At 64.8% G+C, this 55,540-nt stretch carries 56 protein-coding genes and 1 tRNA gene (2 of these 57 running past the window's edge); 33 read left to right on the forward strand and 24 right to left on the reverse strand.

Annotated elements, in window-relative coordinates:
• The 3 genes in view from CWS72_RS16455 to CWS72_RS16465 are tightly spaced (at most 58 nt apart) and all read left to right on the forward strand, a layout consistent with a single transcriptional unit that may run on beyond the window.
• Positions 1–706, forward strand: partial view of an aromatic ring-hydroxylating oxygenase subunit alpha gene (locus tag CWS72_RS16455; RefSeq protein WP_101251720.1) — the 3' portion only. 560 nt of this gene lie to the left of the window's left edge; 706 of the gene's 1,266 nt are visible here — the last part of the coding sequence; its start codon lies beyond the left edge, outside the window; the stop codon is at positions 704–706.
• Positions 703–1,176 carry an aromatic-ring-hydroxylating dioxygenase subunit beta gene (locus tag CWS72_RS16460; RefSeq protein ID WP_101251721.1) on the forward strand — a complete coding sequence of 158 codons (474 nt, stop codon included), beginning with the start codon at positions 703–705 and terminating at the stop codon, positions 1,174–1,176. The genes CWS72_RS16455 and CWS72_RS16460 overlap by 4 nt, the downstream gene beginning before the upstream one ends.
• Before the next feature lie 58 nt (positions 1,177–1,234).
• Complete coding sequence (locus CWS72_RS16465) at positions 1,235–1,705, forward strand: low molecular weight protein-tyrosine-phosphatase (RefSeq protein WP_101251722.1); 471 nt, start codon at positions 1,235–1,237, stop codon at positions 1,703–1,705.
• A 165-nt stretch (positions 1,706–1,870) separates the two neighbouring features.
• Here CWS72_RS16465 and acs read toward each other — a convergent pair whose 3' ends face one another.
• The 5 genes from acs to CWS72_RS16490 all read right to left on the reverse strand — a co-directional run bounded on the left by acs (position 1,871) and on the right by CWS72_RS16490 (position 6,548).
• On the reverse strand, positions 1,871–3,817 hold the full coding sequence (acs, locus tag CWS72_RS16470) for an acetate--CoA ligase (protein ID WP_241911761.1): 1,947 nt from the start codon (positions 3,815–3,817) through the stop codon (positions 1,871–1,873).
• Positions 3,818–4,005: 188 nt separating this feature from the next.
• Positions 4,006–4,341 carry a Rieske (2Fe-2S) protein gene (locus CWS72_RS16475; RefSeq protein WP_101251724.1) on the reverse strand — a complete coding sequence of 112 codons (336 nt, stop codon included), beginning with the start codon at positions 4,339–4,341 and terminating at the stop codon, positions 4,006–4,008.
• Positions 4,338–4,751, reverse strand: a complete 414-nt coding sequence (locus tag CWS72_RS16480; protein WP_101251725.1) for an EVE domain-containing protein — start codon at positions 4,749–4,751, stop codon at positions 4,338–4,340. The genes CWS72_RS16475 and CWS72_RS16480 overlap by 4 nt, the downstream gene beginning before the upstream one ends.
• A 462-nt stretch (positions 4,752–5,213) precedes the next feature.
• Positions 5,214–5,492, reverse strand: a complete 279-nt coding sequence (locus CWS72_RS16485; protein ID WP_101251726.1) for a YciI family protein — start codon at positions 5,490–5,492, stop codon at positions 5,214–5,216.
• A 27-nt stretch (positions 5,493–5,519) separates the two neighbouring features.
• Positions 5,520–6,548 (reverse strand): NAD(P)H-dependent glycerol-3-phosphate dehydrogenase, encoded by a 1,029-nt coding sequence (locus CWS72_RS16490; RefSeq protein ID WP_199175738.1) that lies wholly within the window; start codon positions 6,546–6,548, stop codon positions 5,520–5,522.
• A 170-nt stretch (positions 6,549–6,718) separates the two neighbouring features.
• On the opposite strand from CWS72_RS16490, the gene CWS72_RS16495 reads away from it, so the two are divergent.
• Positions 6,719–7,294, forward strand: a complete 576-nt coding sequence (locus CWS72_RS16495) for a hypothetical protein (RefSeq protein WP_199175731.1) — start codon at positions 6,719–6,721, stop codon at positions 7,292–7,294.
• A gap of 202 nt (positions 7,295–7,496) precedes the next feature.
• Here CWS72_RS16495 and tsaD read toward each other — a convergent pair whose 3' ends face one another.
• A complete protein-coding gene (gene tsaD / locus CWS72_RS16500; RefSeq protein WP_101251775.1) occupies positions 7,497–8,549 on the reverse strand; it encodes a tRNA (adenosine(37)-N6)-threonylcarbamoyltransferase complex transferase subunit TsaD in 1,053 nt (350 codons plus the stop codon).
• A gap of 112 nt (positions 8,550–8,661) precedes the next feature.
• Here tsaD and hemC point away from each other — a divergent pair, with 112 nt between their 5' ends.
• From hemC to CWS72_RS16540, 8 genes are all read left to right on the forward strand, one after another.
• The gene (gene hemC, locus CWS72_RS16505; protein WP_101251728.1) at positions 8,662–9,606 is read left to right on the forward strand and encodes a hydroxymethylbilane synthase; all 945 of its coding nucleotides are present in this window, start codon (positions 8,662–8,664) and stop codon (positions 9,604–9,606) included.
• A 37-nt stretch (positions 9,607–9,643) separates the two neighbouring features.
• Complete coding sequence (locus CWS72_RS16510) at positions 9,644–10,360, forward strand: uroporphyrinogen-III synthase (protein WP_101251729.1); 717 nt, start codon at positions 9,644–9,646, stop codon at positions 10,358–10,360.
• A gap of 2 nt (positions 10,361–10,362) precedes the next feature.
• A complete protein-coding gene (locus CWS72_RS16515) occupies positions 10,363–11,544 on the forward strand; it encodes a heme biosynthesis protein HemY (protein ID WP_101251730.1) in 1,182 nt (393 codons plus the stop codon).
• Between the two features lie 82 nt (positions 11,545–11,626).
• A tRNA-Thr gene (locus CWS72_RS16520) sits at positions 11,627–11,701 on the forward strand.
• Between the two features lie 205 nt (positions 11,702–11,906).
• On the forward strand, positions 11,907–13,706 hold the full coding sequence (locus tag CWS72_RS16525; RefSeq protein ID WP_241911762.1) for an HsdM family class I SAM-dependent methyltransferase: 1,800 nt from the start codon (positions 11,907–11,909) through the stop codon (positions 13,704–13,706).
• Positions 13,703–14,788 carry a BsuBI/PstI family type II restriction endonuclease gene (locus tag CWS72_RS16530; protein ID WP_101251731.1) on the forward strand — a complete coding sequence of 362 codons (1,086 nt, stop codon included), beginning with the start codon at positions 13,703–13,705 and terminating at the stop codon, positions 14,786–14,788. The genes CWS72_RS16525 and CWS72_RS16530 overlap by 4 nt, the downstream gene beginning before the upstream one ends.
• A 46-nt stretch (positions 14,789–14,834) precedes the next feature.
• Complete coding sequence (locus CWS72_RS16535; RefSeq protein WP_101251732.1) at positions 14,835–15,272, forward strand: deoxycytidylate deaminase; 438 nt, start codon at positions 14,835–14,837, stop codon at positions 15,270–15,272.
• 585 nt (positions 15,273–15,857) lie between these two features.
• Positions 15,858–17,678: a carbon starvation CstA family protein gene (locus CWS72_RS16540; protein WP_101251733.1), complete on the forward strand. Its 1,821-nt coding sequence runs from the start codon at positions 15,858–15,860 to the stop codon at positions 17,676–17,678.
• Positions 17,679–17,779: 101 nt separating this feature from the next.
• Here the strand turns inward: CWS72_RS16540 and CWS72_RS16545 are convergent, their stop codons facing one another.
• The gene (locus CWS72_RS16545) at positions 17,780–19,870 is read right to left on the reverse strand and encodes a bacteriohemerythrin (RefSeq protein ID WP_101251734.1); all 2,091 of its coding nucleotides are present in this window, start codon (positions 19,868–19,870) and stop codon (positions 17,780–17,782) included.
• Between the two features lie 427 nt (positions 19,871–20,297).
• Between CWS72_RS16545 and CWS72_RS16550 the strand changes: the two genes are divergently transcribed.
• Entirely contained in the window at positions 20,298–20,969 is a 672-nt protein-coding gene (locus tag CWS72_RS16550) for a J domain-containing protein (RefSeq protein WP_101251735.1), read from the forward strand.
• Positions 20,970–21,041: 72 nt separating this feature from the next.
• Here CWS72_RS16550 and CWS72_RS16555 read toward each other — a convergent pair whose 3' ends face one another.
• The 3 genes from CWS72_RS16555 to CWS72_RS16565 form a co-directional block, all read right to left on the reverse strand.
• Positions 21,042–21,785, reverse strand: coding sequence for a Bax inhibitor-1/YccA family protein (locus CWS72_RS16555; protein WP_101251736.1), 744 nt, complete (start codon positions 21,783–21,785; stop codon positions 21,042–21,044).
• 85 nt (positions 21,786–21,870) lie between these two features.
• Positions 21,871–24,393: an ABC transporter permease gene (locus tag CWS72_RS16560; protein WP_101251737.1), complete on the reverse strand. Its 2,523-nt coding sequence runs from the start codon at positions 24,391–24,393 to the stop codon at positions 21,871–21,873.
• On the reverse strand, positions 24,390–25,112 hold the full coding sequence (locus tag CWS72_RS16565; RefSeq protein ID WP_101251738.1) for an ABC transporter ATP-binding protein: 723 nt from the start codon (positions 25,110–25,112) through the stop codon (positions 24,390–24,392). The genes CWS72_RS16560 and CWS72_RS16565 overlap by 4 nt, the downstream gene beginning before the upstream one ends.
• On the opposite strand from CWS72_RS16565, the gene CWS72_RS16570 reads away from it, so the two are divergent.
• Genes CWS72_RS16570 through thpR form a run of 3 tightly spaced genes read left to right on the forward strand, consistent with a single transcriptional unit; the run spans position 25,111 to position 27,524 of the window.
• Positions 25,111–25,824: an arylesterase gene (locus CWS72_RS16570; protein ID WP_420824072.1), complete on the forward strand. Its 714-nt coding sequence runs from the start codon at positions 25,111–25,113 to the stop codon at positions 25,822–25,824. The two genes, CWS72_RS16565 and CWS72_RS16570, sit on opposite strands and share 2 nt — an antisense overlap.
• Positions 25,821–26,960: an FIST signal transduction protein gene (locus tag CWS72_RS16575; protein ID WP_101251740.1), complete on the forward strand. Its 1,140-nt coding sequence runs from the start codon at positions 25,821–25,823 to the stop codon at positions 26,958–26,960. The genes CWS72_RS16570 and CWS72_RS16575 overlap by 4 nt, the downstream gene beginning before the upstream one ends.
• Positions 26,961–26,984: 24 nt before the next feature.
• Positions 26,985–27,524 (forward strand): RNA 2',3'-cyclic phosphodiesterase, encoded by a 540-nt coding sequence (thpR, locus tag CWS72_RS16580; RefSeq protein WP_101251741.1) that lies wholly within the window; start codon positions 26,985–26,987, stop codon positions 27,522–27,524.
• Positions 27,525–27,566: 42 nt separating this feature from the next.
• Here thpR and grpE read toward each other — a convergent pair whose 3' ends face one another.
• On the reverse strand, positions 27,567–28,169 hold the full coding sequence (gene grpE / locus CWS72_RS16585) for a nucleotide exchange factor GrpE (RefSeq protein ID WP_101251742.1): 603 nt from the start codon (positions 28,167–28,169) through the stop codon (positions 27,567–27,569).
• An 18-nt stretch (positions 28,170–28,187) separates the two neighbouring features.
• Positions 28,188–29,237 (reverse strand): heat-inducible transcriptional repressor HrcA, encoded by a 1,050-nt coding sequence (gene hrcA / locus CWS72_RS16590; protein WP_101251743.1) that lies wholly within the window; start codon positions 29,235–29,237, stop codon positions 28,188–28,190.
• A 479-nt stretch (positions 29,238–29,716) separates the two neighbouring features.
• Here hrcA and rph point away from each other — a divergent pair, with 479 nt between their 5' ends.
• From rph to hemW, 3 genes are read left to right on the forward strand one after another with little or no spacing between them, the layout of a single operon-like run.
• Positions 29,717–30,433, forward strand: a complete 717-nt coding sequence (rph, locus tag CWS72_RS16595; protein WP_101251744.1) for a ribonuclease PH — start codon at positions 29,717–29,719, stop codon at positions 30,431–30,433.
• Positions 30,430–31,032, forward strand: coding sequence for an RdgB/HAM1 family non-canonical purine NTP pyrophosphatase (rdgB, locus tag CWS72_RS16600; RefSeq protein WP_101251745.1), 603 nt, complete (start codon positions 30,430–30,432; stop codon positions 31,030–31,032). The genes rph and rdgB overlap by 4 nt, the downstream gene beginning before the upstream one ends.
• Positions 31,033–31,065: 33 nt before the next feature.
• On the forward strand, positions 31,066–32,220 hold the full coding sequence (hemW, locus tag CWS72_RS16605; protein WP_101251746.1) for a radical SAM family heme chaperone HemW: 1,155 nt from the start codon (positions 31,066–31,068) through the stop codon (positions 32,218–32,220).
• A gap of 183 nt (positions 32,221–32,403) precedes the next feature.
• Here the strand turns inward: hemW and CWS72_RS16610 are convergent, their stop codons facing one another.
• Positions 32,404–33,660 carry a penicillin-binding protein activator gene (locus CWS72_RS16610; RefSeq protein WP_101251777.1) on the reverse strand — a complete coding sequence of 419 codons (1,257 nt, stop codon included), beginning with the start codon at positions 33,658–33,660 and terminating at the stop codon, positions 32,404–32,406.
• Positions 33,661–33,767: 107 nt separating this feature from the next.
• Here CWS72_RS16610 and rsmI point away from each other — a divergent pair, with 107 nt between their 5' ends.
• The 4 genes from rsmI to CWS72_RS16630 are packed head-to-tail and all read left to right on the forward strand — an operon-like array spanning position 33,768 to position 36,483.
• Positions 33,768–34,589, forward strand: a complete 822-nt coding sequence (rsmI, locus tag CWS72_RS16615; protein ID WP_338056198.1) for a 16S rRNA (cytidine(1402)-2'-O)-methyltransferase — start codon at positions 33,768–33,770, stop codon at positions 34,587–34,589.
• A complete protein-coding gene (locus CWS72_RS16620; protein ID WP_101251748.1) occupies positions 34,586–34,987 on the forward strand; it encodes a YraN family protein in 402 nt (133 codons plus the stop codon). Before rsmI ends, CWS72_RS16620 begins: the two co-directional genes overlap by 4 nt.
• A 48-nt stretch (positions 34,988–35,035) precedes the next feature.
• Positions 35,036–35,629, forward strand: a complete 594-nt coding sequence (locus CWS72_RS16625; protein WP_241911763.1) for a BON domain-containing protein — start codon at positions 35,036–35,038, stop codon at positions 35,627–35,629.
• A gap of 14 nt (positions 35,630–35,643) precedes the next feature.
• Positions 35,644–36,483, forward strand: coding sequence for a SirB1 family protein (locus tag CWS72_RS16630; RefSeq protein WP_241911764.1), 840 nt, complete (start codon positions 35,644–35,646; stop codon positions 36,481–36,483).
• A 20-nt stretch (positions 36,484–36,503) separates the two neighbouring features.
• On the opposite strand, the gene CWS72_RS16635 is transcribed toward CWS72_RS16630, so the two are convergent.
• On the reverse strand, positions 36,504–37,376 hold the full coding sequence (locus CWS72_RS16635) for a hypothetical protein (protein ID WP_101251749.1): 873 nt from the start codon (positions 37,374–37,376) through the stop codon (positions 36,504–36,506).
• 169 nt (positions 37,377–37,545) lie between these two features.
• Here CWS72_RS16635 and gshB point away from each other — a divergent pair, with 169 nt between their 5' ends.
• Both gshB and CWS72_RS16645 read left to right on the forward strand, forming a co-directional pair.
• Complete coding sequence (gshB, locus tag CWS72_RS16640; protein ID WP_101251750.1) at positions 37,546–38,484, forward strand: glutathione synthase; 939 nt, start codon at positions 37,546–37,548, stop codon at positions 38,482–38,484.
• Positions 38,485–38,824: 340 nt separating this feature from the next.
• A complete protein-coding gene (locus tag CWS72_RS16645; protein ID WP_101251751.1) occupies positions 38,825–40,066 on the forward strand; it encodes a glycosyltransferase family 9 protein in 1,242 nt (413 codons plus the stop codon).
• Here the strand turns inward: CWS72_RS16645 and CWS72_RS16650 are convergent.
• Entirely contained in the window at positions 40,052–40,993 is a 942-nt protein-coding gene (locus tag CWS72_RS16650; RefSeq protein WP_101251752.1) for a cation diffusion facilitator family transporter, read from the reverse strand. The two genes, CWS72_RS16645 and CWS72_RS16650, sit on opposite strands and share 15 nt — an antisense overlap.
• 268 nt (positions 40,994–41,261) lie before the next feature.
• Between CWS72_RS16650 and CWS72_RS16655 the strand changes: the two genes are divergently transcribed.
• Positions 41,262–41,732, forward strand: a complete 471-nt coding sequence (locus CWS72_RS16655) for a DoxX family protein (RefSeq protein ID WP_101251753.1) — start codon at positions 41,262–41,264, stop codon at positions 41,730–41,732.
• Positions 41,733–41,791: 59 nt separating this feature from the next.
• On the opposite strand, the gene CWS72_RS16660 is transcribed toward CWS72_RS16655, so the two are convergent.
• The gene (locus CWS72_RS16660) at positions 41,792–42,340 is read right to left on the reverse strand and encodes an FUSC family protein (RefSeq protein ID WP_158240690.1); all 549 of its coding nucleotides are present in this window, start codon (positions 42,338–42,340) and stop codon (positions 41,792–41,794) included.
• A 541-nt stretch (positions 42,341–42,881) separates the two neighbouring features.
• Here CWS72_RS16660 and CWS72_RS16665 point away from each other — a divergent pair.
• The 5 genes from CWS72_RS16665 to CWS72_RS16685 all read left to right on the forward strand — a co-directional run bounded on the left by CWS72_RS16665 (position 42,882) and on the right by CWS72_RS16685 (position 48,518).
• The gene (locus CWS72_RS16665; protein ID WP_101251755.1) at positions 42,882–44,966 is read left to right on the forward strand and encodes a methyl-accepting chemotaxis protein; all 2,085 of its coding nucleotides are present in this window, start codon (positions 42,882–42,884) and stop codon (positions 44,964–44,966) included.
• Positions 44,967–45,213: 247 nt separating this feature from the next.
• The gene (locus CWS72_RS16670) at positions 45,214–45,582 is read left to right on the forward strand and encodes a type II toxin-antitoxin system TacA family antitoxin (RefSeq protein WP_101251756.1); all 369 of its coding nucleotides are present in this window, start codon (positions 45,214–45,216) and stop codon (positions 45,580–45,582) included.
• Positions 45,579–46,100: a GNAT family N-acetyltransferase gene (locus CWS72_RS16675; RefSeq protein WP_101251757.1), complete on the forward strand. Its 522-nt coding sequence runs from the start codon at positions 45,579–45,581 to the stop codon at positions 46,098–46,100. Before CWS72_RS16670 ends, CWS72_RS16675 begins: the two co-directional genes overlap by 4 nt.
• A gap of 250 nt (positions 46,101–46,350) precedes the next feature.
• A complete protein-coding gene (locus CWS72_RS16680; protein WP_101251758.1) occupies positions 46,351–47,898 on the forward strand; it encodes a YifB family Mg chelatase-like AAA ATPase in 1,548 nt (515 codons plus the stop codon).
• A 53-nt stretch (positions 47,899–47,951) separates the two neighbouring features.
• Positions 47,952–48,518: a nucleoside 2-deoxyribosyltransferase gene (locus CWS72_RS16685; protein WP_101251759.1), complete on the forward strand. Its 567-nt coding sequence runs from the start codon at positions 47,952–47,954 to the stop codon at positions 48,516–48,518.
• 4 nt (positions 48,519–48,522) lie between these two features.
• Here the strand turns inward: CWS72_RS16685 and CWS72_RS16690 are convergent, their stop codons facing one another.
• The 8 genes from CWS72_RS16690 to CWS72_RS16725 all read right to left on the reverse strand — a co-directional run bounded on the left by CWS72_RS16690 (position 48,523) and on the right by CWS72_RS16725 (position 54,416).
• On the reverse strand, positions 48,523–50,190 hold the full coding sequence (locus CWS72_RS16690) for a CHASE domain-containing protein (RefSeq protein WP_101251760.1): 1,668 nt from the start codon (positions 50,188–50,190) through the stop codon (positions 48,523–48,525).
• Between the two features lie 139 nt (positions 50,191–50,329).
• A complete protein-coding gene (locus CWS72_RS16695; protein ID WP_101251761.1) occupies positions 50,330–50,692 on the reverse strand; it encodes a histidine triad nucleotide-binding protein in 363 nt (120 codons plus the stop codon).
• A gap of 11 nt (positions 50,693–50,703) precedes the next feature.
• Entirely contained in the window at positions 50,704–51,030 is a 327-nt protein-coding gene (locus CWS72_RS16700; RefSeq protein WP_101251762.1) for a phosphoribosyl-ATP diphosphatase, read from the reverse strand.
• Positions 51,031–51,053: 23 nt separating this feature from the next.
• On the reverse strand, positions 51,054–51,815 hold the full coding sequence (gene hisF, locus CWS72_RS16705; protein ID WP_101251763.1) for an imidazole glycerol phosphate synthase subunit HisF: 762 nt from the start codon (positions 51,813–51,815) through the stop codon (positions 51,054–51,056).
• Between the two features lie 5 nt (positions 51,816–51,820).
• Positions 51,821–52,546 carry a 1-(5-phosphoribosyl)-5-[(5-phosphoribosylamino)methylideneamino]imidazole-4-carboxamide isomerase gene (gene hisA, locus CWS72_RS16710; protein WP_101251764.1) on the reverse strand — a complete coding sequence of 242 codons (726 nt, stop codon included), beginning with the start codon at positions 52,544–52,546 and terminating at the stop codon, positions 51,821–51,823.
• The gene (hisH, locus tag CWS72_RS16715) at positions 52,543–53,190 is read right to left on the reverse strand and encodes an imidazole glycerol phosphate synthase subunit HisH (RefSeq protein ID WP_101251765.1); all 648 of its coding nucleotides are present in this window, start codon (positions 53,188–53,190) and stop codon (positions 52,543–52,545) included. The genes hisA and hisH overlap by 4 nt, the downstream gene beginning before the upstream one ends.
• A 3-nt stretch (positions 53,191–53,193) precedes the next feature.
• Entirely contained in the window at positions 53,194–53,793 is a 600-nt protein-coding gene (gene hisB, locus CWS72_RS16720) for an imidazoleglycerol-phosphate dehydratase HisB (RefSeq protein ID WP_101251766.1), read from the reverse strand.
• An 83-nt stretch (positions 53,794–53,876) separates the two neighbouring features.
• Complete coding sequence (locus tag CWS72_RS16725) at positions 53,877–54,416, reverse strand: hypothetical protein (RefSeq protein ID WP_199175733.1); 540 nt, start codon at positions 54,414–54,416, stop codon at positions 53,877–53,879.
• Between the two features lie 154 nt (positions 54,417–54,570).
• Here CWS72_RS16725 and hslV point away from each other — a divergent pair, with 154 nt between their 5' ends.
• Positions 54,571–55,113: an ATP-dependent protease subunit HslV gene (hslV, locus tag CWS72_RS16730; RefSeq protein ID WP_101251768.1), complete on the forward strand. Its 543-nt coding sequence runs from the start codon at positions 54,571–54,573 to the stop codon at positions 55,111–55,113.
• Positions 55,110–55,540: the start of an ATP-dependent protease ATPase subunit HslU gene (gene hslU, locus CWS72_RS16735; protein ID WP_101251769.1), read on the forward strand. It continues 883 nt past the right edge of the window; only the first 431 of its 1,314 coding nucleotides appear in the window; the start codon lies at positions 55,110–55,112; its stop codon lies off the right edge, out of view. Before hslV ends, hslU begins: the two co-directional genes overlap by 4 nt.

Raw genomic sequence — 55,540 nt, forward strand, 5'->3', positions numbered from 1 at the left:
GGGCTATCAGCGCCAGCGCATCGCCGGCAATTGGAAGCTCTACAACGACAATGTCCGCGATCCCAACCACGGCGGACTGCTGCACATGTTCCACGCCACCTTCGGGCTCTATCGCCTGAGCCAGATCGGCGGCGCCAAGATGGACGCGCGCCATCGGCACAACATCACCTACAACCAGTTGGGCACCGACGACGCCGAGGCCGAGGGCGGTTACGGCGACACCGACAAGGTCTATCAAAAGGGCTACCGCCTGCAGGACATGCGGATGCTGCAGAACCGCAAGGAATTTCCCGATCCGGTCACCCTGGTCATTCTCTCGGTTTTTCCCAATTGCGTCTTCCAGCAGATCGCCAATTCGCTGTGCACCCGGCAGATCCGCACCTATGGCGCCGATGAGATGGAGCTTTACTGGACCTATTTCGGCTACCAGGACGACGATCCGGCCATGGAGGACCACCGCCTGCGCCAATCCAATCTCTGCGGCCCCGGCGGATATATCTCGATGGAGGACGGCGAGGCGGTGGAGATCGTTCATCGCACGACCCTCCCGGAACGGGACGGTCACGCCCGGGTCGAAATCGGCGGCAAGGGACCGATCGCCGATCAGCCCAACCTGGTCAGCGAGGTGCCGATCAGGGGCTTCTACGCCTATTACTGCGAATTGATGGGCTTCGACGTCGAAACGGTGGAAGGAGCCGCGCGATGATCTCCATCGAAAACCGGAACGCCGTCACCGATCTGTTGGCCGCCGCCACCCTCCGCCTCGATGAGGACGAGCTCGAAAGCTGGGTGGAGTGTTTCGAGGAAACCGCCGTCTACCGGATTCTGTCCCGCGAAAACGTGGCCCGGGGACTGCCCCTTCCCCTTTTCCAGTGCGACAACAAGAACATGCTGCGCGACAGGGTTCTTTCTCTGCGCAAAGCCAATGTCACCAACCCCCATCGCGACTGCCATGTCGCCGGGCTGCCGGCGCTCGAAGCCGAGGCGGACGGCACCATAAGCGTCACCAGCAGCTACGCCCTTTACCAGACCGACCCCGACGGCGTCGGCCGGCTGTTCAGCGTCGGGCGCTACCGGGACCGCATCCGCATTGCCGGATCGGCGGCCAAGTTCATCGAACGCGTCGTCATCGTCGACATGTTCAGCATACCGACCATGCTGTCGACTCCCATTTGACGGCGGCCCCCCCATATGCTGGAAATGCCGCTTCGGGGAATGGATTCGGGGGCTTCTCTTGGTCAGGGTTCTTTTCGTCTGCACGGGTAACATCTGCCGCTCGCCCACCGCCCACGGCCTGCTGCGCGCCCGCGCCGCCGAAGCCGGACTGGCCGACCGGGTCGAGGTCGATTCGGCCGGCACCCACGGATACCACACCGGAGAACCGCCGGACCCCCGCAGCGTGGCCACCGCCCTGGCCCACGGCATCGACCTTTCCGACCTGCGGGCGCGGAAAATCGAAGGCGGAGACTTCGCCGCCTTCGATATCATTTCGGCGATGGAACGGGGTCACGAACAAACCTTGCGCAGACTCTGCCCGCCCGGCCTGTCGCACCGCATCGGACTGTTGATGCGCTTCGCAAGCGAGGCCGGGGAGATGGAAGTCCCCGATCCCTATTACGGCGACGAAGGCTTCGAGACGGTCTTCAGGATGATCGACCAGGGCGTGATGGGCCTGCTGGAGCAGGTCCGGCGCGGCGGTGTTTAAGGAATAATTATGTACTCTCGGTGATCGGTTCCGATCACCGAGCCCTCAATCGCCGGGCGGGATACATCCGTATCCCTTGGCTTCGCGCCAACGATGGCGCGGGCCCTCAACGGGCCAGACCAAGTTTCGATGAGTCATCCTCATCGAAACTTGCGCGAACCGTCCTCAGACCCGGTTCATCCGATTGTCGACCAGATCCTCGACCACCGTCGGATCGGCCAGGGTCGAGATATCGCCCAGCGCGTCATATTCGTTGGCGGCGATCTTGCGCAGGATGCGGCGCATGATCTTGCCCGAACGGGTTTTCGGCAGGCCGGGCGCCCATTGGATCAGATCGGGTGAGGCGATCGGGCCGATCTCCTTCCTGACCCAGCCGACCAGCTCCTTGCGCAGGTCCTCGCTCGGATGGACCCCGTTGACCAGGGTGACATAGGCGTAAATGCCCTGGCCCTTGATGTCGTGCGGATAGCCGACCACCGCCGCCTCGGCCACCTTGGGATGCGCCACCAGGGCGGATTCGACCTCCGCCGTTCCCATGCGATGGCCCGAGACGTTGATGACGTCGTCGACGCGCCCCGTTATCCAGTAATAGCCGTCCTCGTCGCGCCGGCAGCCGTCACCGGTGAAATAATACCCTCTGTAGGTCGAGAAATAGGTCTGCACGAAACGCTCATGATCGCCGTAGACGGTCCGCATCATGCCCGGCCATGCGTCGGTGATGCAGAGATTGCCCTCGGTCGCGCCGGTCAGCTCGCCGCCGGCGGCATCGACGATCATCGGCTTGACGCCGAAGAAGGGTTTGGTCGCCGAACCGGGCTTGAGGGCCGTGGCGCCAGGCAGGGGCGAGATCAGGATGCCGCCGGTTTCGGTCTGCCACCAGGTGTCGACGATCGGACAACGGCCGTCGCCGACCACCGAATGATACCAGAGCCAGGCTTCCGGATTGATCGGTTCGCCCACCGAACCCAGGAGGCGCAGGCTCTGGCGGCTGGTCTTCTTGACCGGCCCTTCGCCCTCGCGCATCAGGGCGCGGATGGCCGTTGGTGCCGTATAGAAAATATTGACCTTATGCTTGTCGACCACCTGCCAGAAGCGCGAGCTGTCCGGATAGTTGGGAATGCCTTCGAACATCAAGGTGGTCGCGCCGTTGGCCAAGGGTCCATAGACGATGTAGCTGTGGCCGGTCACCCAGCCGACGTCGGCGGTGCACCAATAAACGTCGCCCTCGTGATAGTCGAAGACATATTGATGGGTCATGGCGGCATAGACCAGATAGCCGCCGGTGGTGTGCAGCACGCCCTTGGGCTTGCCGGTCGAGCCCGAGGTATAGAGGATGAACAGCGGATCCTCGGCGTTCTGCTCGGCCGGCTTATGCTCGGGCGAGGCCTTGGCGACCAGATCATGGTACCAGTAGTCGCGGCCCGAGACCATGTGGATGTCGCCGCCGGTCCGTTTCACCACGATCACATGCTTGACGCTCCAGCTGGTTTCCAGCGCCTTGTCGGCATTGACCTTCAGCGGCACCTTGCGGCCGCCGCGCAGGCCTTCGTCGGCGGTGATCAGAACGTTGGAATCGCAGTCCTGGATGCGGCCGGCCAAGCTGTCCGGCGAGAAACCGCCGAAGACGATGGAATGGATGGCGCCGATGCGGGCGCAAGCCAGCATGGCCACCGCCGCCTCGGGGATCATCGGCAGATAGATGGTGACCCGGTCGCCCTTCTTGATGCCCAACCCCTCCATGGCATTGGCTAGGCGGCAGACGCGCTCATGCAGGTCGCGATAGGTGATATGTTCGGATTCGTCGGGAGAATCGCCCTCCCAGATGATCGCCGTCTGATCGCCGCGCTCGTCCAAATGGCGGTCCAGGCAGTTGGCGGCAACGTTCAACGTCCCGTCCTCGAACCATTTGATATGCACGTCGCCGGTGAAGGAGACGTCCTTCACCTTGGTGAACGGCCGGATCCAGTCGATCCTCTTGGCATGCTCGCCCCAGAAACCCTCGGGGTCGGTGATCGAGCGATCATACCATTTCTGGTAGGTGTCGTCGTTGATGAGGGCCGATTTGGCGAAATCGGCGGGCACCGGAAATAAGGTGTTGTCGGTCGTCGTCACGGAGGCCTCCCTTATGGCTGCTCGGGCGCGTTCTCGAGGATCCGCAAGCGCTGCTCCGCGGTCGGCCCTTCGTCTCATTTGTCATGTAGAGTATGGGCAATCATAAGATGATTAACAACCCTACCAACTTTCCGGAGATTGCGAATTCATAATGATTTCGCACTGTTACCGATGTCATAGGGAAGGGTCTAAAAATCCTCGAGCCAGACCGTTCCATCGGCCAGAGTCACCGGAACCGGGGTCAGGGATTTTCCGGCGCAGGGGCCGCCCAGACAGAAGCCGTCCTCGATTCGAAAGCTGGCGCCATGGGTGGCGCACAGGATGAAACGGCGATCGAGATCGAGAAACCGCCCGGCCTGCCAGTCGAGCGGGCTCCCGTTATGCGGGCAATTGTTCAGATAGGCGAAGACACTCCCGCCGCGCCGGACGATCAATCCCGCCCGGCGCAGATCCTCCTCGCCGAAAGTGAAGGCGGCGCTGCCCGGATCCTCAAGCTCGTCCAGGCGGCACAGCGCCCGTTTCACCCGGAAACGCCACCCAGCGCGCAGATCAAGGCCCAGGCCTCGTCGTCCACCGGCATCACCGACAGGCGCGACTGGCGGACCAGGGCCAGATGATTGAGCCGGGGATCGGTCTTGATCTGATCCAGGGACACCGGTGTCGGCACCGGGCGCACGGCCTTGACGTCGACCATGCCGAACCGCCCGGAAGGGTCGGAGGGATCGGGATAATAGGTTCGCGTCACCTCGACGATGCCGACGATGCGCTTCTCATTGACCGAATGATAGAAGAAGGCCAGATCGCCGGGCACCATGGCCTTCAGATTGTTGGCCGCCTGATAGTTGCGCACCCCGTCCCAATGGGTGGTGCCGTGCTTCACCTGATCGTCCCAGGACCAATGTCCGGGTTCCGATTTCACCAGCCAATACGCCATGCAAGACCCTCCGTTGAACCCCCAAAATGGTCACGCGAGCGCGAAAAGGGAAGAGGGCGATCTGAAGAGCAGACGCCCGAAGGCCTGACGAGCCCCAAGTGGCACCGGCATCCCTGCCCATATGCGCTAGCTTAAGCCCCAAATAAGCCCTCTCCCGCGTCAGCGGGAGGGGGAAATCGGGCAAGATCCGAAGCGAAAACCAGAGGGAGAACACTGTCTCCCAACGCCTTTCCAGAGAAACACAGATGAACAAGATGAACACGGATGGGCACAGATAAAGAAAAAGCTCATCTGTGCTTATCTGTGTTCATCCCGTTCATCTGTGTTCCCGATAATGGCGCCACGGATCCGGCAAGATGCGGGATGCGGCCACCCCCGCTCTCCCGCTTGTCCGCGGGAGAGAGGCCTTAAGTTAGCGCCGATGGGCGTCCCTGCCGGTGCCCGCCTGGCAATGCCGTCAGCTTACGGGAAGACCTTCTTGTAGACCGAGACCTCGACCTTGGAGAACAGACCGGCCTTGGCGTAGGGATCCTGGGCCAGCAGCACGTCGAGCGCGGCGCGGTCGGCGACGTCGAAGACCAGGACGCTGCCGGTCATGCCTTGCCCGTCGTCGGTCAGCGTCGGCCCGCCGATCAGCACCTTCTCGATGTTCGCCTTGATGAATTCCAGATGCGCCGCCCGGTTGGCCAGGCGGACCTCCTGGTGATTGGGCTTGTCAAAGCAATGAACAAAGAACTGCATGAAACCTCTCCTGGACTGGGTTGGAAATCAGGTGGCAGGGCGGCCTTCCCCAAGGAAGCCCAATTCATGGCGGAACGGGCGGGCCAGCAGATCGCGGATCGTCTCCTCGATACCGCGGGACTGATGCAGAAGGCCGGCGACGGCGGCGCAGATCGGCAGCTCGACGCCCAGTTTGGCGGCCAACCCGCCGACGGCGGCGGCGGTCGCCACGCCCTCGGTGACCGAGCGGCGCGACGCCAGGATGTCGGCAAGGCTTTTTCCTTCGCCCAGCGCGAAGCCCAGCGAATAGTTCCGCGACTGCTGCGACGAGGCGGTGAGAATCAAATCGCCGAGGCCGGACAGCCCCATGCAGGTTTCGGCCCTGGCCCCCTTGGCCACGGCGAGGCGCATCAGTTCGGCGATGCCGCGGGTGATCAGGGAGGCGCGGGCGTTGTCGCCAAGCCCCTGGCCCTCCACCACCCCGCAGGCGATGGCCAGGACGTTCTTCACCGCCCCGCCCACCTCGGCGCCGATCACGTCGTCGGTCAGATAGGGACGGAAACTGGCGGTGCCGATCCAGTCGACCAATTGCCGGCCGATGGCGGCATCGGCGCAGGCGAGCGTAATGGCGGTGGGCAGGCCGCGCGCCACCTCGACGGCGAAGGTCGGCCCGGAAAGCACGGCCAGCGGGGCTTCCGGCAATTCGGCGGCCACCACCTCGCTCATCGCGGCGAAACTGTCGGTCTCGACCCCCTTGGCGCAGATCACCGCCGGCACGCCGGCTTTCCAGTGGGAGCGCAACCGGCGGCATTGGGCGCGAAGGAATTGCGCCGGCACCACCAGGAGGACCGCGTCGGCATCGGCCGCCGCCGCCAGATCGCCGGTGGCGGCAACCCCGTTCAAGGCGATTTCGGGCAGGAACAAAGGATTGTGGCCGTTGTCGCGGATGCCTTCGACGACCTCCGTCTCATGGGCCCACAACACGCAGTCATGCCCGGCCCGGCTCATGGTGGCCGCCAGGGCGGTTCCCCAGGCTCCGGCGCCGACGATGCCAATTCTTGCCATGACCGACCTTATGCTCCCTCGCCGCTGCGCATGACCGCGTCGGGCGTTTATGCCTCTCGTTCGACATTCCTACAAGACCGGAAACCGGGGCGGGCCGCTCCACATCGCCCAACGCCCGATGGACGAACCGTTTCGGATCGAAATAAAATCGAAATTCCTATGCTTGAGGGAGAGCTCGCGCCATGTCGTCCGGAATCGCACGCCGAAGGGAAGCCAAGGCCGCCCGCCGGAAAAAGCTGTTGGAAAACCGTCGCAAGCTTGTGCAGGGCGAAAAACCGATGCGACCAATGCCGGATTTCGGCGGCGGCGCGGCCCCCGGCGCGGATGCCTCGGACCTTGACGGCGAAAATTACAACCCCGCCGAAGCGCCGGATCCGAAGGAATGGCTCGCCCTTGACGAGCAGGAGCGCCAAATCCTCGTCGAGAATTTTCATCGGCGCGCCGGCGTTCGCCCGCCGAACGAGACGGTGCATGCGATTTTTCATGTCATCGTCGAAAATCAAATCGCCGAGGGCGACGATTTGCCCGTCCGCCGCGCCGTCGAGCGCCTGATCGATGGAGGCCTGGACCGGCACGAGGCCCTGCATGCGGTGGGCTCGGTCCTCTCCGACTTCATGTATGACATCCTGCAGGGCAAGGAGACGAAGGCCTTTCCGCAGGACGCATACAATGCCGCCGTCGAACGGCTGACCGTGGAAAGCTGGCGCCAACAGGCCAAACCCGAGGCTCCGGCAAAAAAGCGGGGCAAACCCCGGTAGGGCCTGGGACGGAATTACCGAACCAGGCCCTCTAGTGTTCTGACGCCAACGCTTGTTTCCCTCGTCATTCCCGCGAAAGCGGGAAGATGGATGGGGGTACTTTCCGTTGGCGCCAGAACTCTAGCCCGAGCGGCGTCTGAGCCCGGCGACAGCGGAGCGGAGGCGTCATATCAAACTTAAGGCCCAACGGACCCTGAGATCCTCACGCCTTGACGCCGGCACCGCGCAGTTGTTTCGCCTGCGGATCGAGCGGCCAGCGCGGGCGGGGGGCGAAATCCATGCCGTCTTGGTGGCCGAGACGGAAATGCTCCAGGCCGGCCCAGGCGATCATCGCCGCGTTGTCGGTGCACAGATTGAGCGGCGGGGCCACCAGACGGAAACCGGTCTGGCCGGCGATGTCGGTCAATGTCCGGCGCAACTGCGCATTGGCGGCGACGCCGCCCGCCACCACCAGGGCGCCGGGACCGCCGTAAGTCATGGCGAAAAGCCCCATCGCCCGTTTGGTCCGATCGGCGATGGCCTCAGCCACCGCCATCTGGAACGCCGCGGCGATATCGTCGCGGTCGGCCTCCGAAAGCGGCGCCTGATCGGCGATCAGCAGCCGCACGGCGTTCTTCAAGCCGGAAAAGGAGAAATCGCAGTCGGGGCGGCCCTTCATCGGCCTGGGCAGGGCGAAACGGCCGGGATCGCCGCGCTCCGCCGCCCGCTGCACGGCCGGCCCCCCCGGATAGCCGAGATCCAGCATCTTGGCGACCTTGTCGAAGGCTTCGCCGGCCGCGTCGTCGATGGTGGCGCCCAAACGGCGATAGCGCCCGACGCCCTCGACCGCCAGCAATTGGCAATGACCGCCGGACACCAGCAGCAGCAGATAGGGAAAGGCCAGATCGTCGGTCAGCCGGGCGGTCAGGGCGTGGCCTTCCAGATGATTGACGGCGATGAAGGGCTTGCCGGCGACCAGGGCGAGGGCCTTGCCCGTCATCACGCCCACCATCACGCCGCCGATCAGGCCAGGCCCGCCGGTGGCGGCGATGGCGTCCGTCTCGGCGAGGCCGATGCCCGACCGGGAAAGGGCTTCGGCGACCAGATGATCGAGATGATCGAGATGGGCCCGGGCGGCGATTTCCGGCACGACGCCGCCGTAAGGACGATGCTCGTCCAGTTGCGACAGCACGACGTCGGCCAGGACAGTCCGATCGTCGCGCACGACGGCGGCGGCGGTTTCATCGCAACTCGATTCGATTCCCAGAACGATCACGTCAGGTTTGCCTTTGGCGCCAAGCGCCGGAAAGAAGGTCTTCGGACAGGAATGCTCCGCCGCCTTCACTACCCTCTTTCCATCGACCGATCCAGCGCCTAAAAGAGGCACCATGACTGAGACATCTCCGCTCCGCATCGGCACGCGCGGCAGTCCGCTGGCGCTGGCCCAGGCCCACGAGGTGCAAGCGCGCCTCGTTGCCGCTCATCCCGATCTCGCTCGGCCCGGCGCCATCGAAATCGTCGTCATCAAAACCACGGGCGACATGGTCCTCGACCGGACCCTGGCGGCGATCGGCGGAAAGGGGCTGTTCACCAAGGAGATCGACGAGGCCCAGCTGGAAGGGCGCATCGACATCGCCGTGCATTCGATGAAGGATGTGCCGACGGTTCTGCCCGATGGCCTGACCCTGCCCTGCATTCTCGAGCGCGAGGATACCCGGGACGCCTTCCTGAGCCTGAAGGCCAAGCGCCTGGCCGATCTGCCGGCCGGCGCGGTGGTCGGCACGGCCAGCCTGCGCCGCGGTGCCCAGATCCTCTACCGTCATCCCCATCTGAAGGTCGAGCCCCTGCGCGGCAATGTGCAGACCCGCATGAAGAAGCTGGAGGACGGCGTGGTCGACGCCACCCTGCTGGCCATGGCGGGCTTGCGCCGGCTGGGCCTGGCCGACCGCATCAGTTCGGCCCTGGAGACCGAAGACATGCTGCCGGCGGTGGCGCAGGGCGCCATCGGCATCACCTGCCGGTCCGGCGACCAGGCGGCACTGACCCGGCTGGCCCCCCTCGATCATGCCGAATCCCATATCCGCGTGGTCGCCGAACGGGCCTTCCTGGCCGTCCTCGACGGCTCCTGCCGCACGCCGATCGGTGGTTTGGCCGAACTGTCCGGCGATGCTCTGACCTTCCGCGGTCTGGTGATCCGCCCCGACGGCAGCGAGGCCCACGAGATCCGGCTGGAAGGCGGACGGAACGAGGCCGAGGCCATCGGCCGGGCCGCCGGCGAGGACCTGCTGGGCCGCTGCGGGCCGGGCTTCTTCGATTTCAAGGCCGAGGCATGAGGCATCGCATCCCCGCCCGGTGCCGGAGCCGCGGGTGATGCGCGCCCTGGTCACCCGGCCGCGCGAGGATGCCGAAGACGTCAGCCGCGCCCTGGAATCGCGCGGGTTCGAGGTTCGGCTCGAGCCACTGCTCGACATTCATATCCATCGAAACGTCGTCCTGCCGCTCGACGGAGTGCAGGGCCTCCTTGCCACCAGCGCCAATGGCGTGCGGGCCTTGGCCGCCAATGACGCGCCGCGAACCCTGCCGCTGTGGGCGGTCGGCGCGGCGACGGCCGCACGGGCCCGCGAGCAGGGCTTTCAGAGCGTCGAAAGCGCCGGCGGCGACGTCGCCCGCCTGGCCGAACTGGTGGCGCGCCGCGTCGATCCGGCGAAAGGCGCCCTGCTGCACGCCGCCGGCAGCAAAGTGGCCGGCGACCTCTCCGGAGCGCTGGGCGCGCAAGGATTCGAGGTCCGCCGGGCCGTTCTCTACGAAGCCCGCACGGCGACAGGCCTGACTCCGTCGCTGCTTGCCGCGATGGGCGGGCAAGAGCTTGACCTCGCGTTGTTTTTCTCTCCCCGGACGGCGGCCACCTTTGCTAGGCTGGTGATGGCGGCGGATGTGGCGGACGCCTGCCGGACGATCGACGCCGGCGCCTTGAGCGAAGCGGTGGCCGGCCAGTTGGCGGTCCTGCCCTGGCGCCGGATCCTTGTCGCCGCGACGCCCGACCAGGCGGCCTTGCTGGCCGTCATCGATGCCGATCGAGGACACTGAGCATGGTCCGTATTCTTTCCTACGTCTTTGGCCTCGCCCTGTTGATCGCCGGCGCCGTCTGGCTGGCCGACCGGCCGGGCGCGGTAACCGTCGACTGGCTGGGGTGGCGCATCGAGACCTCGGTGCCGGTGCTGCTGGTCGCCCTTCTGCTGGTCGGCGCCGTGCTGGGCAGCGTCCTCCGTCTCCTCGTCAGGATCGTGCGCTGGCCGTCCATCTGGGCGGAACGCCGCAGGGACGGGCGGCGGCGCAAGGGCTATCTGGCCTTGACCGACGGATTGGCGGCGGCGGCCGGCGGTGATACCCGACAGGCGCGGAAGCTGGCCGGGCGGGCGGAAAAATTTTTGGCCGATCCGGCGCTCACCCGACTTTTGTCAGCGCAAACCGCCCAATTGTCCGGCGACGCCGACGCTGCGCAGCGCCATTTCGAGGCCATGCTGGAACGGCCGGAAACGACGGCGCTGGGCTTGCGCGGGCTGTTGAAGCTGGCCATGGACCGGGGCGACGAAACGGCGGCCATCGAATTGGCGACCCGTTGCCGGCTGGCCACGCCGGATGATCGTTGGCTGGCCGAAACACTTCTCGACATGCTGATCCGCGCCGACCGTCTGCGGGAAGCCCAGGACCTGCTGGATGACGCCCAGCGCAAGAAGGCGTTGCCCCGTGACGAGGCGGCGTCGCGCAAGGCGCGGCTTCTCGACAAGCGCGCCGAACGCGCCACCGCCGATGGCGACGAGCGGTCCGCCCTGAGCTTCGCCCGTCAGGCGCTGAAACTCGATCCGGCCTCGACCGCCGCCTCGCTCCGCCTTGCCGGCGTTTACGCGAGCACCGGCAAGATCCGCCGCGCCAAGACGGTGCTGGAAGACGCCTGGAGTCGGCGGCCGGATGCCGCCGTGGCCAAGGCCTACGCCGACCTCGTTCCGGGCGAGGGGACTCTGGAACGCTTCCGCCGGCTGGAAAAGCTGGTGGCCGGCCACCCCGACGATGTCGAGAGCCACCTGGCCCTTGCCCAGGCATCGTTCGACGCCAAATTATGGGGACAGGCCAGACGCCATCTTCTGGCCGCCGCCGACGCCCGGCCGAACGCGGGCGTCTTCCGTCTTCTGGCCCGCCTGGAACAGGCCGAATACAATAATCAGACGGCCGCCCAGGCCTGGCTCGACAAGGCCAATAACGCCGCCGCCTGAGACCTTCGACGAGTAATCGCGGCGCACATCCACCTGGGACTTGCGCGGCGGCGCCGAACACGTTAGTTTCGCCGCCTCATGTGCCGAAATAGCTCAGCGGTAGAGCAACTGATTCGTAATCAGTAGGTCCACGGTTCAAATCCGTGTTTCGGCACCATTTTAAGCCCCTGGAAGGTGATCCCTTTCAGGGGCTTTCCAATTGGACCCCCGCTCGTTTCGGCTCGGCATCCCGCTCTTCCGATCAAACGTCCAATCCAAGGATCGGTGCCGTTCGGCCGCCGCCCTATGTTCCTTATATGTTCTTCTGTTGTCATTTGTGCGCATCTGTAGCAGTAATAAACCAAGAGCGAAGGGGGACGTCGGTGGCCATCGGTAAACGCATTCAACGTCGCGAAACGAATGCGGCCTCGGCCGATACGCTCAAGGCCGGCCGGGCCATGAGCCGCGCTCTTTCGGTCTCGTCGCCCGAAGCCGACCGTCTTGCCCTGGCGCGTGCGTTCGGGGTCCGGCTGATTACCGCGTGGTGGCGGGCATTAACCGCCGAAGATGACGCCCCCCCGCCACTGCGGGCACCGCTGCAGGCTTATGATCAGATCGAACTCCCGGACTCGGCCGTCGCGCTTGCCGACAGCTTGGGCGAGTCCGCCGCGGACCTCGATGCGGAACAGGCGGCCTATCAGATCGGGCTCATCTATACGGGGATGCTGCCTTCCGAACATCGTGGCGAATTCGGCATCTATTACACACCGCCCAGTCTCACGGCGCGGTTGATTCATCAGGCAACCGTGGCCGGAGTCGATTGGACACGGGCCCGCGTGCTCGATCCCGCCTGTGGCGGGGGAGCCTTCCTGACCCCCGTGGCGCAACGGATCATCGATTCATTGCCGAATTGCAGCCCCGCGATCCTCATCGAAAACATCGCCACCCGGCTTCGGGGTTACGAGATTGACCCATTCGGTGCCTGGCTTTCGCAGGTGTCGCTCGATGCCGTCGTGCTTCCGGTTTCACGGGCCGCCGGGCGGCGTCTTCCTCTTGTCGTTACCGTCTGCAACAGCCTTCACCGCAGCCCGCCGCGCGAGCGCTTCGACCTCGTTATCGGCAATCCGCCTTATGGTCGCGTCCGTCTCGATGAGGCGGATCGCGCCCGGTTTAAACGCGGTCTCTATGGCCACGCCAATCTCTACGGTCTTTTTACCGACATGGCGATTCGCCATGCCAGGCCCGATGGCGTGATTGCCTATGTCACGCCGACGAGTTTCCTCGCCGGGCACTATTTCAAGAATCTGCGCGCCTTGCTGGCGCGGAACGCGCCGCCCGTCACTTTCGATTTCGTGGCCGTGCGCAAAGGCGTGTTCGACGATGTTCTCCAGGAAACCTTGCTCGCGACCTACCGGCGCGGGGCCAAGTCCGCCGGTGCCGCCGTGCATGAAATCACGCCGACCGACGAGATGACGCTCTCCGTTGAGGACGCCGGCACGATCCCGCTTCCGGTCGACCCGTCCCAACCCTGGCTTCTCCCCAGGACGGCGCGGCAGGCTCCGCTTGTCGCGCAACTCGCCCGCATGACTCATCGCCTTGCCGACTGGGGTTATGGCGTCAGTACCGGCCCGCTGGTGTGGAATCGCTTCAAGGATCAACTCGCCGATCAGCCGGGCCGGGGCCGACAGCCGCTGATTTGGGCCGAGGCCGTTACATCCGAGGGAACATTTCTCTTCCGTGCCGAAAAGAAGAACCACGCGCCTTACTTCGAACTGCGCCGGGGTGACGACTGGTTGAAGGTTGATGCGCCATGCGTGCTTTTGCAGCGGACGACAGCCAAGGAACAGGCCCGCCGCCTCATCGCGGCCTGCCTCCCCACGTCATTCCTGAAGGCACATGGCGGTTCGGTCGTTGTCGAGAACCACCTGAATATGGTCAAGCCGATCATTCGGGAGCCCACCATTTCGCCCGATCTGGTCGCCGCCTTTCTCAACAGTGCCGCGGCGGATCGGGTCTTCCGCTGTGTCAGCGGGAGTGTTGCGGTTTCCGCCTATGAACTGGAGGCGCTTCCTCTTCCCGCCCCGGAAGATCTGGATGAATTGAAGCGTCTCGTCGAAAGCGGCGCGAAGCGCGAGCGCATCGAGGCCGAGTGCACGAGACTTTATGCCGGGGTTGCCGAATGAATGACTTCCCGCCCTATGCCAGCCGCGAACTGGTGGCGGAGCGCTTGCCGAAGATCTTTCCCGAGGGAACGCCTAATCGGACCTATTGCGTCCGCGAACTGTCCGCCAGCACCGTTTTCGCCGCTCTTTACATCGGTGCCGTCGAGGAGACCGGCGTCTATCTCGGTCCGATTCACGTGTACCGCATGACAAAGGAACAGGCTGCCAAGCCGGAGGATGAGGAGCGGAGAGCCTACGCCGCCAATATTCTGAAGAAGAATGGCCGGGTCCCCGGCACCCGCTGGTATGCCGACAACACGCGCGAGCCGATTCGCGATGAGACTTTACGGGATGGGCTTGTCGCCATCGGGGCCGTTCTCCGGCGGGAAGATCTCCCCACGACGTCGAGCCGTCCCCGTTATGCCCTCAAGACGGAATTCGCCGCGCTCTTTGATCCGGACCTCGACGGCGAGGCCCTGGAGCAGGAAATCGTCGCGTTTCAGAAAAAGCACCTGAGCAAGAGCGCCCTCGCGCGGGTTTCCATCATGCTCTCGGGAGCAGCCGGCCACGCTTGCGGCGTATTGGTTAGCTTTCCGAGCGGTGAAACGCGTCAGCTCGCGCCGGGCCCAAGCTCCATCATTTCCCAGGCCGTCATTGAGGTGTTTGCGCCGGCTTTTCTCGATCGGCCGGCGGTTATCTGGCTCAGCGAGAGCGGCAATAAGATCGTCATGCGCGATGACAAGATTGCCAACGCCATTGGGCTGAAGATCGACGCCGCCACCAACCTTCCCGACCTGATCCTTGCGGACCTTGGCCCGGCCGAGCCATTGATTGTTTTCGTCGAGGTTGTCGCCACCGACGGCGCGATCACTCCGCGCCGGCAGGACGCCATATTCGCGTTGACCGACGGGGCTGGTTTCAAGCGTTCGCAAATCACCTTTTTGACTGCCTACCATGATCGCGAAAGCGCGGGATTTAAAAAGACCGTGGCGCAACTCGCGTGGGATAGTTTTGCCTGGTTTGTTTCTGAACCGAACGGGATCGTCATCCTGCGCAGCAGCGAGGCGAAGCCGAACCGCCTGATTGATCTTATTGCCAGATGATCTATACAGGCGCGAAACCCCTTTTATTTGAGGACGGATCTGCCCCATGAGCGCATCACCCTCGGCCTGGGACTCGAAGTTCCTCGCCCTCGCCGACTTCGTCGCCGGCTGGTCGAAGGACCCCAGCACGCAGGTCGGCGCCGTCGCCGTCGGCGAAACCCCCAATCTGCTGTCCCTAGGCTACAACGGCTTTCCGCCCGGTGTCGCCGATCTGCCCGACCGCCTGAACGACAGGGATACCAAATACCGTCTGGTCGTCCACGGCGAAATCAACGCCCTGATCAATGCGCAATTCCGCCCGGTGACCCTTTACGTCACCCATCCCCCTTGCGTGCGCTGCACGGTGCAGATCCTGGCCTATCGCAGCGTGAGAAGGGTGGTCAGCCGCAAGCCCGGTGACGACATGCTGTCGCGCTGGAGCGCCGATTTCAGCGAAAGCCGTCTGCTCTTCGAGGAAGCCGGAGTGTCGCTGGAGCTTTTTTAGAGCGCGTTGCGTTTGGATTGAATCGCGCTCGTTAGCTTGTGCGGCGTTTGAGCAATTGAAAAAATGGAGTTTTTTCAGCGTCACGCATACTTGGAGCAGTTCAGGCGAAGCGCAAACCGCTCTAGGCTGCGCCGGCATTAATCCTTACTTTTCTTCTGGTTTTTTTATGGCTTCGAGCGTTGGCCCGGTGCACAATGCACCGGTAGTTATCGCTACGGCTAATTGTCCATATTAGCAGTTGCTCAAATGTCTCCCGCAAATGAGCAGAACTATATGGAGCGACATCAAAAGTGCGACAGGTTCGCATTATTTGCGCGGCGTTCGAAAGGCGACCCCATTTCCGTGAAGGAGCCGGGGTGGCCTCGCCGGTTGATGGCGCGCTTAACTTGAGACGCGCCCTCTTCCACTATCTTCCGACGGAAATCAGCTCGGATTCGCGTGCTCTCGCCGGTGTGACGGCTCATTCACCGGTCGGATCGCCGTCGACGGCCTTTCCGCGGCCGATGCCGTGCCGACTGCGATAGCCGGTCGGCGAGGTACAAACCCCGCCGACGGTCTCCATCATGGGGGGAGGAGTGATCGGTTATGGACCATGCGTTGACATTCGTCATTTCGGCATTGTGCATCCTGGCGATTTCGTACCGGTTCTACGGCGTGTTCTTCGTCCGCAAAGTGCTCAAAATCGACGATACCCAGGAAACACCGTCGCATCAGCTCTACGACGGGAAAAATTACGTTCCCACCAAGAAATGGGTGACGGCCGGCCACCATTTCGCCGCCATCGCCGCCGCCGGCCCGCTGGTCGGCCCCATTCTCGCCGCCCAGTTCGGCTATCTGCCGGGGTTTTTGTGGCTGTTGATCGGCTGCGTGATCGGCGGCGCCGTGCATGACACGGTGGTACTGTTCGCCTCGATGAAGCACCGCGGCAAATCGCTCTCCGACGTCGCCAGAACCGAACTCGGTCCGGTGGCCGGCTGGTGCACCGGGCTCGCCATGCTGTTCATCATCATGATCACCATGGCCGGCCTGTCGATGGTGGTGGTTTACGCCCTGGCCAAGAACCCGTGGGGGGTGTTCGCCGTCGGCATGACCATCCCGATCGCCATCTGCGTCGGCATCTGGGAGCGCGTGACCGGAAATCTGCGGGCCGCCACCATCTTCGGCGTCGCCATGATCGCCATTTGCGTTTTCGTCGGTCCCGATCTGGTCGGCAACGACAAGCTGGGCTACACGGCATTCGGCAACCTGCTCTATCTGCAAGCCGGCACGATCAGCCTCATCCTGCCGATCTACGCCTTCTTCGCCGCCACATTGCCCGTGTGGATGCTGCTGGTGCCCCGCGATTATCTGTCGAGCTATATGAAGATCGGCGTCTTCGTCGCCCTGATCATCGGCGTCGTCTTCGTCAATCCGCTGATCCGCTTCCCGGCGGTGACCGACTTCATCGGCGGCGGCGGCCCGATCATTCCCGGCAAGGTCTGGCCTTTCGTTTCGATCACCATCGCCTGCGGCGCCATTTCCGGCTTCCACGCCTTCATCGGTTCCGGCACCACGCCGAAATTGATCGACAAATGGTCCGACATCCTGCCGGTCGGCTTCGGTTCGATGATGGCCGAATGCGTCGTCGGCGTGATGGCGCTGGTCGCCGCCACCGTGCTGCATCCCGCCGATTATTTCGCCATCAACTCAACCCCGGCGGTGTTCAAGACCCTGGGGCTGGAGGTGGTCGACCTGCCGCGGCTGATGCAGGATATCGGCCTCGACCTGCACGGGCGGACCGGCGGCGCCGTCACCCTGGCCGTCGGCATGACCTCGATCTTCACGGGAATTCCCTGGTTTTCCCATCTGGCCTCGTATTTTTTCCAATTCGTGGTGATGTTCGAAGCGGTGTTCATCCTGACCGCCATCGATTCGGGCACCCGCGTCGCCCGCTATCTGATGCAGGACTTCGTCGGCGATCTCTATGCGCCGCTGAAGCGTCTGGATTGGATGCCGGGCATGCTGGGCACCAGCGCCATCGCCTGCCTGGCTTGGGGATATCTGCTGTGCTCGGGCGATATCGGCTCGATCTGGACGCTGTTCGGGGTGTCCAATCAGTTGATGGCCTCGATCGGTCTGGTGGTCGGCGCCACCATCATCCTGCGCATGGCCGACAAGCGCCGCTACATGCTGACCTGCCTGGTGCCGCTCGCCTATCTCTATGTCACGGTCAACGCGGCGGGGCTGTGGATGATGGTCAATGTCTACTTCAACGCCCAATCGAAGGGCTACAACGTGCTGAACGGCGTGCTGTCGGTCATCATGTTGCTTCTCGGCCTCGCCATCTTCATTTCGGCGCTGGTAAAGTGGAAGGAGCTGCTGGGTATCCGCGCGACGCACGGGGGAGCCCCGGTTCCCGCCGAATAGCCCCTGTAATACCAAGTTTCGATGAGGATAACTCACCGAGAGTTGGTATAACGCCGAACCATCGCCATCCCGAAGCGGCCGGATTGTTCCGGCCGCTTTTTTTAAACCCCGATACCGATCTCGCGCACGCCGGCCTTGTCGGTCTTGAAGACATGGTCGATCAGCCATTCGCGCAGGAACGCCATCAGATCGGTGGTCAGACTGGCCTCTCCCGCCAGGAAGGAACGCTGGAAGCGCTCGACCTTGGTGACGAGATCGGCATGGGTCTGTTCATGTGCGGCCAGGGATGGCAGGCCACCCTCCCGCCAAATCGCTTCCTCCCGGGCGAAATGGTCGCGGGTATATCTCAAAAGCTTGTCAAGAACGGTGGCGGCCTGATCGCGGCCCTTGCCCTCGACCATGGCCTGGTACAGCTCATTGACATATTGCAGAAGCATCTTGTGATCGGCATCGATCACCGCATGGCCGCTGACCCAGGCGTCGCTCCATTCCAGCGTCGCTCCGCCGCTTTGCAGGCGGATCAGGAAACTGTCGGCCACGGCGCGCATGGTCTCGGCCTCGCGGTTCAGGTCGCGGGCGGCGATGAAAACACTCTGCGCGTTGCGGCTGCCGGCCTGGGCTCCCTGACTTACGCCGAGAACGTTGCGCGCGACTTCCGCCGTGCCGGCATGAGCCTCCTGAATGTTGCGCGTGATTTCCTGGGTGGCCGAGCCCTGTTCCTCGACCGCTGCCGCGATGGCGGCCGAGACCTCGTCCATTTCGGCGACGGCAGCCGCGATATTGTGTATGGCTTCGACCGCCTGACTGGTCTGCTGCTGCACGGCGACGATCTGGCCGGTGATCTCCCCGGTGGCCCGCGACGTCTGATTGGCGAGATTTTTCACTTCCCCGGCAACCACGGCGAAACCTTTGCCTGCCTCTCCGGCGCGGGCGGCTTCGATGGTGGCGTTCAGGGCCAGAAGATTGGTCTGGCTGGCGATATCCGTGATCAGGGCGACCACGTCGCCGATCTTGCTCGCCGCCGCCGCCAAACCCCGGACCAGATCATCCGTCGAGGACGCCGTCGACGCGGCGTTCTGGGCAATGCTGCTGGCGCGGCCGACCTGGGCGGCGATCTCCCTGCTGGATGCCGCCAATTCCTCGGAGGCGGTGGCCACCGTCTGGACATTGGAAGCCGCCTCTTCGCTGGCCGCCGCCACGGCGGAGGCCTGATGCCCGGTCTGCTCGGAAACCGCCGAAAGCGCTTTGGCGTCATCCTCCAGGCGGGTGGCGGACGCCACCACGCAATTGATGACCTCTACGACCTTGCTGTTGAACTGTTCGACCAGCCGGTTCTGCTCGGCGGCGGCCTCCTCCTTCGCCTTCTGTTCGGCTTTCTGGTTCTCCGCCAGTTCCCGCGCGGCTTGCAGGCCCCGGCGGAAAACGCCCAGCGCCTCGCTCATTTCGCCGATTTCATCGCCGCGCCTCACCACCGGCAGAGGATGGTCGAGATTGCCCGCCGCCAATTGCCGCATGGCCACGATGCCGGCGTCGAGAGGGTCGGTGATGGCCTTGCGGACGATGATGAAGCTCGCCAGTCCCGCCAACAGGGTCACCGCCACGGTGGCCAGGATGATCATCCTCAAGGTGTCGTCGGCCGCTCGCAGGAAATCGGCCTTCTTGATGCCGACATAAAGGATGCCGACGGTTTTCCCGGCCGCGTCGTGAATGGGGTCATAGGCCGTCATGTAAGGTTCGCCGAGAATGTCCACCTCGCCCCGAAAGCCGGTATCCCGGCCCAATACGGCGTCGTGGGCCGATCCGGGCGCCAACCGCGTGCCGACGGCCCGAGCGCCATCGGATTTCAAGACGTTGGTCGAGATACGCGTGTCGCCCTGGAACACCGTGGCCGTTCCGCCGACGAGATCCTTGATCTTGTCCACCACGTCGAGATCGCCGTTGAGAACATGCTCGCCGATCAGCAGCCGGCCGTCCTCACTGCGAAAAACCGCCCCTTTCGTGCCCAATACGTTCCAGGCCACCTTCATATTGGCCTCAACCCGCTCGCGGGCCGCCAAAGTGGCGCTTTCGTGCAGAGTTACGGAGGAAATCATCGCCACGGCAACGGCCAACAGGACGACACCGGCAAGGACCAAGACCATGATGCGCGGCAACAGGCGGATTTTGACGCCGGCGACTATCGGATTACGCATGCGAATGACTCCCGTCGGGGCTTTGTTCCGACGCTTCCGCTCCTGCCGGGAGCCCGAGCGGAGACGGAAGCGTCGGATAGAACCTTAGGGTTTATCCGCTATTGACTTAATCCCCATTTGGTAACTGAACTCCGCAAAACCGGGCCCGACGGAGGAGCAACCCCCGATGGCGCATGCGTAGTTGAGACCTCGCGAAAAATAACTGCCGATGCAGGCCAAGACCCGCCGTCGCGCCCCGAAACTCCGGGCCTTCTTTCGGAAGATGTGTCCCGCTTATTTTAAATCTTCATTTACTCAATGGGTTGCAGCATTATGTTTATTCAGGGCTCAAACAGCGACTTTCGTAGTTGACGATGGTTGTGTGGCGACCTATTCGTTACGCAAGAGACATGGGCCTGGATACATTGAGGGGCAAATTCCAATAACCATGACGAACCGGGTACTGAAGCATTCCTACACGGTTCCCTGCGCCAGTCCGTTTCGTGACGCGGTGGAAACCCTGGCAGAGCGTCGTAAAGTGAATGTCGGCGATCTCGCCCGCTCCATCCTGCTGGTGGTGCCCGGCGAAACGGTGGCCGCCTATGGCGACCCCGGCGAGCCGCCGGTCGACGACCGCGAGACGGTGGTGCTGAAGTCGGGACCGGCCGAGGGCCGCCCCTGGCGGCGAAAGCCGCGCCTGCAGGTGCGCATGCCGCCCGGCCATGACATTCCCTTCATTCGCAAGGCCTTGGCCCTGGCCCTGGCGATGGACAGGGGTGATGTGGCGGTAACCGTGGCCGAGGGCTCGCGCATCGAGGAGCAGATCGAGCAGCGCGCGGCGCAAAGCTCCAAGCTGGTCGAGATCAACGAGGAGTTGGACCGCCTGCGCACCATCGTCGCGGTGCTGGCCTTCGAACCCTTGCCGGAGGGCGTGCGAACCCGCAGCGAAGCGCTGCATGTCCTGGGTTTCCCGCCCAATTCCGAACCTGATTCGCGGACGCTGAGGGCGAAGTTCCGCATGCTGGCGACCATCCACCATCCGGACGGCCGTTACGGCAGCCACCAGCGGATGAGCCAGCTCAACCAGGCCATGGAGTTCCTTCGCCACCAGATGGCCTGAAGGCAAAAAAAAGGCCGGGAGACGATCCCGGCCTTATTCCGCGCGCGCCCGAAAGCGGCGCTTGTGCATCGTCTAGTCGCGGCGGTCGCCCATCAGCCGGATCAGCATCAGGAACAGATTGATGAAATCCAGATAGAGGGTGAGGGCGCCCATCACGGCCTTCTTGCCGGCCGTTTCGCCGTCGTCGGCTTCCCAGTACATCTCCTTGATCTTCTGAGTATCCCAGGCGGTCAAACCGGCGAAAATGCCCACGCCGGCGATGGAGATGACGAACTGCAGCGCCGAACTGGCGACGAACATGTTGACCAGCGAGGCGATGACCAGTCCCCACAGGCCCATCACCAGGAAGCTGCCGAAAGCCGACAGGTTGCGCTTGGTGGTGTAGCCGTAGAGGCTCAAGCCGGCGAAGGACGCCGCGCTGATGAAGAACACGCGGGTGATCGAAGCCCCGGTGTAGACCAGGAAGATGGACGACAGCGAGACGCCCATCAGCGCCGCGTAAAGCCAGAAAAGCCCTTGCGCGGTGCTCGCCCGCATGCGGGCGATGCCGAAGGAAATGGCCATCACCAGACCGATGGGGGCGATGATCGCCAGCCAGCCGAGGGCGGTAGGCGTCGCGCCGCGCATGCCATACTGGAAGAACAACTGGTTGATCGCCGGCGTACCGGCCACCAGTGCGGCGACCAGGCCGGTCAGAGCCAGACCCGATGCCATGTAGTTGTAGACACGCAGCATGTACTGACGCAGGCCGACATCGATCAGTGCGGCCTCCGCCTGTCCGCGCGTCCAAGTGCCACGTTGTGTATCGAAGGCCATGAAAAAACCTCGTCAAAAAGGTCGGAAACCAGTTGCCTAATATGGCACGAAACCGCTCCGAATCAAGTCGCCGCCATCCTGGAGGTCAATCATGGCGCAAGTAGGGCGCGGGTTTTGCCGCCAGAACGCGCAAGGTCCCGGCCATGCCGAACAGGGTCACGCCCAGCACGCCGCCCAGCGCCGTCGCCGCCACCGGCAGGGGCAGGAAGATCCAGTCGGTCTTCAGCACGAAAACCAGCACCGCCCAGGCCGCGACGCTGCCCAGCGCCGCCGCCAGCACCGCCGCCACCACCCCCAGCAGCATGAACTCCAGCAACAAGGCGCGCAGCAGATCGCCGCGCCCGGCGCCCAGTACCTTCAAAAGCACGGTTTCCCGGATCCGCCGTTGCCGCCCGGCGGCGATGGCGCCGGCCAGCACCAGGGCGCCGGCCAGCAGGGTGACCATCGCCGCGCCGCGAATGGCCATGCCGGCATTGCCGACGACCTGGCGGATCGTCTCCAGCGCCTCCTTGACCCGGATTGAGGAGACGTTGGGCAGCGCCGTGGTCACCGCCCGCTCGACGGCGTTCTCCCGGCCGGCCGGCGCATGCACGGTGGCGATGTAGGTGGCCGGCGCCCCGGCGAGCGCCTGCGGCGTCAGAATGAAGGTGAAATTCATCGACAGGCTGGACCAGTCGATTTCGCGCAGATTGGCGATGCGGGCGGTGATCTCGCGGCCCAACACATTGACCGTGATGGTCTGCCCGACGGTCAGGCCGAACCCCTTGGCGATGCCGGCATCCAGCGACACCAGCGGCGGTCCGTCGTAATCGGCAGGCCACCAGGCGCCGGCCACCACCCGCGCGCCCTCCGGCGGGGTGGCGGCGGTCGACAGGCCGCGGTCGCCCCGCACCGCCCATTGCGCGTCCGGAGCGATCGCCACCTGCTCGACCGGCACCCCGTCGATGCGCGTGATCCGGCCGCGGACCATGGTGGCCCGCTTGGCGTCGGCGCCCGCCCCGGCCACGGCCTGGTCGAACAGCGCCGCCTGATCGGGCTGAATGTCGATGAAGAAGAAGCTGGGCGCCTGCGCCGGGATCCGCTCGTCGAACTGCCGGTTGAGATTGGCCTGGACCAGGGCGATCATGACCAGCAGGGTCAGGCCGAGACCGAGCGACAAAACCACCCCCCGGGTCGGCGCGCCCGGCCGATAGAGCGAGGACAGGCCGAGGCGCCAGGCCGGCGCCCCTCCCGCGCCCAGCCGCCGGGCGCAAAAGCGGGTGGCCTGGACCAGACCGGCCCCGGCCAGCAGAAACAGCACCAGCACGGCGGCGGAACCGCCGACGAACCAGGTGGCCAGTCTTCGATCGGCCGCCGAAACGATCGCCAGCGCGGCCAGGGCGGCGGCGGCGGTGAAAATCGCCGCCAGCGTGGCGAAGCCGGGCCGATAACGCTGCCCGGCGACGATATCGCGAAACAAGGTGGCGGCGGGAACCGCCGCCGCCCGGGCCAGCGGCCAGATGGCGAAAGCCAGCGTGGTCAGGGCGCCGAAGCCGGCGGCCTCGGCCAGCGGGCCCGGATAAATCCCCAGACGGGCGGCCACCGGCAGCTTGTCGGCGAGGAAGGCCGCCGCCAGCCACGGCAGGGTGGCCCCCACCGCCAGCCCGAGGGCGATGCCGGCCGCGGCGAGCAGGGCCACCTGCAGGAAATAGGCGGTCTGGATCAACCGGCGGGAGGCGCCCAGGCACTTCAGGATGGCGATGCTGGTCATCCGGCCGTCCAGGAAGGTCTTCACCCCGTTGGCGACCCCGATGCCGCCGACGAGCAGGGCGGTCAGGCCGACCAGCGTCAAAAACAGCGTCATCTGGTCGAGGAACCGCTTGATGCCGGGCGCGCCGGAGGCGGCGTCGCGGAATTGCCAGCCGGCGTCGGGAAAGCGGCGATCGAGCCGTTCCTTGAACAGGGCGGCGGAGAGTCCCGGCCGCAGACGGACGAGAACGGTGTGATGGACCAGGCTGCCCGGCTGCAACAGGCGGGTTTCGTCCAGCACGCGGCTGTCGATCAGCAAACGGGGGCCCAGGGAAAAGGCCATCGCCGCGCGGTCCGGCTCATGTTCGATGACCGAGCGCACCACCAGTTTTGCCTCGCCCAGCAGTACGGTGTCGCCGACTTTCGCGCCCAGACGGTCGAGCAGATTGCCATCGACAGCGGCGCCCCACGGGCCGTCCTGCCGGGCCAGCGCCGCCGGCAGCGCCTGCGGCGGCTGCAGGTCGACCCGGCCGTAGAGCGGATAGGCGGCGTCGACCCCCTTGACCTCGACCAGGGTCTGGCGGGCGCCATCGGCGGAGCGCAGCATCGCCCGCATCTCGACGGCATCGGAAATCGTGCCGGACTCCGCCAGAAACTGCCATTCCTCGGGTTTGAGGGAGCGGTAGGACAGACGCAGTTCGACGTCACCGCCCAGCAACGCCTGCGCATCCTCGGCAAGGCTGCGGCGGAGCGAGGCGTCGAGCGAGGCGGCGCCGGCGATGGCCGCGACGCCGAGGGCGAGGCAGGCGACGAAGACGCCGAACCCCTTGAGGCTGCCCCGCAGCTCGCGGCGGGCCAGAACGAAGGGCAAAAGGTTCATCGCCCGCCCGCCCGGGCGGGCGTCGCCGTCACCGCCTCGACCCGGCCGTCGGCGATCCTCACCACCCGTTGGCATTGGGCGGCCAGCCCCGGATCGTGGGTGATCAGCAGCAGGGTCGTTCCCGTCTCCCGATGCAGCCCGAAGAGAAGGTCGATGACCGCCTGGCCGTTGACCTGATCAAGATTGCCGGTCGGCTCGTCGGCCAGCAACAGGCGGGGACGGCCGCCGAAGGCGCGGGCCAGCGCCACCCGCTGCTGTTCGCCGCCCGACAGTTGGCCGGGATAGTGCGACAGCCGCTCGGACAGGCCGACCAGCCCGAGCAGGCGGCGGGCCTCCTCCCGGGCATCCGGGCGGCGGGCCAGTTCCATGGGAATCGCCACGTTTTCCAGCGCGGTCATGGTCGGAATCAGGTGAAAGGCCTGGAAGATGATGCCGACGTTCTCGCGGCGGAAGGTCGCCAGGCCGTTCTCGTCGAGCCGGGTCAGGTCGTGGCCGGCCACCACCACCCGCCCGCTCGTCGGCCGTTCCAGGCCGGCGATAACCATCATCATGGTCGACTTTCCCGACCCCGAGGGTCCGACGACGCCGATGGTTTCGCCTTCGCGCACGGCAAGGTCGATGCCGCGCAGAATGTTGACCTCGCCGGCCTGACTTGCGAGCTTAAGCGTGACATCATCAAGCAGGATGATGGGTTGGCCGTCTGGAGTTGCCTTGGTCATGATGAGAATCTCTGAGTGCCGGATGAGGAAATCGCTGCTGCGGCTGGCATTGTGCGGGCGGGCGTGGTGGGGATATGGTCTGATCGCGCTGTTTGTCAACGTTACCGGCTCTTCCGCCATGGCGGCCACCGAATTACGCATCCTCGCTTTCGGCGATAGTTTGACCGCCGGCTACAATCTGCCTCCCGCCGACGCCTTTCCGGTGAAACTGGAAGCGGCGCTCAAGGCCAAAGGCTATGCCGTGCGGGTGATCAACGCTGGCGTTTCCGGCGATACCACGGCGGGCGGCAGGGCCCGCCTCGACTGGGCGCTGGCCGATCATCCCGACTATGCCATCGTCGAGCTGGGCGCCAACGACGCCCTGCGCGGTCTCGACCCGGCGCAGGCCTTGGCCAATCTCGACGTCATCATGGGCCAGCTCGACTCCCATCGGGTCAAGACGCTGCTCGCCGGCATGATGGCGCCCCCCAATCTGGGAGCCGACTACGGCCGGACGTTCAATGCGATCTATCCGAAACTGCAGGCAAAGTGGCATGTCCCCCTCTATCCCTTCTTCCTCGACGGCGTCACCCTGCATCCCGAGCTGACCCTGGCCGACGGCCTGCATCCCAATACGCAAGGCGTCGATCGCATCGTCGCGGGCATCCTGCCCTCCGTCGAGGCCCTGCTGGGCCCTCCGCCGGTCGGTGCCGCGGGCAAGGCCGCGCCATGAGCGGATTCCGGGCCGCCCTGGCCGACGGCGAGCATTGGGGCCTGGCGGCCAAGTCCTGCTTACAGCGGATGGGGCCGCTGCCGGCCGACGCCAACCTGGGCTTCGTCTATGTCACCGAAGGATTCTCCGACGCCCTCACCTCGATCATCGTTTTCCTCAAGGAAACCACCTCGGTCGGGCAATGGGTGGGGGGCGTCGGCTACGGCCTGTTCGGTCCCGACGGAGAAACCCGGGAAGGGGACTCGCCCGACAAGGGCGCCATCGCCATCATGGCCGGCGCCGTCGATGGCGAAGCGATCCGGCCGTTTTCCGGCTTCGACCCGACCAATGCCGCCGGCTTCCTGGCCGAGCACGGCCCCTGGCTGGACCGCCAGACGGCCGTCACCGCCCTGGTCCACGGCAACCCCCACGCGCCGCAAGTCGCCGAGGCGGTGGCCGGGCTCGCCGCCGCCGGCAAGGCCTTCCTGGTCGGCGGCCTGACGGCCGGGAGCGAGACGCCGGGGGAGACGACCGTCGGGAACGAAGGCGAAGCCCCCTTGTCCGGCCTTCTGATGGGCGATGGCGTCGCCCTGGCCACCGGTCTCACCCAGGGCTGCACGCCGATCGGCGGCGACCACCGGATCACCGAGGCGATCGACAACATCGTCATGCAACTGGACGGAATTCCGGCGCTCTCCACCTTGAAGGCCGAGGCGGGAGACATCATCGCCCGCGATCTCCAGCGGGCGGCCGGCTATATCCACGTGGCGCAACCGGTCCTCGGGTCGGATCAATCCGACTATCTGGTGCGCGGCCTGCTGGCCATCGATCCCAGCCACGGCTGGCTGGCCATCGACGACGAGCTGGCGGTGGGCGACCGGCTGCTGTTCGTGCGGCGCGATCCGGGGGGCGCGCAGAAGGATCTGCGGCGCATGCTGGGAGGGCTGGCCCGGCGGCTGGAGGGGCGGGAAATCCGCGGCGGGGTCTACATTTCCTGCGTCTCCCGCAGTCCCCATCTCTTTGGGGAAGCCGGGATCGAAAGCGAAATGATTCACGAGGTTCTCGGGAATTTTCCCCTGGTGGGTTTTTCGGCCAATGGTGAGATCTGCCATGACCGGCTTTATAATTTCACCGGTGTCCTGGCGTTGTTTATCTGATCTGATCCCAAGGAGGCGGTCGTCATGATCCGTCTTTTCGTCGGCCTCGCCCTTCCGCCGTCGCTCCGCCAGACCCTCGCCATGCTCGGCGGAGGCCTGCCGGGCGCCCGCTGGACGCCGCCGGAAAACCTGCATCTCACCCTGCGCTTCATCGGCGAGATCGACGAGGCCATGGCCGACGATATCGACGGACAATTGGCCGCTGTCCGCGCCCAGGCCTTTTCACTGGAACTCGGCGGTCTCGGCACCTTCGACAGCGGGCGGCGGGCCCATCACCTGTGGATCGGGGTCAAACGCGCCCCGGCCTTGACGCATCTCCAGGAAAAAATCGAATCGGCGGTGGTGCGGGGCGGCTGTGCGCCGGAACGCCGGCATTTCCAGCCGCACGTCACCCTGGCCAGATTGAAAGACCCGCCCCTGGGCCGGCTGCAGGATTTCATCGCCGGCCACAATCTGTTTCAGGCGGAGCTGACGGTCTCGCGCTTCACCTTGTTTTCCAGCCACCTCGGCCACGGCGATCCCGTCTACCGGGCCGAACGCGACTATCCGCTGGACGAGAGTTGAGGATAGGGCTCGGTGATCGGTTACGATCACCGAGAATTGGTATTACGCCGAGGTATCGACGCCGCCTTCACCCAGCGGCGGCTTCGGGCCGCCCTTGGAAACGCCGACCATGGCTTCCCGCAGCAGACGGTCGTGGATGAGATAGCCGGCCTGCATTTCAAGCACCACGGTGCCGGTCATCTGGGTGGTGTCCTCGACCTCCATCATCGCCTGATGCAGATGGGGGTCGAATCGCTTGCCCAGGGACTCGATCCGCGTGATGCCATAGCGTTCCAGGGTATTGAGGAAGGTCCGCTCGGTCAGTTCCACGCCCTCGGCCAATTTATGGGCCATCGGATCGCCCTCGCGAGCCTCCGCCGGGATGCTTTCCAAGGCCCGGCGCAGATTGTCGGCCACCTGCAGGATGTCCTTGGCGAAATTGCCGACGGCATATTTACCGCGATCCTCGGCCTGCTGTTCCAGGCGGCGGCGAACATTTTCGGTTTCGGCCACGGCGCGCAGAAGCTGATCCTTGAGCTTGGCCACCTCGGCCACCAGTTCGGCCTCGCGCGGGCTCAGCTCCGGCGCCGCTTCCGGCGTCTGCGCCTCGGCGGCTTCCGAAGGCGCGGGCTGTGTATCGTTGGTCTGAGGCTGATCCTGAGTCATGGCTTTCCTGCTTTTAAGTCATCCGATGAGCCGCCCGATCACCTTGGCGGTGTAATCCACCATCGGAATGATCCGGGCGTAATTGATGCGTGTCGGGCCGATCACGCCGATGGCCCCGACGATCTGTTCGCGGCTGTTGTGGTAAGGAGCGACAATCATGGTGCATCCCGAGACCTTGAACAATTCGTTTTCGGCGCCGATGAAGATCTGCACGCCTTCCGCCCCTTGCGTCAAGTCGAGCAGGCGCACCAGTTGCTCCCTGGTTTCCAGCGCTTCGAACAGGGCGCGGATGCGTTCCAGATCGTCGAGAGCGGTCACGTCGTCGAGCAGATGGGACTGGCCGCGCACGATCAACTGCCCGCCCTTGTTACCGCCGGCCCAGGTGGCCAGCCCGGTGGCCACCACCCGGCCGGTCAATTCGTCGAGCTGCGTGCGCTGGCTTTCCAGTTCCTTGAGGATCTGGCGCTTGGCCTCGTCCAGGGTATGGCCGATCAGACGGGCGTTCAGATAGTTGGTCGCCTCGACCAGGGCCGAGGGGGTCACCTCGCGCGGCAGTTCGAGCACGCGGTTTTCCACCTGCCCGTCGTTGGTGACCAGCACCACCAGGGCGCGGCCGGGACCCAGATGAACGAATTCGATATGCTTCAACGCCACCTGGCTTTTCGGCGCCAGCACCAGGCCGGCGCATCGCGACAGGCCGGAAAGCGTCGATAGCGCCTCTTCCAGCAGGGTTTCCAGGCTCTTGCCGGTGGTGCGGCAATGGGCATCGATACGGTCGCGTTCCGACTCGGCCAGCTTGCCCAATTCCAAGAGCCCGTTGACGAACAGGCGCATGCCCGCCTCGGTCGGCAGGCGCCCGGCCGAGGTATGCGGCGCGTAGAGCAGTCCCGCCTCTTCCAGATCGGCCATGACGTTGCGCACCGTCGCCGGCGACAAGGCCACCGACAGACGCCGCGACAACGTGCGCGAGCCCACCGGCTCGCCGGTCGCCACATAGGCGTCGACGATCTGCCGGAAGATCTCGCGGGAGCGTTCGCTCAACTCTATGACGTTCTTGCTGCGCGTCATGGCCCGGAAATTATTCAAAAAAATTGGTGAAGATGGAATGTAGTGGGGGAGTCCCAACGCGTCAACCAATCGCCCCCCGCGGGGGGCGATTGGTTGATGTTATATAGGTGTCCCTCAGACGCCGGGCGCCGGCATCCGCCGGCTTGGCTTTCCTCGCTGATGCCTCCGCTGGCGCTCCCGGCATAAGCTGCGGCGCGCTCAACGCGCTAGTCACCGGCTAAAGCCGGTTCCGGTCGGGTTACACAAAAGACGGTGCCGATAAGCGACGGAGCGGGCTTGCCCGCGACTGGGCCATTGAGGCCCCGCGCGAGCGTTCGCGCGTAAGCCAAGCCGGCGGATGCCGGCGCCCGGCGTCTGAGGGCTATATATAGCCAAGCGGGCGGAGCCCGCCGGGCTATTTAAACCGCTACAGTCTGGACGCTGCGCGATCCAGACTGTAGCCTGTGCGCCGTTTAATCCAAGTTTTGTCAGGAAATCCCATGAGACCGTCGGGCCGCGCGCCGAATCAACTCCGTAGTGTCATTCTGGAACCCGCCTTCAGCAAATATGCCGAAGGATCCTGTCTGGCGCGGTTCGGGGACACCCATGTTCTGTGTACCGCCTCGGTGGACGAAAAGGTGCCGTCCTTCCTGCGCAACACCGGCAAGGGTTGGGTGACGGCGGAATATGGCATGCTGCCGCGGTCCACCCACACCCGCACCGATCGCGAGGCGGCCAAGGGCAAGCAGTCCGGCCGGACCCAGGAAATCCAGCGGCTGATCGGCCGCAGCTTGCGCGCCGTCACCCAATTGACCGCCATGGGCGAAATCCAGATCAAGGTGGACTGCGACGTCATCCAGGCCGACGGCGGCACCCGGACGGCGGCCATCACCGGATCCTACGTGGCGCTGTATATGGCCTTTCAGAAACTGGTCTCGCTGGGCACCCTGTCGGCCATTCCGCTCATCAGTCAGGTGGCGGCCGTCTCCTGCGGACTTTACAAGGGAACGCCGGTGCTCGACCTCGATTACGCCGAGGATTCCACCTGCCAGGCCGACAGCAATTTCGTTCTGACGGCCGATGGCGGCATCGTCGAAATTCAAGGCACCGCCGAGGACACGCCCTTCCGCCAGAGCGAGTTCCTGACCCTTTTGGATCTGGCCCAGCAAGGCGTCGCGGAACTGGCCGCCCTGCAAAGAAAGGTTCTGGGATTGTGATCCGGCGCAAATTCACCACGGGACGCCTGGTCATCGCCAGTCACAATCCGGGCAAGGTCCGCGAGATCGCCGAATTGCTGGCGCCCTTCGGGGCCCAGGTCGTTTCGGCTGGGGAATTGATGCTGCCCGAACCGGAAGAGACCGGTCAGACCTTCGTCGAGAACGCCGAATTGAAGGCCCGCGCCGCCGCCCTGGCCACCGGGCTGCCGGCACTGGCCGACGATTCCGGCCTGGCGGTGGCGGCCCTGGGTGGCGACCCGGGCATTTATTCCGCCCGCTGGGCCGGGCCCGCCCGCGATTTCAGCTATGCGATGAAACGAATCGAGAAGGGGCTTGAGGGGCAATACAACCGGGACGCCCATTTCGTCTGCGCCCTATCCCTGGCTTGGCCCGATGGCCATGTGGAAAGCTTCGAGGGCTTCGTGCATGGCAAACTGGTGTGGCCGCCCCGTGGAAACCAAGGTTTCGGCTATGATCCGATGTTTCTGCCGAACGGTCATTCGGAGACGTTCGGCGAGATGGAGCCGGCGGCCAAGCATGCCATCAGCCATCGCGCGGCGGCGTTCCGTCTTCTCGTCGACTCCTGCTTCCGCCTTTGAGCTCCTTCCGCCCGTCTTTTGAGGGTATCGGGCATGGATGACACTTTCGGCATCTACTTCCATTGGCCGTTCTGCCTGTCGAAATGTCCATACTGCGATTTCAACAGCCATGTGGCGGCGTCCATCGACCAGGAGTCCTGGCGCCGCGCCCTGTTGCGCGAACTCGCCCATTTCGCCCCCGAGACGGCGGGGCGGCGGGTAAGCAGCATCTTTTTCGGCGGCGGCACGCCCTCCCTGATGGCGCCCGCCACCACCGCGGCTCTGCTGGAGGCCGTCGCCGGTCATTGGCCGCTGGACGACCATATCGAGATCACCCTGGAGGCCAATCCCGGCACCATCGACGCCGACCGGTTCCATGCCTTCCGGGCCGCCGGGGTCAACCGGTTGTCCATGGGGTTGCAAGCGCTGGACGACGCCTCCCTCCGCTTTCTGGGCCGCCGCCACGACGTGGCGCAGGCGACGGCGGCCGTCGCCCTGGCCCGCGACATCTTTCCCAGGATCTCCTTCGATTTGATCTACGCCCGGCCCGGACAGACGCCGGCGGCGTGGGCCCTGGAACTGCAACGGGCCATCACCCTGGCCGCCGATCATCTGTCGCTCTATCAACTGACCATCGAACCGGGAACCGCCTTCCATCCCGCCCATGCCCGCGGCGATTTCCAATTGCCCGACGAGGACGCGGCGGCGGACATGTTCGAACTGACCGCGACACTCACCGCGGCCTCGGGATTGCCGGCCTACGAGATTTCCAACCATGCCCGCCCCGGTGCCGAATGCCGGCATAATCTGCTGTATTGGCGAGGCGCGGATTACCTTGGAATCGGACCAGGCGCCCACGGTCGGTTGACCGATCGTTCGGGGCGGGTTTCGGCCCTCAACCAGCACCGCGCGCCGGAAACATGGCTCTCGGCGGTTGAACGGGACGGACATGGGACGCGCGACAGGATCGCCTTGAGTGGCGAGGAGCGCCGGGCCGAACTGGTCATGATGGGCCTGCGCCTGACGGAGGGCCTATCGGCCAGCCGTTTCGCCCGGCAGACCGGACTGGCGTTGCGCGGCGCGCTCAATCATTCCGGTCTCGAGACGATGTGTGGCGAGGGATTTCTGCGCTGGGATGGCGACCATCTGCAAGCCACCGACAAGGGCCGCCTGGTGCTGAATTCGGTGATCGGCGCGCTGCTGGTCTGAGGTGAAAACAGTCAAGCGGGCGTAAGAGGGGCAAAAGGGCGAGTTTCATAGTCTTCTCCCTCGCCCGCTTTGCGGGCTACCGGATTCACACATCTCAAATTTTATAGTTTCATCAGTGCATTGCCAGCCACTGAAAGATTGCTTCGTTTTTGGCTCGCAATCGATAGACCCAGCCCTTCGCTCTCAGTAATTCGCCTGGAAGGCTGCGGGGGCGGGGGCGATTTCCTTGTCGGGGCCGTCCGCCTGCACCTCGCGGACGGCATATCCGCGTTCCGCGGTGCCATCGGGACGCAAGCGGAAGATGCCGTCGACGCCGGCGAAGCCCAGGGGATTGTTGAGCATGGCCGTCGAAAAATCGCGGGGCGTCCGCCGGGCGAGGACGGCCGCCAGGGCGGTGGCGTCATAGGCGAGCGAGGCGATGCGAGGCGCCTTGCCGCCGAAGGCCTTGGCATAGCGAGTGTCGAAATCGGCGTGGCTGGCCCCGGGCGGGCCGGCGTACCAACCGCCGACCAGGGCGGGCTCGGAACCGGCGCGGCTGTCTTCCCACAGCATGGTGCCGATCAGCTTGACCTGCGTCGGATCGATCCCCTGCTGCGGCAGTTGCGCGGCGACCGCGCGCAGACGCTGCCCCTCGTCCGGCAGGATCAGGGCGTCGAAGCCGATGTCGTTTCCGGGACGCTTGGGATCGCCCTTCACCAGATGGCGGATGGTCTGGCCGATTTCGGCGGCGTTGGGATCGTAATATTGCAGGCCGCTGATGCTGACGCCGACGGAGGAGGCGTTGTTCGACAGATACTCGACGACCAGGCGCCCGTAATCGTTGGACGGCGCCAGGATCGCCAGACGCGGCCGATTGGCGCTGCGCGCGTAGTCGGCGACGCGCAGCGCCTGCTGACCGGGCTGAAAGCCCAGGGCGTAGACGCCGTTGCCGGCGACGGAAAGATCGGTGGTGAAGGACACCATGGGAACGCCGGCCTGGCGGGCCAGCGGAGCGGCGGCCTTGGCCTCGATCGAGAACAGCGGTCCGATGATGATATCGGCATGCTGGCCCAAGGCCAGTTGCGTGGCGGCGGCGGCACCCTCGGCGCTGCCCTTGCTGTCGAAGGGCAGCAGGTTGAAGGAATTGTCCGCCATCTCGAACAGGGCCAGCTGCGCCGCGTTGAACAGGGCGGCGCCCACCGGAGCGGACGGACCGCTGAGCGGCACCAGCAGGGCGACGACGACCGGCCGGTTGGACGGCACCGGCGCCTTGGACGGAGCCGGCGGGGCCGGTGGCGGAGGCACGGCGGGCTGCGCGATCTTCGGCGGCGGCGGCGGCGGCGTGACGGCGGATTGAGCCGGCGGCTTGGCGACTTCCGGCGCGGGTGCTACATGTGAGCAACCGCTTGTCAGAAGCGCGAGCACCAGAACACTGAAAAACGTGTAGCGAAAACGAGGCATCGACAATGCGGGACAGCGCAAACGCGGGCTCCCGATCCAAAGGGACAGCGGGTCACCAGCCTAACGAGGCGGTGGCCGGAAGTAAACCGGCGGGGGGACTTTACCTTGTGGCGACACCTATCGGCAACCTCGACGACATCACCTTGCGGGCGTTGAAGGTTCTGAAGGCCGCCGACCTGATCGCCTGCGAGGACACGCGGGTGACCGGAAAGCTGCTGTCGCTGCTGGGAATCGGCGGCGCGGCCCTCAGCCCCTATCATGAACACAACGCCGAGCGCGCCCGCCCGGCGCTGGTCGCCCGCCTGCGCGAGGGGGCGGTGGTGGCCCTGGTCTCCGACGCGGGCACCCCCCTCGTCTCCGATCCGGGCTACCGGCTGGTGCGGGCCTGCCTGGAGGAGGGCTTGCCGGTAACCAGCCTGCCGGGGCCGTCGGCGGCGCTGACCGCCCTTCAATTGTCCGGACTTCCCTGCGACCGTTTCCTGTTCGCCGGCTTCCTGCCGACGAAGGATGGGGCGCGGCGTCAGGCCCTGGCCGAGGTGGCCGCCGTTCCGGCCAGCCTGCTTTTTTACGAATCCCCCCGCCGTCTGGGCGACAGCCTGGCGGCCATGGCGGAGGTTCTCGGCCCCCGGCAGGCCGCCGTCGCCCGCGAACTGACCAAACTCTACGAGGAGGTCCGCCGGGGCGGATTGGCCGAACTGGCCGCCCATTACGCCGCCGAAGGCCCGCCGAAAGGCGAGGTCGTCGTCGTCGTCGGCCCGCCGCCCGCCGCCGCCCCGACGGGAGAAGCCGAACTCGACGCCGCCCTGGTCCAGGCCTTGGCCGGAGCCTCGCTCCGCGACGCCGCCGCCGCCGTCGCCGCCGCCACCGGTTTGCCGAAACGCCAGGTCTATGCCCGCGCCGTCGCCCTGGTGGGCGAGCGCGGGCAATGACCCCGGGGGGAGCCTCGGCACGGCGGGAGCGGGGACGCAGGGCACGCCGGCGGGGTCATTGGGCCGAGCGGCTCTGTCTTTGGTTTCTGCGCCTGAAGGGCTATTCCATCGTCGCCCACGGTCACGTCACCGGACGGGGCACCGGCGCGGGAGAAATCGACATCGTCGCCCGCCGGGGCCGGTTGCTCATCTTCGTCGAGGTCAAAATCCGCCGCCAGCGGTCCCAGGCTTTCGGAGCGATTTCCCTCAACCAGCGGCAACGATTGTCGCGGGCCGCGGCGGCCTTTCTCGGCCGCCATCCGGAATTCTCCGAACACGCGGTCCGCTTCGACGCCATTCTGCTGGCGCCCTGGCGCTGGCCATGTCATCTGATCGACGCTTGGCGAGAGGATGCTTAGCTCGCTACACTCTTGCCCACGTCATCATCCAATGGGAGACAGCCTGCCGTGAATCGCCTGTCCAAGATCAGTCTGGCCCTGCTTCTCGCCGCCATGACCAGCGGCTGCGTGACCGCGGTTCTCGGCGGAGCCGCCACCGTCGGCGTCGGAGCCGCCGAGGAACGGGGCCTGGAAGGCGCCGTCGACGACACCAAGATCCGCGCCGAAATCAACGATCTCTGGTTCCGTCAGGATTTCGACCTTTATCGGGACGTCACGCTGACGGTCACCGAGGGCAGGGTCATGCTGACCGGTTCGGTGAAAAAGCCCGAGACCAGGGTCGACGCGGTGCGTCTGGCCTGGCAGGCGGCAGGCGTCCGCCAGGTGCTCGACGAAATCCAGGTGGAAGACAAGTCCGGAATGATGGATTACGCGGGCGACGTCTGGATTGCCAACAAGCTGCGGACCCGCTTGATGTTCGATAGTCAGATCAAGAACATCAATTATACGGTCGATGTGGTCAATGGCGTGGTCTATCTGATGGGCATCGCCCAAAATCAGGAAGAACTGGACCGGGTCATCGCCACCGCCCGCGATATCAGCGACGTCCGGCGGGTGGTCAGCCATGTCGTCCTGAAGAACGATCCGCAGCGCCAATCCTGACGGGATCTTCCGAAATGGCGCCGTTGTCCCTCGTCGACGCCAAACGCAGGCTGGCCAGCCTGGGCCAGTTGCCCGATCTGGCCATCGACCTGGCCGAGGCCGCTCTCGCCTTGGCCAGCCTCGACCATCCCGCCCGTGACCCAAACTATTACCGGGCCCTTCTGGCGGAAATGGAAGAAACCATCGGCCAGATGGCGCAAGGGGTGGAAGGCGCCGTGGAACGAAGCGCCGTCATGGCGTCCGTGCTCATCGGACGGTTCGGCCTGCAGGGCGACGACCGGGACGAGGATAGCCTGGACAGTGCCAATCTGATGCAGGTGCTGGACCGCCGGCGCGGACCGGCCAATACGCTGGGACTGATCTGGCTGCATCTCGGTCGCCGACAGGGCTGGGAGGTGGAACCGCTGGCGTTTCCCAGTCATTTCCTGCTCCGCCTGTCGGGTGCGGGTGGTCAGCGGGTGATCATCGATCCCTTTTGGGGAGGCCGGCAATGCGACGCCGCCAACCTGCGCGATCTGTTGAAGAATTCAGCCGGCCTCGGCGCCGAACTGGAACCGGCCCATTACGCGCCGCAATCCAATCGTGATGTCCTGATCCGCTTACAGACCGCGATAAAAATGCGCTACCTGCGCCATGCCGAACTGGGGCCGGCGCTAAAAGTCGTGGAGGCCATGCTGTTGTTCGCCCCGGATCAGCTTCCCCTTTGGCGGGAAGCCGGGCTGATGCATCTGCGGCAGGGCAATCTGCGCTCCGCCATCGCGGCTCTTGAGCAATTCGTCGGCCGGGCCCCCAATTCGGCGGCACGCCATCGCGCCAGCGTGCTGTTGCAGGACCTGAAGGCAAGGCTGAGTTGAGGATTGAATCAACAGGCCCCTTACTTTTCCTTCGGTGACCAGATCAGGGTCGCCGCGTCCTCTTCATGGCAGAGATCGTTCAGCTTGGCCGCCGAAACGCGGGGCGGCGTCACTCCGTTCACCGTCAGCAGGCCCTTGCGGACGAGATCCCAGCCGGAGGAAACGCATTCGCCGGGAGGAATACCCTCGACCGTCACCACGGTCCTCCCCCCTTGCACCGCCACGCGCAGAGCGCCGCCAAAAATGTTGGCGGCGGGGATGTTGCCGCGTGTCGCCCCTTCCATCTGGGCGACCAGGGGCCGCGTCGGCGGATCGCCGCGTTCGCGCAACCCGATGACGAGTCCGACCGCCAGAATGACCAGCAAAAGCGCGATCATGCCGAAAAGGGACCAGGGCGTCTCCTTCGGTGGTGGATGGGAATGGGTGGCATGGGCGTGGGCTTGAGGATGGGATCCGCCGTGGGCCTGAACGGGGGCCTTGCGCTCATACCCCGCCGCGCTGGCCGTGGCGGGGACCGGCTTGACCTGGGCCGGCGGGGCTGACACGCGGGCCGGCGTCAGGCGTTTCTGCTCAGCCGTCTTCAGCAGGCCGAGGCTGGCCTCAACGGCCTTGGCGAGGGCCTGGCGGCCGGGACCGGAGCCCACGTCATCCGGCAGGGCGGCGACCAGTCGGGCGATGTTGGCGGTCAATTCGTCGCGCGCCGCCTGGTCCTCATCCCGATTGAGGATCAAGCGCAGAGCCGCTTCGCAGCGTTCCTGTAAATGTTGCTTGTCACCCGACGACTGGACACGCTGCAACAGCACCTTGAACAGGGCCTCTTCCTGCTGCGCGGCATCATCCGCAGGGGCGGGCGTGCCCGGTGGCGGAGAAAAATGTTCTGAGTCCGTCGGCATGGGCAACCGTATTGCAAAGAAATTGTTTCGTGATGATAAGTTGGTGCCCCTTACGGTTTTGTTAATATCCGATTTCCAACGCATCCGCTTTAACGTGAGATTTAAAGATCGCAAACCGCGAACGGCACGCTATCTTTTGTCCAGCCGATGAATTTCAGTGAGGACGGACATGAGCCTGGTGGTCGCCATCCAGATGGATCCCATCGAATCGATCAAAATCGACGCCGACAGCACCTTCGTGCTGGCGCTGGAGGCCCAGCGGCGCGGCCATCGTCTGTATCACTACCTGCCTCAGCACCTGACCTTGCGGGACGGACGCGTCAGCGCCTGGGCGCATCCGTTGGAGGTTCGCCGGGAAAAGGGCAACCACTTCACCCTGGGCGAGGGTGGGCAACTCGATCTGGGTTCGACCGACGTCGTGCTGATGCGCCAGGATCCGCCCTTCGACATGGCCTATATCACGGCGACCCATCTGCTGGAGCACATTCATCCCCAGACGCTGGTGGTCAATGATCCCGTCCATGTGCGCAACGCCCCGGAAAAATTGCTGGTCACCCATTTCCCCGAACTGATGCCGACCACCCTGATCTCGTCCGACCCCCGGCAGATCCAAAGTTTTCGGGAAGAACATCAGAACATCATCATCAAACCCCTGTTCGGCAACGGCGGGGCCGGGGTTTTCCACATCACGCCGGGCGACGACAATCTGAATTCCCTTCTTGAGATGTTCACCCAGCTCTATCGCGAGCCGGTGATGGTCCAGCGCTACCTGCCCGAGGTCCGTCAAGGCGACAAGCGCATCGTTCTGATCGACGGCGTCGCCGCGGGCGCCGTCAACCGCGTCCCGGCCGAAGGCGAATCGCGATCGAACATGCATGTCGGCGGCCGGCCGGAGAAAAGCGCCCTGACGCGGCGCGAGCGGGAGATCTGCGAAGCTATCGGACCGACCCTGAAGGAACGCGGCCTGCTTTTCGTCGGCATCGACGTCATCGGCGACTACCTGACCGAAATCAACGTCACCTCGCCGACAGGCCTTCAGGAGATCAACCGCTTCGACGGCGTCGCGCTGGAAGCCCGGGTGTGGGACGCCATCGAAAGCAAACTTTAAGGCGTGTGGACATTCATGACGGCCCGCCCCTTTGACGGGAGGAGGGCTTAAGGTTTCCCCGTTGCCTCAGGTTCCCCAATGGCATGAAAGGCGGCTGGATATTGTGAACCACCAAGGCGGCGGAGTGCCACAGGCATTTTCCCGTCCTGTCATCGGCTGTCGGCCGGGTGATCCCAAAGGCTCCTTGGTGCCTTGGTGCCTTGGTGGTTAATCAAAAGCCGGCTCGCGCCGTCTGAATGCTTCAATGCCCTAGCGCCTGTGTCGCGGTCCTGTGCTAAGGTGCCGGCCGATTTGCAATCCTCGCCGCGACGCGCCGGCGAACGGGAGTCGAATTTTTTAGATGAATGTCGATGCGATGCGGCGGATCGACCGCTGGGCCGGCGTGCCGCTGTGTTTCTTCCTGACCCTGGCCAGGCGTCTGTTCCCCTCCCGGCGAAGCGATGCCACGGCACCGAAACGCGTTCTGTTCATCGAGCTTTCCGAAATGGGAAGCACGATCCTCGCCGATCCGGCCATGCGCAAGGCGCGTCAGGCGTTCGGCGCCGAGCTGTATTTCGTCATCTTTCGGCGCAATGCGGAAAGCCTGGGCTTCTTGAGGACCATTCCGGAAGCCAACGTCTACACCATCCGCGAGGATTCGCTCCTCACGCTGGCTCTCGATACGCTGGGCTTTCTGGCATGGACGCGCCGTCTTCGCATCGACACGGTGATCGATCTCGAGCTGTTTTCGCGCTTCACCGCGCTGCTGACCGCGCTTTGCGGCGCGACGCGACGCGTCGGATTCTACCGGTTCCACAATGAAGGGCTTTATCGCGGCGAGTTGCTGAGCCATCGGGTGGCCTACAATCCGCACATCCATATCGCCAAGAATTTCGTCGCCTTGATCAATGCGCTGCAAGGCCCGGCCGATCAGGTGCCTTTTTCCAAGACGGTGATCGACGACGCTGAAATCGTCATTCCCCATCTCCCCGTCGCAGCCGCGGCCAGGACCGCCATGCTGGCCCGGATCAGGGAATGCCGCCCGGATTTCGATCCGGAAAAACAGCGCATCGTCCTGATCAATCCGAACGCCAGCGAGCTGTTGCCGCAGCGGCGCTGGCCGCAGGAGCATTTCGCGGCCTTGACCGCGCGCATCCTGGCCGCCTGGCAGGACGTCCTGGTTCTGATCACCGGCGCCCCGGAGGAAAAGGCCGAGGCCGAGCATCTGCGCAACCGGCTGAACGATCCCCGCCTGATCAATTTCGCCGGCCGTCAGAAGCTGACCGAACTGCCGGCCCTTTATTCCCTCGCCACGCTGATGATCAGCAACGATTCCGGCCCGGGACACTTCGCCGCCACCTCGGGCATGCCGGTGATCTCGCTGTTCGGCCCGGAAACGCCGGCCCTTTACGGCCCCCTTGGCGAGGGGGCGTGCCTGACCGCCGGGATGGCCTGCAGTCCTTGCGTCTCGGCCTACAATCATCGCAAGACGGCCTGCCGCGAGCCGCTCTGCATGCAGATGCTGCTGCCCGATCTGGTTTTCGAGGAAGTGCGCCGGTGGCTGGGAAAGGATGGGACCGCCTTGCGGTCAGCCAGCCGCTGAACGGACGGCCCGGCGGTGGGCGGCGAAGCTTTGCGCCTCGATGAAGACGCGGGTCACCTCCGGATGGGCCGCCTTGATCCGCTCCTCCATGCCGCTGACGATGGTCTCGACCCGGCCGGCCAGAAGTGAATCCTCGAAATCCAGGCTCAAGGTGACGAGCACATCGCGCGGACCGAAATGCATGGTCAGCAGTTCATTGACGCCGACCACGCCGGCTTCCGCCAGGGCGATTCGCCGGATGCTGTCGCGCACCATCGGATCGACGCCCTCGCCGGTCAGCAGGCTTTGGCATTCATAGGCCAGAAAACCGGCGGTGACCGCCAGGATGGCGCCGATGATCAGCGAGGCGACGCCGTCGAGAACCGGCAGATCGAGGGCCTGTCCGAGAGCGATACCGAGAAAGGCCACGGTCAGGCCGAGGACCGCCGCGGTGTCTTCGAACAGCACGGTGAAGACCGTCGGATCCTTGCTGCCATGGACGGCTCCCAGCAGGGAGCGGTTTCCCTTGCTCTTGCGGAATTCCTTGAAGGCGATCAGCCAGACCGAGCTTTCGAACAGGATGCCGAGGCCAAGGACGACGTAGTTGACGTAGGCGTCGGTGACGGCGTGGGGCGTTTCGATCTTTTCCAGGCCCTCGAGGATCGACAGACCCGCGCCCAGACCGAAGATCAGGACGGCGACGACGAAGGCCCAGAAATAAAGCCGGAGCCCATGGCCGAACGGGTGGGTCGGGGTCGGAGGTTTGGCGGCCTGACGCATGCCGTGCAAAAGCAGGATTTGATTGCCGGTGTCGACCATGGAATGGATGGCCTCGCTCAGCATGGCGGCACTGCCGGTATACCAGGCGGCTCCAAACTTCGTAACGGCGATCAGGGCGTTGCCGCCGAGGGCGGCGAAGATGACCAGTTTTGAGCCGTGGGCGGCCATCCCTGTCCTTTAAACCAATTGAGTGTCGATTGCCCGGCAGCTTGGCAAGAGGCCCCCTTCCGCCGGCTATGTGGTTCGTTGGATATAATGATCTACGGAGATTGTGGCAACGGCGCGGCGCGGGATGAAAAGTTATTGTTTCAAATATGGCGACAATCTTGTTCTGATATAGTCAATTGTTGTGTTTTTCGATGTATCCTACAGTCGGCGGCAGATCAGGGGATCACCCGATCCCTTAAACCATGACGCTTTCGAATGAGGTACCCCGATGTCCAGCCTGTCCATTTCCTCCCCCAAGCCGTTTATTCCCGTTCTCGCTCCTCTTTCCGAGGCTTTGAAGCCGTTCGCCGAGCCCATGCTGCGCATCGCCACCGGACTTTTGCTGGTTCCCCATGGCGCACAGAAGCTGTTCGGCTGGTTCGGCGGTTACGGCGTCGCCGCCACCGGTCAATTCTTCGTCAGCAAGCTGGGATTGCCCGCCTCGCTGGCCCTGGTCGCCGGCATCATCGAATTCTTCGGCGGCCTTTTGCTGGCCGCCGGCCTGCTGACCCGGCCGGTCGCCGCGCTGGTCACCGGCATGATGGCCATCGCGGTGATTCAGGTCCATCTGGCCGCCGGCTTCTTCTGGACCAGCGGCGGATTCGAATATCCTCTGTTCTGGGCCGTGGCGGCCCTGTCCTTCGTCGTTCGCGGAGGAGGCCGCTATTCCCTGGATTCCCTGATCGGTCGCGAGTTCTGATCGGATCGACGCCGCCGGGATGCCCGGCGGCGTCCCCATGGTTCCCCCGGCCAAGCGGCCTATTCCTCGCTGTCGTGCCGCCACCATGACCGGTTGTCATCCGTGGTCCGAACGGCCGGTCGGCGCCTGAGAAGCAAGGCCGCGAACCTGCGCAGCCAATTTTCCCCAAGATGAGCCAAGCCACCGACGACAGCGCCGATGACCACCTCGCTGCCACGGAACAGACCGGTCATTTCGGTGGACAATGAAGGGATCCGGGTCAGCAAAACCAACGGACAGGTCCACAGGCTGACCCGCATGGCAGGACGGCCCTTGGCGCAGAGCGCGCAGATGCCGACACCCAGGCTCAACTGAAGCCATTCCGGGATCGCCATGAAGTCGCCGAATTCCGCGACGATCAGGGCGATGGCCACCCCCAGAACGGTCCCCGCGATACGGCCCGTCACCGCGTGACGGGTGGTCTTCAGATCCTCCTGCGAGACGATCAGCGCCGACATCGGGGCCCAGACGGGATAGGGCAGCCCCAGACGCAACGCCACCACATAGGACAGCACCGCCGACAAGCTGCAGCGCACGGCGAAGCAGCCGAAGTCCATTATCTTTTCCATCAGGAGTTCCATGACATCCATGAAGGCCATCGTTTTAGGCCAAGTGATCCCCATTGGCCAGCCGTCGGCTCGGCATGGCCCCGACCCGAAGACGCAGCCTGTTAGACCATGTTGCGGTGATCGGAACCGATCACCGCTGCCCTCAAGCGCCGGGCGGGTTTCTCCGAAACCCCTGGCTACGCTCGCATTGGCTCGCTAGCCCGTTGCCGGCGCTCCACGGCGGACACCAGGCAAAGCCTGCCCGCGCCATCGCAAAATGGACTGGAATCCCACCAGTGGGGTCCGTCATGGCGGTCGGAGTGACGATTTCGCTGCGGCGGGGCCGTCACGATACCGCTCCGCCTTTCAGTTGGGCCGGAATCGGACTACGCTGGTACTGATCAGGGGCGGAAAGGCTGCCTATCCGGGAAATGTCGGCCTTACGATATTGCGCGCCGGGAGCCCTCCGACCGATGCCGGTTTTTCTCTGAAACCGCGGGAGTTCACCGCTACGCGGTATTTCTTCCAGGGTTTCCGGGTCGAAAGTGACGGGGGATAAGCGATGCGGATTAGGACTTTTTTCCTTTCGGCCATGGCGGCCGCGGCGGCGGTGGGACTGGTCTCGGCCAGCGTGGTCGTGGTCGGCGCGGTGAACGATTACCGGAACGCGGGTTTGGCCCACCGCTACGCCGACGCCTATGGCGCCGTCGCCCGAGTGGCCGAGCGCATCGCCTCGGAGCGGGGCGAGATGAATGCCCTATTGGTTACCGACGCCCAGGCCGACAGCGCGGCGAAGGGTCGCCTTGACTACCGTTCATCGGACACCCGCGAGCAGACCCGGCAGGCTGTTGCGGCGTTGGAGACCATCGACAGCGAGCCGGGGCGTCAGGTGCTGGAGACGGCGCGTCAGACCGCCGCCAAGATGGATGAGCTGCGCGCGAGCGTAACCACGCAGGCCCAGCGCGCCAAGGCGGATCGCGACCCGGCGCTGACGGGCGGTTTGGTCCCGACGACCAGCAAGCTCATTGACGGCCTGACGCAGAATCTGGATCTGCTGCACCGACAGATTTCCGAGGTGGACGGCAAGGGCAGTCAGCTGCTCATCCTGGCCCGTGCCTCCATCGACATGCGGGTTTGGGCCGGTCAGCGCGGGGTGATCCTGTCGGCGCTGTATGCCGGCCGCAAGACGGCCCCGCGAGAGACTCAAGGCCAATTGACCGGTCTGACCGGCCGCATCGACGAGAACTGGCGGCAGATCAGGTTCCTGGCCGAGGAAGTCGGTTCTTCCGATCTGCTGGCGACGGCGCTGCAGAAGACCGAGGCCGACTATTTCCGCAACGCGGTATCGCTCTATGGACCCGTCATGCTGGGCGTCACCGGCGAGGCGGCCTATCCCGAGGATTTCACGGCCTTCCGCAAGACGCAGCTCGAAGTCTTGCTGCCGGCCACGACCTTGCCGCGTGACGCCGCCATCGCCGAACTGCTGAAACGCACCGACGCCAATCAGGCGGCGGCGGCGGGGCACCTGGCGTGGTCGCTGGGTCTGGTGCTGCTGACCATCGGCATCTGCGCGGTCCTGTCCGTTCTGTTCGAGCGGCGGGTGCTGACGCCCTTGGCCATCCTGACCCGGGTGATCGTCCGGCTGTCCTCGGGCGATCGCGATGCCGACGTGCCGTCCCAGGAATTCAGCGGCGAAATGAGCAAGCTGGCGGGCGAAATCGCCACCCTATGCGCCAATGCCCGGCAAGCCGCCGCGCTGGCCGAGGAAAACGCCGCCAACCAGCGCGACCGCGAGCGGCATACCGTCGAAATCGAAAAGGTCTGTTCCGGCTTCTACGGCGAAAGCCGGGACCTGATCGCCGGCATGAGCGATTCGGCTCGCCAGGCCGTGGCCCAGGCCCGCTCGACCGAGGACATGGCCGCCGATGTCAAGAGCCGGGTGTCGGCGGCGGCCACCTCGGCCTCGCAGGCCTCGTCCGGGGTGGAAACGGTGGCCGCCGCCGCCGAGGAGATGGCGGCGTCGATCAGCGAAATCACCAGCCAGGTGTCGCGGGTGTCCGAGGTGGCGTCCCGCGCCGTCGCCGAGGTCGATGACGCCAGCCGGCGCATCGCCGGCCTGGAGGAAGCGACATCGCGCATCGGCGATATCCTGCGCCTGATCACCGACATCGCCGGCCAGACCAATCTGCTGGCGCTCAACGCCACCATCGAGGCGGCTCGCGCCGGCGACGCCGGAAAGGGCTTCGCCGTGGTGGCCGGCGAGGTCAAGGCTTTGGCCACCCAGACCGCCAAGGCCACCGACGAGATCTCCGGCCAGATCGGCGCCATCCAGAAGATGACCGGCGACTCGGTGCACAGCATCCGCAACGTCGGCGCCACCATCGGCCAAATCGACGAGTTCGCCTCGGCGGTCAGCGCGGCGGTGCAGCAGCAGGGACAGACCACCAAGGAAATCGCCCGCAGCGTGCAGGGCGCGGCGGAGAATACCCGCGAGGTGTCCGAGGCGGTGGCCCATGCCGCCGATGTCATGAGCCGTACCGAACAGGCCTCGCAGGACCTGGTGGCCCACATGGACACCCTGGGGCAGCGCGCCGAAAGCCTTACCGGCGGCCTGGCCCGCTTCCTGGGCGAGGTGCGGACGGTTTAGGCGCTGGGGCGGCGGCGGGAATGCAAGCGTCCTTTCTCGACCGCCGCACCCTCCCAACAAGACCACTGTCCTCTGGCGGTCGTTCGGTCCTCGGTCTATAGTCGCCGTCACGTTTCCATATTGGAGACATGACGGCCGTGATCGTCCACATCTCTACTGTTGTCTTTCATGGAATCGATGCCCCTCCCGTTGACGTGCGGTGTCAATTGAGCAGTGGCCTGCCGGCCCGAACTGTTATCCCATTGGGATGACGACGGCCTTGTTATCCCAATGGGATCCCACTATATTGCCAGGAAAGATCGATCACATGACAGGAGTCGACCGACACATGGCCCAGACCGGACCCGAGAGCCGCCTCAACATGCGGGTTGCCCCAGACCAAAAGGCCCTTATCGAACAGGCCGCGTCGGCGCGCGGCCTCGACGTCACTGCATTCGTGCTGTCCGCCGCCGTGCGGGAAGCCGAGATGGCGCTGACGGAACGGACATATTTTGTTCTTGACGCCGAAAACTATGACCGCTTCCTGGCCCTTTTGGATCGCCCGGTTCAGGAGAAACCGGAGGTGGCCGCTTTACGCGAAAGGGTAAAGATGGGCAAATGGATCGTTAACGAATGACATCTCCAAAGATCGCCGTCAGGTTTGAGGTGCTCGGACGTCAGCACGACGTCAGCGCCTTCGACTGCGGGCGCGATTCTCTGGATACATATCTACGCGATCACGCCCTGTCCGCCCCGGCCCACGGCCTGGGACGGACGTGGGTGGCAGTTGATGACCAGCGCTCGCCGCTGGCCTATTACACACTATCTCTCGCCACGTTTGCCCGCGCCGATGCCCCTTTACGCGTCGCCAACGGTATGCCGGCGTATCCGATACCGGCGCTGCTACTCGCCCGCCTTGCGGTTACCCGCTCGGTTCAAGGCCAGAGTTTGGGGTTGGTCTGTCTTGATGCGGCGATGAAACGCGCCGTCACGATTGCCCGCAGTCCGGACGGCCTGCCCGTCCGCTGTCTCATGGTCCATGCCATCGATTCCCTCGCCGCCGAGTTTTACCGGAAGCGAGGGTTCGAAGCTTCCCCGACCAATCCACTGCACCTGTTCATGCTGCTGAAAGACCTCGAAGCCTATTACGGCTGATCGAGAAGGACGCAATCGCTTGTGCCGCCGGCTGAGTTACGGAATTACGGTGACAGCTTATTTAATTATCCTGGCCCGCCTGACGGCATCCCGCCGCCGTCGCGGGGTTTGGGGCCGCGTTTTCGCGGAGCCAACGGGCGATGCAGAGTTTCCTCCAGGGTGACGATACCCAACGCTTAAACCTACTGGCTGTCGCTTCGCCTCCGCGTTATAGTCTCCGATCATTTCCATTTCGGATACAATTCGGCCGATGACCGCCCACATCAGTACCGTCGCCTTCCAGGGCATCGAGGTCCTTCCCGTCGACGTGCAGTGCCAATTGAGCAACGGTCTGCCGGCGCTCACCGTCGTCGGTCTGCCCGACAAGGCGGTGGCCGAAAGCCGGGAGCGGGTCCGCGCCGCCTTGCAGGCCTTGGGGTTGGCCCTGCCGCCCAAGCGCATCACCCTCAATCTGGCGCCGGCCGACCTGCAGAAGGAGGGCAGTCATTACGATCTGCCCATCGCGCTGGCCCTGCTGCTGGCCATGGATATCCTGCCGATCGAGGAATTGTGCCGCTACATGGCCCTGGGCGAACTGGGATTGGACGGGCAACTGGCGCCGGTCTCCGGCGTCCTGGCCGCCGCCGTGGCGGCGGCGGCCAGCGACCGCGGCCTGATCTGCCCGGCGGCGCAGGGCCCGGAAGCGGCGTGGAGCGGTACGGAAATTCTGGCGCCCGCCGGACTGCTGGGACTGATCAATCATTTCAAGGGCCATCAGATCCTCGCCCGTCCCGTTCCGCTGCTTGCCGCCGAGGGCGGCCCCCCGCCCGACCTCATCGAGGTCAAGGGGCAGGAAACCGCCAAACGCGCCCTCGAAGTGGCGGCCGCCGGCGGCCACAACCTGCTGATGATCGGCCCGCCGGGATCCGGAAAGTCGATGCTGGCGGCCCGTCTGCCGGGGTTGCTTCCGCCCTTGGAACCGGCCGAGGCGCTGGAAATCAGCACGATCCACAGTCTGGCCGGGCAATTGGCCGAGGGTCGCCTGCTGCGGCATCGGCCGTTCAGGGAACCCCATCACTCGGCATCGGTGGCCGCCCTGGTCGGCGGCGGACAACGCGCCCGGCCGGGAGAGATTTCCCTCGCCCATCTCGGGGTGCTTTTCCTGGATGAGTTGCCCGAATTCCAGCGCGGCGCCCTGGAAGCCCTGCGCCAGCCGCTGGAAAGCGGCCGGATCACCGTGGCCCGGGCCAACGCCCACGTTTCCTATCCCGCCCGCGTGCAATTGGTCGCCGCGATGAACCCCTGCAAATGCGGCTATCTGGGCGATGCGCGGATGGGCTGCGCCCGGGCGCCGAAATGCGGGGCAGACTATCAGGCCCGGATTTCCGGCCCGCTGTTCGACCGCATCGATCTTCACGTCACGGTGCCGGCCCTCAATCCCGCCGACCTGTCGCTGCCGCCGCCGCGAGAGGCCAGTGCCGCCGTGGCGGCCAGGGTGGCCCGCGCCCGCGTCCTGCAGGCGGCCCGTTTCGCCGCCGCGGCGCCGGATCGGATCATCCGGACCAACGCCGAGGCGGACGGTGCCCTCCTCGAAAGCTGCACGCCGATCGACGAGGCGGCGCGGCGCCTGCTGATGGATGCGGCCGAACGAATGCATCTGTCGGCGCGCGGCTATCACCGGGTCCTCAAGGTCGGACGGACCTTGGCCGATCTGGCGGACAGCCCGGCCATCGGCCGGATCCATATCGCCGAAGCCCTGTCTTTCCGGCGGACCGGAGCTGGATTGGAGTCTGGGATGTCGGAGCGCCCCTTGAAATAGGTCCGGCCGATGCGGAGAATGGCGGAATCGACCCCATCGTTGGAAACAGCCCCATGACAGCGCGCATCTATCTGGCAGGCCCCGAGGTGTTTCTACCCGACGCCCGAAGGCTGGGCGAAGCCAAGCGAGCCTTGTGCGGCGCCCATGGAATGGTCGGCGTCTTCCCGTTGGATGGCGAGATCGACCTGGGCGGACTGTCGCCTCGCGCGCAAGGGCGGGCGATTTACCAGGCGGACGTCGCGATGATGCGCCGGTGCGATCTGATCATCGCCAATCTGACGCCCTTTCGCGGACCCAGCGCCGATGTCGGGACGACTTTCGAACTTGGCTTCATGACCGCGCTCGGCAAACCGGCCCTGGCCTATTCCAACTGCGCGCGAAATTTCACCGACCGCCTTTCCGCCGCCGACCCGCGGGGAGCGCATCGGCGCGCCGACGGTCAACTGGCCGACGGGAACGGCCTGGCCATCGAGGAGTTCGACATGTTCGATAATCTGATGCTGCATGGCGCGCTGGGCGAAGGCGACCTGTTCCTGCATCAGGCGGCGGCAGGCGAGGATTACACCGACCTCACCGCCTTCGAAACCTGCGTCAAGGCGGCGAGACGGCTGTTTCCCTGACCGATCAACCGCCCTTTCCAGGCAGCTCAGCCGTGGCGAATAGCGGCAGATCCTCCTCCTCGGAGATCACCACCTGGTTGCGTCCGGCGGCCTTCGCCGCGTAAAGAGCGCGATCGGCGCGGCACACCACGTCGTCCAGCGACTGATCGTCCGAACACAGGCTGGCCGCGCCGACACTGACGGTCAAGGACAGGGGAACGTCGCCCATCGTCGGCACCCTCATTTCGGCAACCGCCTGGCGAAGACGGTCTCCCACGATCCGGGCGGCGGCAAGATCGATTTCCGACAGAAGCACGGCGAACTCCTCGCCGCCCATGCGGGCCATCAGATCGCAGTCTCGCAAAACGGCACGGCAGGTTCCGGTCAGGGCCTTCAAGGTTTCGTCGCCGACGCCATGGCCGTGGGTGTCGTTGATCGCCTTGAAGTGGTCGACGTCGATCATCAATATGGAAAGCGCCCGCCCGTGGCGCTTGGCCCGCGACCAATCATTGGCGCCGACAAGAAAGAAATGGCGGCGATTGGCCATGCCGGTCAGGGGATCGCTGTGCGCCAGCAGGTCGAGTTCCGCCTCGCGCTCGGCCAACTGGGCGTAGGCCCGGCGCAGATCCGCCCGGTTTTCCAGGATGACGCCCAAGGCATGGGTGAGACCCGTCAGCAGAACGCCGAACAAGGCCACCGCGCGCGTCCAGATGCCCGGTATATCGGTGGCCCGGCGGGTCACCGGCGAGGGCAGGGACAGGGCTTCGAGTTTCCATTTCCGTCCCAGGACATCGATGGTAAGCGTCTTGGAGAACGCATCGGCCGCCCGTTCCGCCTGGGTGAAACCCCTATCGTAAAGCGGCAGGGGCAGCGCCGGGTCGGTCACATCGGTGATGGAAAACGCCATTCGTTCCATCGAATCGACGGCCATATCCGGTTGCAGACCCGACACCACCCCCTCGATCATGCTATCGGTCCTGATGGCGCTGCCGACATAGGCCCACAGGGCGCGGCGCCGTTCATCGGCCGTCCGCAACGGCTCGGCCGGCCGATAGATCGGAATATAGATCGCGAAATTGCGGGAGGTGTCGCCGGACAGATTGAACAATTCCATCGGGGCGGTCGCCGTCGGCAGCCCGCTGTCCCTGGCTTGCGCCAAAGCGCTGGCACGGGTCGGGTTGATGCCGAAGTCCCAGCCGGTGATCGGCCTGTCCGCTGGCATCGGCGGTTCGATGAAGCTCAAGACGACGTAATGTTCCGCCGACCGATCGGTCTTCAGCGAAAGCTTGGGAGCACCGGGATCCTTGCGGCGCTCGGCGAGGAACCGGTCCATGTCCCTTGCCGCCACCACCCGCAGCACGACGAAACTCTGCAACCCGGTATAAAGCTGCCCGATGTTCAATTCCTGGACATAGGCATGCCATTCCCGCGCGGTTACCGCATCACTGGCGGCGAACAGTCCACGGGCCCCGCGCAGCACCTGTTCATAATCGCCGACGCGCAAAACCAGGGCATGCGCCAGCTCCTCGGTCTTCATGTCGAACAGGGCATGGGCCTTCTCGACGGCCGATTCCTTACTCTGCCTCCAGACCCCCAGGGTCACCAGCACGGCGAGCAAAGCCATCAATACGGTCAGTTCCAACCGCAGGCGATGGCCGCGCGGCGGTAACAATCTGAGCAGGGATGGTGTCATGACCCGATTGAAAGAAGCGAGCCGACACTGTGCCCAAAGCGCAAACGAATGGCGAGGGTCTAAAAACTATCCGGTGAAATTTCTTTCAGGGTTTTTCGCATCATGACCGAGGAAAAACTCTGAAAGCCGGCGCGGCGGATCAGTCGGCCGCCACCATTCTGCCGAGAACACGGCCGCCGAACAGATGAATATGGAAGTGGGGAACCTCCTGTCCTCCGTCGCGGCCGGTGTTGGCCAGCAGGCGATATCCCGGTTCGTCCAATCCCAACTGCCGGGCCACCGCGCCGACGGCCCGGATGAAGCCGCCGATCTCGGCATCGGGGGCCGTCTTCGAAAAGTCGTCCCACGAAACGTAAGCCCCTTTGGGAATCACCAGGACATGGACCGGCGCCTGGGGGGCGATGTCATGAAAAGCCAGGGCGAAATCGTCCTCGTAGACCTTTTTGCAGGGGATCTCGCCCCGCAGGATCCTGGCGAACACATTATTCGGATCATAGGCCATGATCGTTCCCCTTATTCCTTGCGGGCGTTCTTCTCGGCGATGCCGGACGTTCCCTGGCGCCGCTCCAGTTCCGCCCAGACGTCGGCCGGCCGCACGCCGCAGTCGGCCCACAGGACCAGCAGGTGATAGAGAAGATCGGCGCTTTCGCTGACCACCCGTTCGGGCGTTTCGCTCAACGCCGCCACCAGGGTTTCGACCGATTCCTCGCCGACCTTCTGGGCGATCTTGCCGCGGCCCCTGGAAAACAGCTTGGCGGTATAGGATTGCGTCGGATCGGCCCCCTTGCGGGCGGCGATGGTCTGGTAGAGCTGATCGACGATGGTGCTGTCCTTCGACACGGGAAAAGACCCTCTTTGCTATTTCACGACAGGCGCACGGGGATGCCCGCCGCCCGCAGATGCGCTTTCGCCTGACCGATGGAGAACTCGCCGAAATGAAAGATCGAGGCGGCGAGCACGGCGGTGGCGTGACCGTCACGGATGCCTTCGGCCAGATGATCGAGCGTGCCCACGCCGCCCGAGGCGATCACCGGAACCCGGACGGCATCGGCCACGGCGCGGGTCAGGGGGATGTTGAAGCCCTGCCGGGTACCGTCGCGATCCATCGAGGTCAGCAGGATTTCCCCGGCGCCCAGCTCGACCATGTGCCTGGCCCAGTCCACCGCGTCGAGCCCGGTTTCCCGGCGGCCGCCATGGGTGAAGATCTCGAAACGGCCGGGGGCCACCTGCTTGGCGTCGATGGCCACGACCACGCATTGGCTGCCGAATTTTTCCGCCGCCTCGCGCACGAATTCGGGACGATGCACCGCCGCCGTATTGATCGAAACCTTGTCGGCCCCGGCCAGCAGCAATTTCCGGATGTCTTCCAGCTTGCGCACGCCGCCGCCGACGGTCAGCGGCATGAAGCATTGCTCGGCGGTACGGGCCACCACGTCATAGAGCGTGTCGCGGTTGTCGGAGGAGGCGGTGATATCGAGGAAGGTCAGCTCGTCGGCACCGGCCCGATCATAGATCCGCGCCTGCTCGACCGGGTCGCCGGCATCGATCAGATCGACGAAGTTCACACCCTTGACGACGCGCCCGTCCTTGACGTCGAGACAGGGGATGATGCGCATCTTCAGCATGTCGCTCAGTCCTTCAGCACAGCGAGGGCGGCGGCCAGATCGATGCGGCCGTCATAAAGGGCCCGGCCGGAAATGACGCCGGCGATACCCGAGGCGGCCCGCGCCTTCAGCGCCCTGAGATCATCCAGAGACGCGACGCCGCCCGAGGCGATCACCGGCGTGGTCAGCTTTTCGGCGAGAGCGGCCGTCGCCTCGACATTGGGACCGGCCAGCAATCCGTCGCGCTCGATGTCGGTATAGATGATGGCGGCGACACCGGCGTCTTCGAATTTGAGCGCCAGGTCCAGGGCGGTGACTTCCGATTTCTCGGCCCAGCCCTCCACCGCCACATAACCGTCCCGGGCGTCGATGCCGACCGCCACCTGTCCCGGAAAGCGGGCGCAGGCTTGTCTCACCAGGGGCGGGTTGCGCAATGCGACGGTGCCCAGGATGACCCGGCGGACGCCCTTCTCCAGCCAGAGGGCGATGGTTTCCATGTCGCGGATACCGCCGCCCAACTGCACCGGCACCGGCACCGCCTTGACGATCGATTCGACCGCCGCGCCGTTCACCGGCCGGCCGGCGAAAGCGCCGTTCAGGTCGACGACATGGATCCAGGCGCAGCCGGCGGCCGCGAAATTCCGGGCCTGGGCGGCCGGATCGGTATTGAAGACGGTGGCGGCGTTCATCTCGCCTTTCACCAGGCGCACGCAGGCGCCGTCCTTGAGATCGATGGCCGGATAGAGAATCATGGACGCCACGTCAGAAAATTGGTGATGACCGCCAGACCGGTGGCCTGGCTCTTTTCAGGGTGGAACTGGGTTCCCACCAGATTATCGCGGCCGATGACCGCGGTAAGCGGACCGCCGTAATCGACGGTCGCCAGCACCTCGGCGGGCTTTGCCGCGTCGAAATGATAGCTGTGCACGAAGTAGGCGTGACTTCCCGGCGCCAGACCGGCCAACAAGGCATGCGGCGCAGGCGGAATCTGCAGCTCGTTCCATCCCATGTGCGGAACCTTCAGGGCGGCATCGGACGGTTCGACCGCCACCACCTGACCCCCGATCCATCCCAGTCCGGCATGCTTGCCATGCTCCAGCCCCCATTCGGCCATCAACTGCATGCCGACGCAGATGCCGAGAAAGGGCCGGCCCCTGGTCGTCACCGTTTCAGTCAGGGCTTCGACCATCCCGGGAAGGGCGTCGAGTCCGCGTTTGCAATCGGCAAAGGCGCCGACGCCCGGCAGCACGACACGATCGGCCCGGCGCACCTGCCGAGGATCGTCGGTCACCAGAATGGTATCGGCGAGGCCGGCTTCGCGGGCCGCCCGCTCGAAGGCCTTCGCCGCCGAACGGAGATTGCCCGACCCGTAATCGATCAATGCGACGAGCGACATCTCTTAAAGACTTCCGCCCAGGGTGCCCTTGGTCGAGGGAACTGCATCGGCCTTGCGCCCGTCGATGGTGATGGCTTCCCGCAACGCGCGGGCCAGGGCCTTGAAACAGGATTCGACGATGTGATGGTTGTTCTCGCCGTAAAGCGTCTCCACGTGCAAGGTGGCGCCGGCCGCCTGGGCGAAGGCGTAGAACCATTCCTTGAACAGCTCGGTGTCCATGGTTCCCAGCTTGTCGCGGGAGAAGTCGACCTTCCACACCAGATAGGGGCGGTTGGACAGGTCGATGGCGACGCGCGAAAGCGTCTCGTCCATCGGGATGAGAGCCGATCCGTAGCGATTGATGCCCTTGCGCTCGCCCAGCGCCTGATTGATCGCCTGGCCGATGGCGATGGCGCTGTCTTCCGTCGTGTGATGGGCGTCGATGTGCAGATCGCCGTCGGCCGTGACGTCGAGATCGATCAGGCTGTGACGGGAGAGCTGCTCCAGCATATGGTCGAGGAACCCGACGCCGGTCTTGACGGTATAGCGGCCGGTCCCGTCGAGGTCGACGGCGACACGGATACGGGTCTCGGTGGTGTTTCTCTCGATGCTGGCTTGCCGCATGGCAGACTCCTCCTGCTCGGTTCCCGTACTAGCAGGATCCGCGCCATTGTGCCAGTCGTTAACCAAGATGCCAGGGGTGCGCGTCACCCCTTAAGCCCGTCCATCACCGGTCGCAACGCGGCAATCCCGGGGGCCGTTTTGACGAATGTCGCCGCAGCGCACCAGGGATAGGGAAGCCCGGAAAGCCAATCCGATATCCGGTCGCCGTCGGAATCCGGCAGGACCACCATGGTTTCGATGGTGATGCGCAGATACTCGACAAGGCGCGGCGCCGGATGGGAAAACCGCCATTCGTAGTCGCCGTACCCTACCCGGACGACACCGGTCGCCTTTTCCGTCATGCCGACCGCCCAGCGGCACGAAAAACGATCGGACCGATCGTCCGGTTCCGGACGGTCCAGGCAGAAAGTGTAAATATTCTCGTACTTCGCGCCGAATTGCCGAACCAGAACATCGGCGATGTCTTCCCGCGACCGGACGATCGGCGGAAAACTTATGGCGCCGGTGTTCACGACCATTTCCAGCCGCGCATCCTCGGCGAAGGCCCGCCGAAGCAGATGCGGGCGGTTGCCGTCCTTCGCCAGGATGTAGGTGAGCAAGAGGGTTTCCATGGAGTCTGACATCGTTTTAAGAATTCCTTCGCAATGATCATAGGTTTGCCGTGGACCCTCGGGAAGCCCGTTTGCCAGGCCCCCGTCGCCGGACTATCATCCGCCCCCTACCGCCGACCCGAATTCGCATTATCTAGGAACCCGTCTTCGCTTTTGTTGAGGCCTCATGACAACCAATGAACTTTGGCACGGCACCACCATCCTGGCGGTGCGCAAAAATGGCAAGGTGGTGATCGCCGGCGACGGCCAGGTCTCCCTTGGCGACACGGTGATCAAATCCAATGCACGCAAGGTCCGCAGGCTGGGTGACGGTTCGGTGATCGGCGGTTTCGCCGGCGCCACGGCGGACGCCTTCACCCTGTTCGAACGGCTGGAGGCGAAGCTTGAAAAGCATCCCGGACAGTTGATCCGGGCTTGCGTCGAGCTGGCCAAGGATTGGCGCACCGACCGGTACCTGCGCCGTCTTGAAGCCATGATGGCGGTGGCCGACAAGTCGGCTTCGCTGGTGCTGACCGGCACGGGCGATGTGCTGGAACCGGAGGACGGTTTGATCGGTATCGGTTCCGGCGGCAATTACGCGCTGTCGGCGGCCCGCGCCCTGATCGACGTCGACGGCCTGGAGGCCGAGGCGATCGCCCGCAAGGCGATGAAGATCGCCGCCGGCATCTGTGTCTACACCAATGAAAACGTGACTGTGGAAAGCCTATGAGCGCCGCCTTCTCCCCCCGCGAAATCGTCTCCGAGCTGGATCGCTTCATCGTCGGCCAGCATGACGCCAAGCGTGCCGTCGCCATCGCCTTGCGCAACCGCTGGCGCCGCCAGCAATTGTCCGAAGGCCTGCGCGACGAGGTTCTGCCCAAGAACATCCTGATGATCGGCCCGACCGGCGTCGGCAAGACCGAGATCGCCCGCCGTCTGGCCCGGCTCGCCCAGGCGCCTTTCCTGAAGGTCGAGGCCACCAAGTTCACCGAGGTCGGTTATGTCGGACGCGATGTCGAACAGATCATCCGCGATCTGATCGAGACGGCCATCGTCATGACCCGCGAACGTCTGAGGAAGCAGGTCACGGCGCGGGCCGAACTGGCCGCCGAGGAACGGGTGCTCGACGCCCTGGTCGGCGACAGCGCCAGTCCCGA

Source organism: Telmatospirillum siberiense (genome assembly GCF_002845745.1).
Taxonomy (GTDB): domain Bacteria; phylum Pseudomonadota; class Alphaproteobacteria; order Rhodospirillales; family Magnetospirillaceae; genus Telmatospirillum; species Telmatospirillum siberiense.

What these genes read in the sequence shown, in the direction of transcription:
- CWS72_RS16460 (WP_101251721.1), top strand. Translation starts at nt 703, where the DNA reads ATGATCTCCATCGAAAACCGGAACGCCGTCACCGATCTGTTGGCCGCC.
- CWS72_RS16480 (WP_101251725.1), bottom strand. Translation starts at nt 4,751, where the DNA reads ATGGCGTATTGGCTGGTGAAATCGGAACCCGGACATTGGTCCTGGGAC.
- CWS72_RS16485 (WP_101251726.1), bottom strand. Translation starts at nt 5,492, where the DNA reads ATGCAGTTCTTTGTTCATTGCTTTGACAAGCCCAATCACCAGGAGGTC.
- CWS72_RS16495 (WP_199175731.1), top strand. Translation starts at nt 6,719, where the DNA reads ATGTCGTCCGGAATCGCACGCCGAAGGGAAGCCAAGGCCGCCCGCCGG.
- hemC (WP_101251728.1), top strand. Translation starts at nt 8,662, where the DNA reads ATGACTGAGACATCTCCGCTCCGCATCGGCACGCGCGGCAGTCCGCTG.
- CWS72_RS16510 (WP_101251729.1), top strand. Translation starts at nt 9,644, where the DNA reads ATGCGCGCCCTGGTCACCCGGCCGCGCGAGGATGCCGAAGACGTCAGC.
- CWS72_RS16515 (WP_101251730.1), top strand. Translation starts at nt 10,363, where the DNA reads ATGGTCCGTATTCTTTCCTACGTCTTTGGCCTCGCCCTGTTGATCGCC.
- CWS72_RS16530 (WP_101251731.1), top strand. Translation starts at nt 13,703, where the DNA reads ATGAATGACTTCCCGCCCTATGCCAGCCGCGAACTGGTGGCGGAGCGC.
- CWS72_RS16535 (WP_101251732.1), top strand. Translation starts at nt 14,835, where the DNA reads ATGAGCGCATCACCCTCGGCCTGGGACTCGAAGTTCCTCGCCCTCGCC.
- CWS72_RS16540 (WP_101251733.1), top strand. Translation starts at nt 15,858, where the DNA reads ATGGACCATGCGTTGACATTCGTCATTTCGGCATTGTGCATCCTGGCG.
- CWS72_RS16545 (WP_101251734.1), bottom strand. Translation starts at nt 19,870, where the DNA reads ATGCGTAATCCGATAGTCGCCGGCGTCAAAATCCGCCTGTTGCCGCGC.
- CWS72_RS16550 (WP_101251735.1), top strand. Translation starts at nt 20,298, where the DNA reads ATGACGAACCGGGTACTGAAGCATTCCTACACGGTTCCCTGCGCCAGT.
- CWS72_RS16555 (WP_101251736.1), bottom strand. Translation starts at nt 21,785, where the DNA reads ATGGCCTTCGATACACAACGTGGCACTTGGACGCGCGGACAGGCGGAG.
- CWS72_RS16560 (WP_101251737.1), bottom strand. Translation starts at nt 24,393, where the DNA reads ATGAACCTTTTGCCCTTCGTTCTGGCCCGCCGCGAGCTGCGGGGCAGC.
- CWS72_RS16570 (WP_420824072.1), top strand. Translation starts at nt 25,111, where the DNA reads ATGATGAGAATCTCTGAGTGCCGGATGAGGAAATCGCTGCTGCGGCTG.
- CWS72_RS16565 (WP_101251738.1), bottom strand. Translation starts at nt 25,112, where the DNA reads ATGACCAAGGCAACTCCAGACGGCCAACCCATCATCCTGCTTGATGAT.
- CWS72_RS16575 (WP_101251740.1), top strand. Translation starts at nt 25,821, where the DNA reads ATGAGCGGATTCCGGGCCGCCCTGGCCGACGGCGAGCATTGGGGCCTG.
- thpR (WP_101251741.1), top strand. Translation starts at nt 26,985, where the DNA reads ATGATCCGTCTTTTCGTCGGCCTCGCCCTTCCGCCGTCGCTCCGCCAG.
- grpE (WP_101251742.1), bottom strand. Translation starts at nt 28,169, where the DNA reads ATGACTCAGGATCAGCCTCAGACCAACGATACACAGCCCGCGCCTTCG.
- hrcA (WP_101251743.1), bottom strand. Translation starts at nt 29,237, where the DNA reads ATGACGCGCAGCAAGAACGTCATAGAGTTGAGCGAACGCTCCCGCGAG.
- rph (WP_101251744.1), top strand. Translation starts at nt 29,717, where the DNA reads ATGAGACCGTCGGGCCGCGCGCCGAATCAACTCCGTAGTGTCATTCTG.
- hemW (WP_101251746.1), top strand. Translation starts at nt 31,066, where the DNA reads ATGGATGACACTTTCGGCATCTACTTCCATTGGCCGTTCTGCCTGTCG.
- CWS72_RS16610 (WP_101251777.1), bottom strand. Translation starts at nt 33,660, where the DNA reads ATGCCTCGTTTTCGCTACACGTTTTTCAGTGTTCTGGTGCTCGCGCTT.
- CWS72_RS16620 (WP_101251748.1), top strand. Translation starts at nt 34,586, where the DNA reads ATGACCCCGGGGGGAGCCTCGGCACGGCGGGAGCGGGGACGCAGGGCA.
- CWS72_RS16630 (WP_241911764.1), top strand. Translation starts at nt 35,644, where the DNA reads ATGGCGCCGTTGTCCCTCGTCGACGCCAAACGCAGGCTGGCCAGCCTG.
- CWS72_RS16635 (WP_101251749.1), bottom strand. Translation starts at nt 37,376, where the DNA reads ATGCCGACGGACTCAGAACATTTTTCTCCGCCACCGGGCACGCCCGCC.
- gshB (WP_101251750.1), top strand. Translation starts at nt 37,546, where the DNA reads ATGAGCCTGGTGGTCGCCATCCAGATGGATCCCATCGAATCGATCAAA.
- CWS72_RS16645 (WP_101251751.1), top strand. Translation starts at nt 38,825, where the DNA reads ATGAATGTCGATGCGATGCGGCGGATCGACCGCTGGGCCGGCGTGCCG.
- CWS72_RS16650 (WP_101251752.1), bottom strand. Translation starts at nt 40,993, where the DNA reads ATGGCCGCCCACGGCTCAAAACTGGTCATCTTCGCCGCCCTCGGCGGC.
- CWS72_RS16655 (WP_101251753.1), top strand. Translation starts at nt 41,262, where the DNA reads ATGTCCAGCCTGTCCATTTCCTCCCCCAAGCCGTTTATTCCCGTTCTC.
- CWS72_RS16660 (WP_158240690.1), bottom strand. Translation starts at nt 42,340, where the DNA reads ATGGAAAAGATAATGGACTTCGGCTGCTTCGCCGTGCGCTGCAGCTTG.
- CWS72_RS16665 (WP_101251755.1), top strand. Translation starts at nt 42,882, where the DNA reads ATGCGGATTAGGACTTTTTTCCTTTCGGCCATGGCGGCCGCGGCGGCG.
- CWS72_RS16670 (WP_101251756.1), top strand. Translation starts at nt 45,214, where the DNA reads ATGACGACGGCCTTGTTATCCCAATGGGATCCCACTATATTGCCAGGA.
- CWS72_RS16675 (WP_101251757.1), top strand. Translation starts at nt 45,579, where the DNA reads ATGACATCTCCAAAGATCGCCGTCAGGTTTGAGGTGCTCGGACGTCAG.
- CWS72_RS16680 (WP_101251758.1), top strand. Translation starts at nt 46,351, where the DNA reads ATGACCGCCCACATCAGTACCGTCGCCTTCCAGGGCATCGAGGTCCTT.
- CWS72_RS16685 (WP_101251759.1), top strand. Translation starts at nt 47,952, where the DNA reads ATGACAGCGCGCATCTATCTGGCAGGCCCCGAGGTGTTTCTACCCGAC.
- CWS72_RS16690 (WP_101251760.1), bottom strand. Translation starts at nt 50,190, where the DNA reads ATGACACCATCCCTGCTCAGATTGTTACCGCCGCGCGGCCATCGCCTG.
- CWS72_RS16695 (WP_101251761.1), bottom strand. Translation starts at nt 50,692, where the DNA reads ATGGCCTATGATCCGAATAATGTGTTCGCCAGGATCCTGCGGGGCGAG.
- hisF (WP_101251763.1), bottom strand. Translation starts at nt 51,815, where the DNA reads ATGCTGAAGATGCGCATCATCCCCTGTCTCGACGTCAAGGACGGGCGC.
- hisA (WP_101251764.1), bottom strand. Translation starts at nt 52,546, where the DNA reads ATGATTCTCTATCCGGCCATCGATCTCAAGGACGGCGCCTGCGTGCGC.
- hisH (WP_101251765.1), bottom strand. Translation starts at nt 53,190, where the DNA reads ATGTCGCTCGTCGCATTGATCGATTACGGGTCGGGCAATCTCCGTTCG.
- hisB (WP_101251766.1), bottom strand. Translation starts at nt 53,793, where the DNA reads ATGCGGCAAGCCAGCATCGAGAGAAACACCACCGAGACCCGTATCCGT.
- CWS72_RS16725 (WP_199175733.1), bottom strand. Translation starts at nt 54,416, where the DNA reads ATGTCAGACTCCATGGAAACCCTCTTGCTCACCTACATCCTGGCGAAG.
- hslV (WP_101251768.1), top strand. Translation starts at nt 54,571, where the DNA reads ATGACAACCAATGAACTTTGGCACGGCACCACCATCCTGGCGGTGCGC.